A 57,671-nucleotide genomic window follows, 5' to 3' on the forward strand; every position below is an offset into this window, starting at 1 on the left:
ATGCGGGCCCAGGCGCGGAAGTTGCCGTGGGCGGCCTGCTTGTCGACCAGGGCGATCAGATCGGGGTCGACGCCCTCCCACAGCGGGTGGAAGGCAGGGATCGTCGCGAGGACCTCCGGCAGGGTGAGCGGGACGGCGTGCTGCCAGATGTAGACGCGGGAGGCGAGCATCGGCTCCCGGCGCAGGACCTTCGCGCAGCCGTCGCCGCCGGCGAAGACGACGGCGATGTCGGTTGAGGGGTCGTCCCACAGGTAGCGCCAGTACTCGAAGCACTCGCGGGACATCCACTGGGCCTCGTCGCAGACCAGGACGTGGAAGGTGCGGGCCAGGGCGTCCTTGAGGACGGCGTCGAACTCGATCGGCCGCGCCGGCGGCTCCCCGGGCAGGCCCAGGGCCCGGAACAGTTCGTGGCGGATGTCGCGCGGGGTCGGGCGGGCCCGGAACGCGATCCGGTAGGTGTTGTGCGGCGCGAGCAGGCGCAGCGAGGCGTTCACGGACAGGGACTTGCCGTTGCCCGCGGCGCCGGAGATGCACATCATCGCCCTCGCTTCGAGGGTGGCGGCGATGTTGTCCCGGGCGGTGCGCAGCGCCTCGGTGGCCACGACACGGGCGTCGGCGAGGTTCAGGTAGTGGTCGGTGCGCTCGGGGGGCAGCATGCCGGGACGGACGGCGGGCACGGTGGACACGTGCAAGCTCCTTGGGTGGGTGCGGGGCAAGAAGGGAAGGGGCGGGCAGGGAGCGCGGCCTGCTGGACGGTCCGGTGGACGGGGCTTGGGAGGCCCCGCACGAACCCATGACGGCGCGGGCGCCGGAGCTACCTAGGAGGGCCTTCGCGGCCCGCCTTCCGGTGTTCCATTCGTGCGCCGGTCCGGTCGGTGACGGGGCAGGACAGGTGCGCGCCGGGTTGCTGGTGTTCCTGCTTCAGGACGGCGGCACGGGATCCGCCCGGCCACCGTCTGCGGACCCGGGCCGGGGGCAGGGCTTGGGCCTGGCGGGGGTCCTGGGGCGGGGCAGGACCCAGCCGTCGGGCAGCGGGGCGTGCGGGATCAGGCCGGGCAGGGCCAGGGCCCGCAGGTCCCGGCCGTCGGCCGTCGCCAGTTCCTCCACCGCTTCCGCCGCTGTCAGTGCCTGGAGCGGTTCGGGGGTTCGGGCAGTGGTGACGGCCGCGAACCGCTCGGTGCGCAGTCGTTCGGCGGCGGCCAGCGCCTTCTTCAGCCTTCGCTGCTCTGCCGATCTGGTGCGGCGCACGGCGGCGCGCTGCTCGTCGGTGGCGGCGTCGGACAGGTGGGCGGCACCGAGGTGGGTGCCGGTGACGGCGTCGACGATCTCGACCTCGTGGGCGTGGTGAGGCAGATACCGGACCCGGACCTTGATCCCGTCGTCGGCCAGGCCCTGCATCCAGTCGCCGACGTAGTACCGGCCCCGCCAGTACACGCCGCTGGTGGTGAGCGTGCGGGCTCGGCCGTCGTCCTCCAGCGTGAACGCCCACAGCTGCCCCGGCTTCGGGTCCTCGATCGGCGTGGGGTCCTCCAGCCACGCCTGTACAGGGGTGCGGCCGGCCAGGGCCGGTGAGGTGTGCTCGGTGTTCCACCAGCGCACCCAGTCCAGCAGCAGTCGAACGAACGCGGAGAACGTCAGCGGCGCCGTGTCGTCCTTGGCACGATCACGGCGGCGCAGCGAGGCGGTGGGGGCGTGGGTGTAGCGGGGCAGCGAGGCGAAGAGCATCCGCTCCGCGCACCGGTTGAGGTTCTCCACCGTGCCCTTCAGGTGCGGGGTGTAGGCGGGCAGGTCGTGCACGGGGACGGCGAACGCGCCGAGCGCGGAGGCAACCGTGCGGGAAAGGAAGTCCTTACCGCGGTCGATACGCACCAGCGACGGAAGGCCGCCGACCGGCCCGTAGGGGCCGTCCGGCTCGTCACGGGCGATCGCGGTGCGCAGCGCCGCCAGGATCGCGTCCCGGGACGGGGTGTGCGGAGTGATCGCGACGCCGGTGACGGCGTCGTGGGCGCAGTCGATGAACCAGGTCACCCACGGGCAGACCAGCTCGCCGTTCAGGTCGACCTCGACGGGGACGTGCTTGTGGTCGCCTTCCCAGCAGGCATTGCGCCACTGGCGGGGCCGGCGCAGGTGCACGTCGTGGGCGCGCCGGGCCCGCTCCCCACCGGCCAGGGCCGCGCGCTGGCCCGGGTTCAGGTCCCGGCGGATCGCCCGGTGCAACGACGCCAACGACGGCACCGCATCCAGTGCGGTCGTCTCCTCCTGGTCGCCCGCGGTCGCAGCCGCAACGCGGGCCTCGGCGAGGAGCTCGCGGTGCACGGCGGCTGCGTTCCCGCACCACAGGATGAGCCGGGCGTGCAGCCCGGGGGTGATCGTGAAACGCTCCCGCCCCTTCGTACCGGTCCTTCCTTCGGTACGCGCCGCGGCCAGCCAACGCCAGACGGTGCGCAGCGACACCCCCACGGATTCCGCAACAAGCCGTACGTGACCGGTTGTCAACTCGCCCCTCGTATCCAGGGCCAGCAGTCGGTCCACCGCCTGCTGCCGCGCGAGCGCAACCGGCACCACCCGCCCAGCGCCGGCTGCTCCGTCCTCCTCCCGCATGAACACCGCCCCCACTCCCCCGGCCGCTGTGAGAACCCGTGCCCCTCCGGCGCGGGCGCCTTGTATCCAGGAAGCCGGAGTCTGCGTAGGCGTGACACCGCAATCGGCATTCCGCTGACACCAGGGTGGGTTGTGCGGTACACGCACCGTTCCGAGACAGCAGCGGGCCGTTCCTGCGGGTCGGCGGGAAGCAACTGGACCAAGCCGCTCGGGGTGTGCTCGCCTGCGTCGGTATGGACGGCACGGACCTCTGGCTGCTGGCGGGCAAGGCAAGTGGGTGCTTGATCGGGCTGGTCGCCTCCTGGGCACTCGGCACCCGGGTCGGTAGGGCTGTTCACCGGCAGACTGGGGCCATGACCTCCTCCTCGGCGAACCTTGTCCCCGACCCCGTGCCCCACCTCCGGCCGGAGACCGACGGCAGCCTCGCGGACATTCTGTGCCGCACAGCCGCCCAGCTCGGCCTCTCCCTCCCCATGCCGGAGGACAAGTGGGAGCGTAAGGCGGAGTTCAGCAACGACGGTCGGCGCGTGGTCGTGCTCTTCCTCCGCGATGAGCGTGGCTACTGGGTGCGCTGCCACAAGCAAGGCGCTTGGCTCGCCGCCGGAGTGACCACGGAGCTGATCGCCGTGGTCCGGTGCGCGGCCGCCTGGATGGGCGGCGCGGACCTCGAACAGACCCAGGCGGTCGCCCCGTTCATCCAGTTCGGGAACTGGGCCGTCGCCCACGAGCGCGAGCCGCTCGACCCAGTCGAACTGGCCTGGTGTCACAGGCTCGACTCCCTCCGCCTGTCGCCGTGGGACCGCAGCCCCCGCAGCCTCGCGCTCTTGGAGGCGGCTCATGCCCGACCGGAACTGCGTCGGCTGACGCCGGTCACCAGCCACTTCATGCTCTGGTTCTCCACACGCGCCGATTTCCCGTATGCCCGGGTCGGGTATTCGATCGATCCGCTCCCTGACGGGCGATACGTCGTACGAGACAAGGGGGACGTCGTCATAGACACCGCGAGCCCTGAGGAAGCCGTCGCCCTCGTGGTGTCCGTACTCCCCAAGGACACCGGCCCGGCACACTGACCGGGGCGAGCCGGGGGCCGACCAGGACAGCGGCCCGGGGCAGGACACAGCGGGACGGCCCGGGTGTCCGGACCCGGCCGGCGCCGGACGCCGGTGCAACACAGGCCACCGGGCGGGCCCCAGATGGCCTCTGCAGGTCGATAGGGTGACGGAATGACAGGAGTGCTGGAGTTCGGCGCGCTGCTGGCGCGCCTGATGAGGCATCGAACGCTGGACGCCTCCGTGCTCTCGACAGCAGCCGGTACCGACCTGGAGGAGCTGCAGGCCGTGCTCGACGGACGGCCGCCGACCGGAGGGCTGCTCAGGAGCCTCGGACCGGTGCTCAGCCTGCGCACCGTCGACCTCTTCGTCCTGGCAGGGCAGTCGGTACCCGATGACCTGACACCAGTCACCCGCAATCTGCACTGGTCGGTCAGCCCCGTCGTCTACAACACGATGGTCATGCCCGCCGAGAACCGGCGCCCGCTGCTGGATGCGATCCGGGCACAGCCCCTTGTACGACGGGAGGGACGGGGCGGAACCGGCCGGCCGTACCACCGGTACGATCCGGGCTTCGGCGCGGTGCTCCTGGAACTCACGCACAACCGGAACCTCAACTGGACGTGCACGGCCAAGGCCCTGTACGCGGTGACCGACGGGCGGATCTACCTGGCGACATCCACCATCGGCGGGATCGGCCGCGGCACCGTCGAAGTGACCCCCGAACTGGTCGCCGGCTTCGCGGGCCTGCTCGGCATTCCCGCCCCCGACCTGGCGGCGCTCGGCGGCATCCGTCTCCCGGACGACCTGCCACCGCTCCACCCACGGGCCGCCGACGTGGCCGCCGTCATCTGGGAAGCCCGACGCCTCACCACCGCCCAGCTCAAGGAAGTCCACTCCACGTCCCACCACCTGGCCGGCCACTGACCCGGCCACCCACCCAGGGCTCCGGGAACCACGAGGCCAGCCGCGACCGCGAACAGCCACCGGCACAGCACCGGCGTGCCGCCGAACGTGGACCGGCCGGATCGCTAGGCGCACAGGTCTGTTACCTGCCTTGCAGGGACGAGGCGCCTGCACCGGCCACGTCAGACCGGGGACCGTTGCGCATTCGCGGAGAAACCTCGCGACCCGGGAACCCTGCCAACCCAGCCACACGGGCCGAGCCGGCGATCTGCATAGGGATCTGCATCAGGATGTCACCGGGCAGCGTCTCCGGATGTCACCACGCATCCGCATTCCCGTGACACCCGGCGCCCCCGCTCCCACACGCCGCGGCAGCAGGGAGCCGATGACACCCACCGCTCCCCCAGTGACAACAAACCGCAGATTCGCACCGGGGCACCACGGGGACGGGGCGCAACCGGGGCGCAGCCGGGTTCTGTCCCCGGGGGCGGTCTGCTGGGACTCCCCGGGGGACGGTGCGGTGCCCTGGCGGGCCCCGTGCGGGGCGGGGGGCCGGAGGGATGGGTGGCGGCAGAGGCCGGGTGGCGGCTCGGGCTCGGGGTTCGGCGGCGGGCGGCGGGGCGCTCCGCACGGCGCCGGGCCGATCGCGGGCAACCGGGAGCTCGCCCGGGGCGCGGGGCCGGCTGTCAGTACCTGTGTCTAATCCCTTGGACGACAAGAAACCCAGGGTGAAATCGAACAGGTCCAGTGAAGAGGCTGCCGGTCCGTCTACGAGTGCGGTGCCGTGTGGACGATCGCAGAAACTCGGCTGCCGACGGCGTCCCCGCGTGGCTAACCTTGCTTCGTGGAAGATCGAGAAGTGCTCGTTGGCGGCGTGAATCGAGTCGTCCGGGAAGGCAACCTGGTCCGGCGCCCGGCCAGCCCCTGGAGTGTCACCATCCAACGCCTGCTCGCGCATCTGCGCGAAGCGGGATTCACTGGCGCGCCTCGCCCGTACGGGCTCAGCGACGACGGTGCCGAGGAATTGGTCGAGTACCTTCCTGGAAAGGTAGGGCACGATTTTGCTGCACCCGAGGTGCGGAGCGATGCTTCGCTGGTCGCCGCAGGACGCCTGCTGCGTGACTTCCATGACGCCTCCGCCGGGTTCGCTCGGGAGCGCGGCGATGTCTGGCAGCTTCCCCAACGCGAGCCGGCGGAGGTGATCTGCCACGGTGATGCGGCGACGTACAACACGGTCTTCCGAGAGCAGCTGCCTGTTGCCTTCATCGACTTCGACACGGCCCACCCCGGCCCCCGACTGTGGGACGCCGCCTATACCGCTTATCGCTTCGTCCCGTTGTACGCCCCGGACGAGGTGGAACACACCTTGCCGATTCCGGAGGCAGAGCGCCGCCTTGTCCTGTTCGCCGACTCGTACGGTCTGTCCCAGGAGGAGCGGGCCCAGCTGCCTTCCACGGCGGCGAAGCGGTTGAGAGCGCTTGTCGCTTGGATGCACCAGCATGCTGCTGAGGGTCATCCGGCGTTCAGCCGACACGTGGCGGAGGGCCACGACCGCCGCTACCTGACGGATGCCCAGTGGATCGAGGACAACTTCGCCTCCAGTGCCCCTGATGCCCGGGGCCGGCATTCGTAGTCACGGCATACTGAGCTTGGATCACATCATCGGCCAGACGAGGGTGGCGGCGCGGGCGAATCCCCTGACAAGCGGGGTGGGGCCGTACGAACGTGGACGAGCCGGGCTCCCGGCGGGTCCGGGCCCCGGCCGTCGGGAGAGCTCCGAGAGCGATCAGTCCCGGCTTCGCGGGATGCGGCTGGCTAGCCCTGCGGGACTGCCGTTGTGTGATGCGCCTGGTCATGAGCGTGATTGCGGCCGAGGTGATCAGTGCTTCGGAGTGCTGGATGAGGCGTTCGTAGTCGCGGGCGTGTCGGCGGGCGTGCATGGCCCGGGCGTGAGTATCTGTGGCCCAGATCGAGATCGGCGTGCGGTGGCAGGCGATGGCCGCCACGGACTGGCGCTCGCGGGTGGGCGAGGAGGACGACGGCCCGGACGATGGGCAGGCCTGATTCCGGTCGTGCCCGACCGTGGTGAACGGCCTGACGGGCGTCGGGGGCCGTGTCAGAGGCGGCCGGTTCCTCCGGCCGGTGCGGGGCTGGGTCGGCGGACCGGCCCCGAGAACGATCAGTCCCGCTGGGCTTCGCGGGAGGCCGGCTGACCTGACCTCCGGGACTGCCGCTGGGTGATGCGCCTGGTCATCAGGGTGATCGCGGCCCAGGTGATCAGCGACTCCGAGTGCTGAACGAGCCGTTCGTAGTCGCGGGCGTGTCGGCGGGCATGCATGACCCAGGCGTGCGAGCGTTCGACCACCCAGCGCCGGGGCAGGACGACGAACCCCTTCGCGTCCTTGGGCCGGCTGACCGTTTTGACCGTGAGGTTCAGGTACTTCTTCGCCCAGGTCACGAGCTGGCCGGCGTAGGCGGAGTCTGCCCAGACGATGGTGATCTCCGGGTGCATCAGCCGCAGCCGGAACAGCACTTCCTTTGCCGCGTCGCGGTCGGTGATGTCGGCCGGGGTGACCATGACGAACAGCGGCAGGCCCTTGGTGTCCACGACCAGGTGCCGCTTGCGCCCGTTGATCTTTTTCGCCGCGTCGTAGCCGCGGGAGTCCTTGCCGACGGTCTCGGCGGCCTTCACCGACTGCGAGTCGATGATCGTGGCGACCGCGCCCGGCGCCCGCCCCATCTCCCGGCGGACCCGGGCGCGGAGCTGGTCACGGATCTGCCCGATCACCCCGGCCGCCGCCCAGCGGGCCATGAACCCATAGCAGGTCCGCCAGGGTGGGAAGTCCTTGGGCAGCGCGCGCCACTTGCAGCCGGCGTCCACGACGTAGCGGATGGCGTCCACGATCTCGCGCCGCGGGTGCTTCTCCGGGCGCCCGCCCGTCCTCGTCTCGCAGGCCGGCGTGGGCAGCAACGGCTCGATCAGCGCCCACTCGTCGTCGAAGGTGTCCGAGGGATAGCAGCGGCGGCGCGTCACGGACACCCCTTCCGGGTTCGCAGACAGGCACTCGGCGGGCCCGGCCGCCGCCGGCGGCCGGGCCCGGAGGATCGGTGAGGGTCAGGCCTCGATGTAGTCAGCGATCACGTCGAGCGTGGACTCCACCGAGCTGAGCTGGGTGTTCAGGTGCTTGATCCAGCGGCCCTTGGGCTGCAGGGCGGCGTGCGGGGCGACGACGCCGGTGATGAACCGGCGGATCTCGGTGAGCTTCTCGCGGATCACCGCGACCTCGTAGGCCTGGAGCTCGGCCGGGTCCGAGCAGAACCTGTAGCCGTCCGCCCGACTCCAGATCAGCGGCGGCCAGCCGCGCTCGGCGATGGTGTCGCGCAGGCAGGCCAGCCCGGACCTGACCTGGCTCTTGCTCAGCACCGAGGCCCGGCCCAACTGGTCGAAGGTCAGCCCGGCGGGGCGGGCCTCGAACAGCACCTTGCGGACGGTGTCGGCATGCCGCTCGGCGGCCGCCGACCTGCGCTCGGAGGCGCGTGGCATCGCCTACTCGCCCTGGAGCAGACGGGCCAGCTCCCCGTCCATGTCGACCTTGCCGGTGTCGACCGCGGTCTCGATCCAGTCGAGGGTGGCCCGCACGCGCGCGCAGTTCTCCCGGATCACGGCCTGCTCGTCACTGCCGAGCTGGCGGTCCCGCAGCCCGGGGACCACCCGGCCGGTCGCGGCGACGAACGCGTGGCAGGCGGTGACCAGGTCCAGGAACTCCACCGACCGGTCGATCTGCCGGATCACCGGCGCGAGAGGGCTGGTTTCCTCGAAGTGCTCCCGGGCCTGGCGGCCGCGCTCGACCTGGGCGTGGTTGACCTGGTGGCGGGCGGTGTCGTCGGCCATCGCGCGGGCCGCGACGTCCGGTCGCCGCAGGAGGCCGGTGGTCACCTCCGCGGCGACGTGGTCGTCGCGGGTCAGCTCCTCCACCACCCGCACCTTGTCGGCCGGGGCGACCCGGGCGACCACCTCGGGCCTGCGCAGGAAGGAAGGGGCGACCGCGGCGGCGACCTGGTCGTCGCGGGTCAGCTCCTCGACCACCCGCACCTTGTCCTTCGGCTCGACGTTCGCCATCACCCCGGGCCGCCGCAGCAGGTCGCCGGCCACCTTCGCGGCGACCTCCTCCGACGCGGCCAGGGTGTGGATCGCGCGGACCTTCTCCTCCGGCGAGACCGGACGTTCGACCTGCCGGCCGAGCTTGCGCTTGGCCTCGTCCGGCGTCCACCTGCCGCGGGGCTTCGGCGGGTCGAGGATCACCTCGAACCGCTCCGCCTCGTCCGCGATGCTCGCCAGGATCTCGTGGACCGTGAAGGAGACCCCGCTCTGCCGGCGCTCCTGCGGCCACCGAGACGCGGTCCACCTCGCGCGCTTGACCAGCGAGTACGTCAGTCCGAGGTCATCGGCCACCCTGGCCAGCGACGCCTTAACGGTGAACAGCTCGTCCGCCGGCTCCGAACCGCCCGGCTCGCGCATCGGCTCGATCTCCAGCGCGTAGTCGCCGAGCGTGAACTGGATCTGCCGGGACGTCTCCACGAGCTTCCGCAGCTCGATGATGATCTCTTCGTAGCGGCCGGCGCTGACGCTGCCGACCTTGTCGAACTTCTCGGTTGCCTGAGCCATGTGGATCACACCACCAACTCGCGGGCCGGGCACAGCTGTTGGCCGCGTCTGGACCGGCCTGCCTCCGCGAGGAGAGTCCTGCCGCCGATGAGCCGATCACAACAACAAGCCTGCGGATGAACGGATTTGACCGATTGGAGGCGCACTCGCCGTTCGCTCAACGGTCACGGTGACCGTTCGCCGAACGATTCCCTCCGAGCCCGCCAGGCCCTCATCACGCACCGCCGCGAGCAGTACCGGGCGTTCGAACGCCGATCCACCCCGGCCACCCACCACGCGTCGCACTCCGGGCACTCCACCCGGCCGGCCCCGCTCAGTTCGGCCGCCACCCGCTTCCGCAGCCGCTGGCCCACCCGCCACTGCCTGGAACGACACACCGCCGAGCAGTACAGCGTGCCCGGCGGTGCCTCCGGCCTCAGCCGTACGCCACAGCCCTCGCACCACCGCTCGCCAACCGGCCCGCTGTCCTCGGACACCAGCCCAGGCTAGAGCTCCAAGCTACCCGAAACGGGGGTTCAGACACAGGTACTCAGGACACCGTGCACACGGTGCACCGCATCGGGGCCCGCCCGGCCCCGGCCCCGCACAAGAACGACCGCTCCCGCCGCCCCACCCTGCGCCATCCGCCCCCTGATCCACCCCCGGCAACCGGCACCGACGGCCCCCGCCCGGGGCGCAGCGGGCGGAACAGGGCGGCTTCCGATCACGGGCACAGCGGTCGGCGGGGCGAGGACGGTACAGGGATGCAAGAGCTGTCACGAACTCCCGCCCCCGGCGCGGGGCGCAGCAGGCGGGGCAGGCGGGGCAGGCACCACGCTCCCAGGGGAGGGGCGGGGGCGGGGCGCAGCCTGACACCGCTGCCTCGCCCCTGGCGGGGGCGGGGTATCGGCCTGCGGCCCCGGCACAGCGGGGGCTGGTGGCCTGCGGCCGGCACGGCGGGGGCTGGTGGCCCCGTGGAGGCAGTGGGCGGTGGCCTGACGGCCCGGCCCGGCCTGGGGGCGGGGGTGGGGGCGGCCGGTGCCCCGGGAGGGCAGGGAGGGCGGGGCGGGCGGGCGGTGCCCGGCGGGCCCCGTGCGGGGCAGCAGACCCGGGAAGGCGGCGCCCTGACGGGGCCGTGCGGGAAGGACAGCCGCAGGGGCGACAGGAGAGGCGCTGCGGCCTGGCCGAGCGCTGGGCGGGGCTGCGGGCGGATCCTGATCGGGGCGCAGCAGCAGGCTTCTGGGAGCGGCGGCGAACGGCCGTAACGTTACGTTACGCACTATCTCGCTGCACCGATCTACCACCGCAGCACTCCCCCGGACGGCCGACACCACACCTCTCGGACACCGGGCGGGGATTCGCCCGGCCCGGGAACACCCCCCATCGATGCCAGCCACCCCTGCCCGCGGCCGCGGAACAGCCATGTCCACACACGCTGCGCCCCCGGCCCTGCCCTGCGCAAGCCCCGCCACCCCGCCACCCCGCCGCCCCGCGGAATCCACACCCTGATCCGCACCCGGGGACCGGCGCCGGCCAACAGCCCCCGGTCCGGGGCGCAGCGGCCGGACCGGGCGGGGAAGGCCGGCGGGACGGGGCCGAGGCGGTACCCGGATACAAGAGCCGTCACGGACTCAGGGCCTGCCCTGCGGGGCGGGGCGCAGCCGGACACCCCCGCCCTGCCCTGACGGGGGGCCTGGCGGCCGCGGGTGGGGGTGCCGGGCCTGCGGCCGGCACAGCGGGGGCGGGGGTACCGGGCCTGGCGGCCCGGCGGAGGCGGGCGCGGGCACCGCCGACGGGCCAGCGGACCCGGCAGGACCGGCAGGACCGGCGGGCGAGCAGGCCGGTGGGCGAGCAGGCCGAGCCGGGCGCAGCACGCGGACCGGGCACGCCACCGTGAAAAGGGGGGAAGGTGCCTGGCGCGGGGCGGGGCGGGGCGGGGCGCAGCAGGGCTGCGATCCGGCAGCGGAGGCCCACGGCCCGGCTGGCCGGAGAGCGGGGCGGGGCGCAGCACGGGCGGGGCGCAGCACGGGCGGGGCGCAGCACGGGCACCACCACCTCCTGGTCCTGCGGCTCCTCCTAGTCCTCCAGCACGGGCGGCCTGGCGGCCGCGGTGGGGGTGGCGGCCTGCGGCCGCCACGGCGGGTGGCCGGGGAGCAGCGGGCCTACGGCCCCGCCGGGGCGGGTGGCGGGTGGCGGGCGCGGGGTGCGGGGCAGGGGGAGGGGCAGGGGGAGGGCGCGGGGTGCGGGGCAGGGCGCGGTGGCCTGCGGGCCCCTGGCGAGGGCGCAGCGGGCGCTGGGCGGTCCCTCGGGCGGCCTGCGGCCTCCAGGGAGGGGGCGGAGCCGGACGGCGTCCTGGCGGGCTCCGCAGCGGGCCGGGAGCGGCAGCAGGGGGAGGGGCTGGCAGCTGCGGCCGGGGCGCGGCGCAGGGCCCGGGAGCAGCGGGCGGCCGGTGCCGGAGGGTGGGCGAGGGAGCCGGAGGCGGGTGCCGGCGGTGCCCGGCGGGCAGGGGGCCGGCCCCGGCATCGGCCGCGACGGCGGCGGGCGCCGGGGGGCCGTGGCCGTCGCCCGCCGGGCACCGCCGGCACCCGCGTCGGCCCGGCTCCCGGCGCGGCCGGGGCCGGCCCCTGACGGGGCGCAGCGGCCACGGCGCCCGTTCCCGAGAGCACGGCGGGCCGCCACGGCGCCCGTTCCCGAGGGTGCGGCGGCGGCCACCACAGCGCGGCGACAGCACCGGGCGGGTACGGCACAGGCTGCGGCAGGGCGCTGCCCCCCGGGCCGGGTCGGCGGGCCGCCGCCGGGCCCGCACCAACGCCGCTCCGGTGAACCGCACCGGCAGCAGTCCGACCTGCGGCGCAGCAGCGACGCGAGAGGGACCGGCACTCCCCCAGGGGTGAGGCAGGGCAGAGATGCAAGAGCTGTCAGAAACTCCACCCCCGGCCCCGAAAGAGGCAGCACGCGGGCAGCACCACACCCTCGGCGGGCGGTGTGATGTTCGGGTGTGGTGTCAGCGGGATGCGGCTTCGCGTCAACGACTGTCTAGGGGGAAGAGCGGCAGGTGGGGCTATGTAGCCGGGCTGGAATGCTGACGTTGGCCCGCACGGCTCGCTGACGTGTGGCCGCATCCATCGGTGACCTTCCGTCCGCACCTCACAGTGCCGCACGGGCCTCCCGGGCCTCCCCCACCGCCTCCCGGACGTCCGGGTGCGGGTCGTCGGCGAGCCGGTCCAGCAGTCGGTCGACCCCGGGGGTGGACCAGCCGGCGACCGTCCGCACCAGGATCTCCCGGACGACGGGGTCGGGGTGGGCGGCGAGGCGGGCGAGTTCGTCGACCGGGCCCCGCCGGCGCCCGGGCATCCAGAACCAGTTCAGGGCCTCCCGCACCGCGGCCGGGTCGCCCGGGTCCCCGGCGGCCGCGATCCTGGCGAGCAGCACCCGGGTCGGCGGCGCCGGGCCGTCCAGCGGGTGCGGAAGCCGCTCGCGCAGCCGCCGCGAGCCGTACTCGCCGCGCACCCGGCACCCGAAGCAGGTGCAGGGGCGGGTGCCGTGCGCGTCCGGGTGGTACCGCCAGCCCACCACCTGCGGCGCGGCGCGGATCCGGTGCACCTCCCTCGCGTGGAGCGCCCGGGGCACGAACACCTCCCACCCGCGCGGGTCGTCCAGCGCCGCGATCCGCCGCACCGCCTCCGCCGCCGTGACGGTCCGCTGACCGTGCCGCCTCCGCTCCCCGTACGGCCCGAGAAGCACCGCCTGCGCGTCGTCCAGCCGGACGTGGACGGCCACCGTCCCTCCCCGGCTGTCGAACCGGCCCAGCTCCCGCATCCACTGGTGGGTGAGCATGTACGACGGCAGCACCGGGAAGCAGTACACCCCCCGCGCGCCGTCCTGGCCGTGACTCACCGCCCGGATCCCGGCCCGCCGGATCCGCGCTGCGTTCGCCGTGGACGTCAGGTGCACGAACATCGCCATGCGTCGGGATGCTAAGGGCTCGGCTCCGGTTCAGCCACTCGGATTCCGTGTGTGATGTTCGGGTGTGGTGTCAGCGGGATACGGCTTCGCGTCAACGACTGTCTAGGGGGAAGAGCGGCAGGCGGGACGGACGAATCCGACGACCAGTACACGGGCGAACCCCTGACCAGGAGGTCGAGGAACCGCGCGGCGCAGCGAGGCAGAAGGGCTCCCTTGACGCCCCGTCAGCAACCCACTGCACTCACCCCATGCCCAGACACACCACAGCGGCCGGCGCCGCACTTCTCCTGACCGTCCTCCTCACCACCAGCTGCTCCAGCGGCTCCACCCCCGACAGCAGCGCCGCACCAGGCGGCAGCTCCCCCTGCACCAGCGCCACCGACGCACAGATACGCGACGATCTCAACGGAATAGGCAGCAGCCGCCAAGACGGATCATCCACCATGGACGTCGAATTCAGCATCGAAAACCACACCACCGCTCCCTGCGACTACACATTCACGTTCACCTACACCGGCGAAGACGGAAAACAGCACACCATCGACTCCACGAAAAGCCCCGAAGGAAAAGACGCCTGGAAAAACCTGGCCCCGGGAGAACAGCGCGCCGTCGAGTACACCGGTTTAGCAGCCAAAAACGAGAAAGAAGACTGGGAAGACCAGGCCGGAAAAGCCAGCACCGCACACCTGAAAACCTTCACCCGCAAACCCCACACCGGCTGACAACCCGAGACGCAGGGAAGCGCGATCCGGACGCGCTCCGGGAGTCACCGGCGTCTGCAGCTATGTGCAGCCGGGCGCCGGACAGTCCCGGCGAGCGGTCCGGCGACCGAATCCCGGCCAGTGCAGGCAGTGAACATACGGGCCGTTCCGAAATTCGTACGACAGGCGGGCCGCCAGGGGAAATGCGCAGGCCCAGCGCGGGGCGAGGAGCGCCCCGCGCTGGGCCACGGCCAAGGGCGCCGGCCCCCAGGGCGGCCCTGGGAACGGACCGGCGGCGGGCAGGCACGGCAGCGGGCACCGGAGCGGGGACGGCGGCCAGGAACAGCAGCAGGGTGGGGCCCGGCCGGACACCACCACCTCCTGGTCCTCCAGCCCCTCCTGGCTAGCGGGCGGCCCGGGGGCCGCGAAGGAGGAGCCGGCCTGGCCGCTGGGCAGGGGGCCGGCGGCGGGCCCGGATGCCAGCGGCACCGGGACGGTGGTGGCGGGCAGGCGCAGCGGCGGGCCCGCACCGGGCGGCGGCCCGGCAGGCCGGCAGCGGCCGCAGGCGGGCGGCGGCTGTCCGCTGCCACATGATCTTGACCGTTTGCCAAGCGATCTTGACCGCCAAGCCCAGAGTGCCCGCCCTCGGAGCGGGGGTGGAACGAGCAGGAGCCGCTGCGGGATGCGAGCTCAGCAGTACGTCTCGATGAAGAGGAGGACGCGGCCGTCGTCCGCAGTGAATTCGTACGCCTCATGGACCGGCAGGTCTGCGGCGCCGAACCGGGCACGCGCTTCAACCCAGGCGGTCGGGCGCTCGACTACCGCAAGGAAGCGGGGAAGCCACCGCCCGGCCTGGTCGTCGTAGTAGGTGCCCATCGACATCATGTCGGCGTCGACTGCGAGCCGCTTGGCCCGGCGAGGGTCCAGCGGCCCGCGGGCGAGCCGCCAGTAGCAGCCGCCGGCGTCAGTGAAGCCACCGGCCGTCACGGGCGGGTGGACATGCGAGCCGCCTGACTCCTCCGCCACCGGTGACGGCATGGCTGCCACAACCTCGGCGAAGGTCGCGGCGCGCTTCTGCTTCTTCGACACCCGCCCAGGATGCCAGAACCGCTCCCGTCGACCATCCGTCAAGATCACCTGGCAAACGGTCAAGATCACGTGTCAGAGGACAGCGGCCCGCCGCGAGGGGGTGCCGGCCTGGCGGCCCGGCAGGGGGTGGCCGGAGACCGGGGCCCGGCAGCCAGGCAGAGGGCAGGCGGCCGGACGCAGGCGCCAGCTCCTGGCCGCTGGGCACCTGCCCCCGAGATCGCCCTGACGGGCCGGCAGTCGCTGCACCGGGACGGCCCCCGGTGGGCGGTGGGTGCCGGGGCCTGGCGGCCCGGCCGGGCGGGTGCGGGCCCGGTGGGCGAGGGACGGACGCGGTGGGCACAGGAGCGCTGACGGGCCGGTGACGGCGGCCTGACGGCCCCCCGCGAGCAGGGACACCCCCCGGCACCCGGCAGGACGGCCCCGACGCCGCCGCCGGGCGGCGGGAAGCAACAGGACGACGACCCGGGCAAGGCGGGAGCAACAACCGACCGGACGCAGCACCGTCCTCTTCTGGAAGCCGGCGGCCCGGCGGCCGCCACGGCGGGTGGCCAGGCAAGGGGGCCGGCGGCACCGGGGCGGGTGGCGGCGGCCGGCCCGGGGGCGCGGGGCAGCGACGTCCTGGCGGCGGGCAGGCGGGGACCGTCCCGGGAACGGCGGCCAGGAGCAGCCGCCCGACGCCGGCACCGCGCAGCAGCAGCGCGGTGGCTGCGGCCCCGGGGACGGGACCGCCAGGGGGCAGGGCGGCGGTGGCCGGCGGCCGGCAGCCCCCGCCCCGGCCAGGGCACAGCCGGACGACGGCCGGGGCGCAGCCGGAGGCGACACCGGGCGGGCCGGGACGGCGGCTGAGGGCTGTCCCGTACCTGACCTCCGAGATGGCTGCTTGGGTTCTGCCAACAGTCGGCCGCCAGGACGATCCAGAGGTGGCTCTCGCGGGGGATCGTGGTCGTGCGTGTGGCCGACGCACTGTCGTTGGCGTTCGGGCGACGGTGGGGTCATGCCGATCACACGTCTCGCCCTTCCGCTCGGCGACACCGAACGCCCCGTCCCCGTGTGGGCCCTGAGGCTGGCCAAGGCCCTCCCGTTCATCGTGCTGCCGCACTGCCTGTGGCGGCTCCCGTTCGCCGTCAACTTCACGATGGGACAGGTCGACCCGCACGCGCCGGCCTACATCTGGTGGGCCACGCCTTACGTGGTGGGCCTGAGCGTGCTCACCGAGGCGCTGGCGCTGCTCACCACCGGCCTGGTGAGCGGATGGGGCGAGGTGGTGCCGCGCTGGGTGCCGTTCCTCGGCGGCCGGCGGGTGGCGCCGCTCGCCGCGGTGATCCCGGCGACCGTGGGCGGCTTGGCCCTGGTGGCGATGTTCGACCTCTACCCACTCGCCTGGGCGGGCATCTTGCCCGAGGTGGGGTTCAGCAACGGATGGTGGATGCTCCTGGCCCGGGTGTGTATCACACCCGCGATGCTGTGGGGACCGATCGTGCTGGCCCTGGCCTGGGCCTACCACCGGCGCCGCCGACCTGCCTGATGGCTTCGTCGGCCCAGACCATCCGAGCCCGGATGACCGACCAACCACCCCGGCGGCCGGAGCCACCGGCCTGAACGGCGGCACAGCCGGCGCAGCCACAAGCCCGCACCCGGACAACCGCCGCGGCCCCCCTCCCAGCACCCTGTCGCACCCACCTGTCGCGCCACCACCACACACAGGAAAAACCAGGCATCGCCGGCCACTGCGGCGACAGCCTCCACGGCGGCCTGACGGCCACCCAGACCACACCCACCACCCAGGCACCGGCAGCCCCGGCACCCAACAGACCCGCCCAGCCCGAAAGAGGGCCCGGCCCGACCGGCAACGCGACAGACAAGGGGGGCGCAGTGGGCGTCCGCCCCGAACGGCAGGCACGGCAAGCAGACCGGCGAGCGGGCCGCAGCGGCGGCTCCAGCACTACAGATGATCTTGTCGGCTACGTTTCGTCCGTGACGAATCAGCAGCAGGGCGACATCCACGACATCCGTGAGTGCGGTTGGTGTGGGGAGGAGATGACCTACCCGCCGCGGCGCTGCGAGGACAGCCGGGAGTTGTGCGCCGCGTGCGGCGCGTGCTTGTGCGATGACGAGGAGGGCGACGAGGTCTGCCGGAAGTACCGCGACCAGTCGCGCCGGTGCTGACGACGGCGCGCTCCTGGTGGTGCCCGTCGTCCTGGTACTCGTGGCTGGCGGGGTCGTCGGCCGGAGGTCACGGCGGTACGTGATCCCAACGACGTGCGGTACATGAGTCCGCGGCCGTCGGCGAACCAGCCCTGGCTCGATCCGAGCGGCCAGGAGCCGACCAGGAGCGAAGCCGCGGTGCCGGGTGCCGACACTTCTCGACGAAGACCCGGCCATCGCCCCCTGGCCTCGGCCACCCCGGCCCGAGCAGCCACCCGGACCGGCCCAGGGAACAGCAGGCCAGAGCGGAACGCACCCCGCAACCCCACCCCGGACGGCGGCACAGCACCCAGCCCGGCCCCCCGGTCAGCAGGCCCACCACCCCAGCCGCAGGCACCGCGACGAGGACACAGCACCACGCCCCGCCAAACCGAACACCAACCCCCGCCACCACCCCACACCCCGCCATTTCCCACCCGAACTCACACCACCACCGAAAGCCAACCCACAAGAACAGCGACACGGAATTCTCGCCCAAATTCCCGGCGAATACCGCTGGCGGAATTACCGGGCGGAATTCACAGGGCGATCAGAGACAGCATTCCGACGGGACGCCAAATCCCCCGGAGACCCCGAACCACCCCCGGACCGCCGCCACCCTCCCCAGGACCGCCGCCACCCGCCGCCCGGCAACACCAACACCCACAGCCACCAAAACCAGCACCCGCCGAACCCCGCAACCCGACACCCCACCAGGACCCGCAACCCCCGAAAATTGGTCTAACAACAGGCCATCGAAGACGGAAAACCCAGCCAGGTCACACGGCACACCCGACGACCGCAAGAGTTCCGTGACCGATAGCCGGTAACGGAACCACCCAGCACAGCCCGGCCCGGGCCACCTCACACGGCACCGGCCAGGGCGGCGGCGGGCACCACGGGCCCGCCGTCCGTCCTGTCAGCACCGCCGGCGCCGCTGCGGCAGCCGCTCACCCTCGCGCAGCTCCCACACCCCGGTGGGCCGGTCGACCACAATGGTGAGGTGGTCCTGGATCCGCTCACCGCCCTCGCCGCCCCACCGGGTGACCAGGTGTTCGGTGCCGGTAATGACCCACTCATCGTCAAAGGTCCCACCGAGCGCGGCCGGACGGCCGTCCCCCGGGAGCGCGAGAGCGATCGGCATGCCGTCCGGCAGGCCGGCCAAGGCCTCGCGCAGCCGGCCGACGGTCCACGCGTCGACGGTGTGGTGGTACGGCGCCGCCCGCTCGGTCACTGATCAAACTCCTTCTACACGGTGAGGCCCCAGCCCGGCGAACCGGCCGCTGCCGAACCCGCCGAAACAGAGGCCAGAGGCACCCAGGCCACGGCCGACACCGCCGCCCGCGCCGTCAGCCGGCCCCAGCCCGCACACGACCACCAGGCCGCCCACCGCGCAGGCCCCCGAGCAGAGCCCGGCCGGGCAGACTACCGACCACGCACCCAGACCAGGCCGACGGGCGGGCAGGAACAGCCGCGGGCGGGCAGACGGCCGACCGGGCGAAGGCCGGGCCGGCAGGAGCTGCGTCACCAGCTGATGGTTACGAAACCACCCGGCTACTGAAGTTGAATTCGTGATGTCGGTCTGACCGGGGCGGGCATTGCTACTGGCGTCCGACTCGAAGGGGGGTCGACCAGTGGGCGTCCGTCCACCAGACTGGACGGGTGACGACACCGCCGGCCTCTTCCGAGCGTCTCCGCGCTGTTCTCTTCGACTCGGGCGGCGTGCTGATGCAGCCGATCGGCGGGCGTTGGAACCCGCGAGCGGACTTCGAGCAGACCGTCCTCGCCCACGCCCCTTCGATCACACCGGAAGAGTTCGCGGCGGCTGTCACCGTGGGAGACCACTTCTTCGCCGCCTCGTCATCAACGCCCGACTATGACGACTACCACCGGGTGATGCTCCACCACCTCGGCGTGGACCCGACCCCGGACCTGCTCGCCGATCTGTGCCGCGAAGTCCCCTCCCCCGTGTTCCTGGAGACCTATCCAGACGTCGAGGAGACCCTGCAGGAGCTGAGCCGACGGAAGGTCCGGATGGCCGTGGTGTCGGATGCCTGGCCCAATCTGCCCGTCCTCCACGCCGGACTCGGGATCGACCGGTTCTTCGAGGCGTATGCAATCTCCGCCCTCCTCGGCTGCACCAAGCCGGATCCGCGCATGTACCACCACGCCAGCGACGCCCTGGAGCTCGCACCTGCAGAGTGCCTGTTCATCGACGACGATCCGGACCTGGTCGACGCCGCGATCCGGCTCGGCTATGCGGGACGTGCGCTGCGCCGAGACGCGTCCGCCTCCAACGTGCCGTCCATCACCTCTCTGACGGAACTCCTAGCCCTCTTCTGATGCAGCCGGCACGGTCATGTAGCGCCGACAGCGCCACCACGAACATCATCACTGTCAGTCGTCTATATCCAGACCGGACTGGGCGAGGCAGCCGTCGATCAGGTGCGGGCGGTACTGGATCTTCTTGAGGCGGGTTCGGACGGTCTTGGCCAGGTGGTCGATGTTGGCGGCCGCGAGGTTGCCGATGCCGCGTTTGACCAGGGCCCAGATGCCCTCCTGCGGGTTGAGGTCGGGAGCGTAGGAAGGGAGCTGAAAGACGGTGAGCCAGTCCTCGTTCGCGGCGATGAACTCCCTCATCGGCGGCAGTGAACGGCGGGAACGGGTCGCCGGGCTCGGGAAACAGCGCGATAGGGGTGGCGTCGGTCACGGTGGGGCTCCTGTTCAGCGCGGTCGGCGATGTCCTGGCGGTGGCGGGCAGCCGCCTGGCCGCGGCGCAGGCCGAGGTCGTGGTCCGGGTCGTAGGTCCCGCCGGTGGTGGCGACCTCTGCGCGGATGCGCTGCCACTCCTGGTAGGCGAGCGCTGCGCGGGCGAGGGCGCTCTCGTCACCGGCGTCGGCGTACCGGCCGGCGGCGCGCAGATCGGTGTGGGCGCCGGCGACGGCCTGGCCGATGACGTCGAGCATCTCGGCGGCGGACGGATCGTTGGGTCCCCTGTGCCAGGCATCGACCATGTCGTCCCAAGCCCCGCGGACGTTGATCGCCCGGTGGGAGATGTCGCGCCGGCGGGACTCCTGGACGCCGGCCTGGTCGACGGGGTAGATCTCCACTCGGGTCCCGGCGCCGTTGTTGTTCAGCCAGCGCTTGAGGTCGGTGACGACGTTGTGCCGGCGCTGGACCCAGTAGGCGGCGTCCGGCATGTCGCGGTTGGCGTTGTTCGGCTTCTGCTTCCCGGCCGACGGGGGCCGTGGACGGCCTACCTCGCCCGGGTGTGGAAGGGTCGGCCAGCATGCGTGCGGGCGGCCAGGTCTCATGGCCTGCGGCACCGGCAGGGCGTAAAGCCTCATCAAAACAGGGTTGGAAACTATAAGGGCGGGCGGCCCGATGGGTGTGAGCATCAGGGCTACTGTTCCTGAACCTGACGCTCCAGCTGATCCGCGCGCGGTCTCGCAGCCTTTACTGCATTACGACCAAATACATCGAGAATACGTCGCTTCAGGAGCGATGACGGGATTAAACTTCTGAATAGAGATCCTCCAGACACTGGGGCCAATCGCATCATAGATGACATATACACCATTTGCCAGACCTAGATAGAATAGATTCTTTCCTTCAAGGCTAGCCATAATGCCGGGCTCCGTACCCGGACCCGCAGTAACCTTCTGCGCCCGAATATCAAGAATAGTTAGCGAGCACCACCTATATGGAGAAACCGATGCATTTTCGTATTGCACACTGAGGAGGTCATCCTGGAGGTTGAAATTGAGAAAAAGATTAGCGAAGAGTACCGCATAAAGCCCCACATAGGTTACTACAATCGCAGCGGCATGCCGCAAGAAGAACCGCCCGTACGCCAGGCGGGCCCTCCTAGTCCACCGTGGCTTGCCACGACTTCCACGGCCCACGGACCCGCTTCTTGCGTATCTTTTTCTGCGCCACCGAGCTCCCAATTTGCCAATTCCGTGCGCAAGCTTATTAAGCCCCCGCATCATCAGCACAAGGAAGATGGAAAACAGAAGCAGCAATACGACAAATCCGTAAGAATGTGCCAGCGTCTCCGTGTAGCCGATGCCGACGTCCGCCGGAGAAACTCCGAGTTCACTGTAAAATTTCTCGTACAGTACAGAAAGAATGACGAATACAATCAGGCCAGTGACGGTCAGAATTCCAGTTAGATTGGCCAAGATCGGCTGAATGGCCGATGAGGATTTCTTCTGCCTTCTGCCATCCGTGGAACGATTCGCGCTATATCGGGGGATCACACTCTCATGGTCTACTTACTTAACTTGCCACGCACGAGGCTAGGCCAAGACATAAAAATCTTGCGTGCGAATTCACTCCTTCGGAGCAAGGCGCCGGCGGCCTGGTCGACGGCTACATCATGCAGAGCCTGGACGGCCGCTCTCGCACCGCCGTCTACACCTGGGTGCAGACCGGCGACCCCGCAGCGGTGCACCGCCACCTCCAGGAGCTCTCCGCCGAGATCTACCCCCAGGGAAGAACCCGGTAGGGCCAGACAGGATCCGCGGCCGGCTTGCGTCATGACGTCATGACGCCGGGAGCACACCGAGGCCCTCCGCACGGCGGGCCCAGCAGGCCACCAGAGCCGTCCCAAGCCACCTGACGGCAAGGCCCCGGCCCGGGGACCCGCCAGGCCGCCAGGCCGCCACAGCAGCGCCGCAGGCCCGCACCGACCGACCAACGCCCCACCACCCACCCCATCAAACAAGGGCAAGGGGCTCCAGGCAGGGCTGATGCGTTCTCAGCTGGCGGGATGGACCGGTTCGTCGGCTCTGGGGCCTGATGGGCGGTTTACCGGAGTGGAAGCAAGAGACGCGACGCCAGATGATCAAGGCTTCTGAGGCCGAAGATCGTCCTGGAGTCGCGTCCGCGTGTCATCCTCCCTGATCACCGTCCTCGCGCGCCACTGCGAGGGCGGCAGCGCCCCCTGCCCGTCTGTCGAACCGCACGAGCTGGCCTCGCTGTCCGAGGTGCTGGCCGCCGTGCCCGATCCACGTCGGGTGCGCGGGCGCCGCTACCGCATCGGCGTGCTGCTGGCGCTGTGTCTGACGGCCGTGCTCGGTGGGGCCCGCTCCCTGGCGCAGATCGCCCGGTACGCCGCCGACGCCGATCCGCACGTCCGTGCCGGGCTCGGCCTCACCCGCGCGGTGCCCGACGCCTCCACGCGCGGGCGACTGCTGGCCCGCATCGACGGCGACGCGCTGGACGACGCCGTCGGCGCCTGGCTCGCCCGCCATGCCGCCGATCCCGTCAAGGAGGACGAAGCCCTGGTGGGCCTCGCCGTGGACGGCAAGGCGGTGCGCGGCTCACGCACCGACAGCAGGACGGCTGTCCACCTGCTGGCCGCCGCCCTGCACGGCAGCCAGACCGTCATCGCCCGGCGCCAAGTGGCGGCCAAATGCAACGAGATCCCGGCCCTGGCCCCGTTGCTGGCCCGCTTTGACCTGCGCGGCGTGGTCGTCACCGCCGACGCGATGCACACCCAGCGCAAGACCGCGAAGAAGATCATCGCGGCTGGCGGGCACTACCTCCTGGTCGTCAAGGGCAACCAGGAGAGGCTGCGCCGACAACTGCGCCGCCTGCCCTGGCAGCGGATGCCGCTGCTGGACCGCACCCGCACCGCCGGGCACGGGCGCCGAGAGGGCCGGCGCCTGAAGGTGTGCACCGTCGAAGCCGGGCTGCTGTTCCCGCATGCCGTCCAGGCCATCGAGATCAAGCGACGCCGCGTCAGCACCAAGACCGGCAAGGTCCAGACGAAGACGGTCTACGCCGTCACCAGCCTCACCCCCGGCCAGGCCGACCCCGCCCGCCTGGCCGAACTCGTCCAGGGCCACTGGTCCGTGGAAGCCCTGCACCACGTGCGAGACGTCACCTTCGCCGAGGACGCCTCCAGGGTCCGCACCGGCAGCGCGCCCCGCGCCATGGCCACCCTGCGCAACCTCGCCATCGGCCTGATGCGCCAGGCCGGCTGGACCAACACCGCCGCCGCAGCTGACCACTACCGGTCACGCCCCGACCACGCCACCGCGCTTCCTCAAGATCACCTGCTGAGAACGCATCAGCCCTGCCGGAGCACCCCGCAGCGGCCCCGGCCCCCGGACCGCCCGCCGAACCCCGGCCGGCCGGGGAGGCGGCCACACGCCGTCACCGAAACCGGCACGCCCCGGAGTGCCGCCAGATCGCCGGACAACCGGCCACCCGCCCGGATTGGTCTACCTGAGAGCATTTCAAGCGCTCGAAACGCCCTCAGGTCACAACCGGGAACCAGAGCCGGAGCAGGGCGGGCGGCCCGGCGCAGTACCGTCACAACCCGCGTGTCACGGAACCCCCAGACATGCCGAGGACGGCCCCGGAACGGGCAGGCGAGGGCACGGGGTTCAGCGAACAGGCGGGGGCGCGGCCGGCGCTCCTTGCTGCCTCCGCAAGCGCAACGCCTTCGCGGTCTTCGCGGCCAGTCGCGGGTCGTCGAGGACTCGGGCGATGACGGCTTCGTCGCTCATCTCCCCGTGCTGGGAGGGCAGCGGCGCGCAGATTTGCTCCAACTCGTCCAGCAGGGCCGCGATGTCGGCGCCAATACCGGTGCTCTCCTCCTCGACGTCCTCCTCGCCGTACACGCCTTCCACCAGCCCGACGGCGATCCGAAGGTGTGCGACCACCCCGGCCATCGCCGCCCGGTCCTCGGGAAAGGCGAGATCGGGGTGCTTGCGGGTGGGGACGTAGACCTTGCGCAGTGCGCCGACGGCCTTGCCCAGCTCCTCAAGGACCACGGTGTACAGGTCGCTGTCCAGGTTCTCCAACCCAGGCAGCGCCGCGTACGGCTGGCCGGACGCATCCTGCGGCCTCTGCCCGTCGACACCCAGCTCCTGCAGCCCGACGACCGAAGCGAGCGTGCTGACCGCTCCGGACAGATACCGGCAGGTGTCCCACAACAGGCCCTGCTTGCGGCGCACCGTGGCCGCCCGGTCGTTCGACGAGGAGGCGTTCTCCTCATCGCCGGCCAGCGCCCCGGCCTCCCGGCCCAGCAGCCGGTGCGCAGCGATCAGCGCCACGGCGGCCCTGCGGGCAGGTGTCGCCTCCTTCCCGCTGTCCGCCCCGACCGCGCTCTCACGCTCACTCGACACGTCGTTCCCTCCCACGCCGCCCATCGACGGCGTCGACCTTTCCCGCATGTCGCCGGAGTCGGCGACGGTACCCGTGGGCCGTCGCCGGGAACGGCGACGGCAGCTGCTACCACAGCGCTCAACGACCGCCCCCGAGCTTGGACACGGCATCGGACACCGCCACGCCTGGGAAGCACCGGCAGGGGCCGGAACAGATGCCCATGCCCGCGCCGGTGGTCGCCGCCAGCCGGGAACCGGCCGCGGGCGGGCAGACGGCCGACCGGGCAAAGGCCGGGCCGGGCAAACGAGCAGGCGGGGCTGAATAGACCAGCATCAAACTCGCATGGGGCCGGCTCTGCGGCTCCTTCACCGACACCCCGGGCGTGTTGGCGTACATCGACATCCACGCAAGCGGCCTACTCAACCTGACCCCCTGACCCCGAACCCGCCCCGGCCGGGGCCCACCCGGCCCGCAACGGCTGCCGCGTCAGAGCCAGCCACGCCACACCACGAGACGGGCAAGCAACGGCAAGGCAAGGTCCGCCATGGGATGGCATTGAAGTCCCATCCGGGTGATAGTCAAACAAAACGGCAACAAGCACCACCACCCGAGTCCGAGCCATGGGGCATCGCTACAAGATCAGGAGACAGACGTGCAGCCCGCCGAAAATGCTCCCCAATTCATTACTGCCGCAGCCACCCTTGGCAGCGCCTCCCTCACCCTTTTCGGATTTCTCCTGGTCAACAGTTACCGTCGCCAGCTCAACCTGAAGACTGCCGAGCGTCGCCTCGCGGCATACGCGGCTTTGTGGGAAATCTCGACCCGCCCAACCACCTCCAGCCCGCCTTCGCCCCGTGGCGGCGCGACCTGCCCGTCACCGAGCAGGCTGGACGGGAGATCCTGTCACTGCCCTTCCACCAGTACATGACCGAGGACGACGTACGCCACGTCACCTCCGCCCTCAAGGACGCAGTGGAAGGGAAGCGGCGGTGACGCGGGCCCTGCCCGCCGGCCGGTAGCTGCGGCGCATGGGAGCCCGGGGCGGACCTCCGTCCCGGGCTCCTGTCTGTCAGTGCCCGGCGGCGGCCGAGAAGAGCAGGTCCACCAGCCGGTCGGCGGCATCCGGCCGACCGTAGGAGCGCGCCCGATCCGCGATGGCCGTGCGGCGGCGCGTGTCGGTCAGAAGCGGGCCGACCGCCTCGCGCAACTGCGCCGCCGTCACCGTCCCGAGGAGCGCGACTGCTGCTCCGGCGTCGTGGAGGTGGCTCGCGTTGTGGGCCTGCTCGTTGCCTGCCGAGGTGGCGAGCGGGATGAGGACGGCGGCCTTGCCCAGGGCAGTCAGCTCGGCGATCGTGCCCGCTCCGCTGCGGGAGATCACCACGTCGGCCAGTGCGAGGACGTCGGGCAGCTCCGAACCGACGAATCCCGTCAGCAGGTACCGGGACGCCAGGTCGGCGGGGAGGGCGCCGGCGCGGGTGCGCAGCGCTTCGACGTTTTCGGGGCCGCATTGGTGGATCACGTTGGCACCGCCCAGCAGCCACGGCAGCACGTCGGCCACGAGGCCGTTGATCTGCTCCGAGCCCTGCGCGCCGCCGGTGACGTACACGGTCGGCATGTTGCGGTGGAAGCCGTGCAGCCCGAGGGCCTGGATCGCCTTGTCCGCGTGGCCGGTCAGCACCTCGGGGCGCACCGGGTTGCCGGTGACCACCGCCACCTTGCGGGAAGCCTCCGACAGCAGCGGCAATGTGGAGTCCGAGGAGACGGCGATGTGCGTCGCCTTCCCCGCGAGTGTCCGGTTGGCCAGGCCCAGGCGGACCGTCTGCTCGTGGACGACGAGCGGTCGGCTGCACAGCGAGGCGGCCACACCGACCGGAACGGCGACGTACCCGCCCGTCGCGAGCACCACGTCGGGGCGGAAGCGGGAGACCACGGCGCGGGCCTGGGCGATGCCGAGCGGCACGCGTGCCATGTCCCGCACGTTCGCGGGGGACAGCATCATGACCGGGTTGCGGTGGCGTCGGATCTTTCCCGTGGCGACCGGCGCGAAGGCGATCCCCTCGGCCGCCGCGACGCGGGACTCCAGGCTGTCCGCCGTTCCGGCCCACAGCACCTCCAGCGCTCGGCCCGCCGCGGCGAGCCGAGCCTGGAGGGTCCGGACCGCGGTCAGGGCCGGGTACGTGTGACCACCGGTGCCGCCTCCGGTAACGATCAGCCGGAACGGCTCGCTGCTGTGCTGCGTCACGGGGCGCTTCCTCTGTTCGCGGACGTCGTCCGGTCCACGCTAGCGCCTGCCCGCAGAGCCCAATTCTCGGCGGCTGCGATCCTGGTGGCGTAGACCCGGTGGGCCACCCCCGCTGGGCTCCACCGCCGCGGAGCCGCGCAGGTCCCCGCCTCTACCGGGCGGCTCCCCCGCGCCCGTAACGCAGGCCGCTCCGGCGGACGCGGTGACGCCCCGGGACCGCGCGGTAAGCCCTCCTAACATTCGGATTTTCAGAGGAAGTTGAGGTCTCCGTGGCAAAGTCTCCCGGCGTCGGCAGACACCCTGATCTGCCCGACACGCTCGTCCACTTCACCGGTCGGCCCAGGGGCGCGTACGGCGCGCAGCCTCCGGTCTTCGCGGAGGGGACGGCGCAGGAGCGGATGGTGAGCATCCTCCTGGAGGGGAAGCTGCGAGGGGCTCGCCACAGCCGGTCACAGGCGACTGCGGCGCGCCCTGGGCCGGGCAGGCGGGACCCGGTCTCCGCCCAGGGCGAGGGCCGCTGCGCGGGTGCGCTCCAGCCAGTCGGACACCTGGCGCAGCGCGGTCGCCTCGAGGTTGCGGGTGAGTTCGCGGACGGCCTGGTGGTCGTCGTCGGCCAGGGAGTGGAGGCCGGCGCGGGCGAGGGCCGTGTAGAGGGGGTCGGCGGCGGGGCCGGCCAGGCGGCGGTGCGCGGTGTCGAGGGTCTGCCAGGCCTCGTGGGCGGCCTCGCGGGCGCGGTCGGCGATGTCGCGTCGGTGGCGCTCGGCGCTCAGGGCCCGCTGGAGGTCGAGGTCCCGGTCCGTGTCGTAGGCCGTGTGGACGTCGGCGGCGAGCTGGCCGCGGATGCGCTGCCACTCCTCGGCAACGACCGCGGCCCGGGCTGCGGCGTCCTCGTCACCGGCGTCGGCGTAGCGGTCGGCGACCCGCAGCTCGATCTGCGCGGCGGCGAGGGCTTGGTCGATGGCGTCCAGGGTGAGCCCGGCCGCCCGGCGCCGAACGCGGCTGCAGACGTCATCCAGGAGACCCTCCTCCTCGCCGTCGGCCTCCTGCCCGTACGCCTCGTGCTCGTCGGCGTGGCCGTCGTTGCCGGGGTGGACGGGGTGCTGGGTGAGGGCCGCGTGCAGCGTCGCCCCGGCCTCCCATGCCTCGGCGTGCAGCACCGGCTGCTCCCGTCCGTCCGAGCCCATGGTGACGACGAGTCGGCCTTCCACCAGGGCCGCCCAGCCGTCCAGGCCGTCGACGTCCCTCTCCACCCAGCCGCGGGCGAGGCCGGCGCCGTGGTGGAGGGTGCGGATCCCGTCATGCCCGGACCAGCGCAGCCACACCGTGTCGCGTACGAGCGGGGCGTCGAGGATCGCGCGGCCCAGGTCCCGGTCGGCAGGTGCGGGCCGGGTGCAGACGGTGGACAACTCCAGCCGGGGTACGGCGGCATGGTCCGGGGCGGGGCGCGTGGTGTCGGTCATCGTGCGAGGCCTTCCGAGGCGCCGGCGACAGGTCGCGGGGCGGGCTGCATGCCGTCGGCCAGGTCGACTGGTGAAGAGGCAGTATTCCAACCCTGCGCTATTCGGACCGGGATAAGCGCGCTGCCTATGCCTTGGTGGGCCTTGAGGATCGTTGGCGGCTGGGCTAGCGTTCGGGGACCTGCCAGCACCGGCACCTCCAGGAAGTCGACATGCCTCGCCGAACACCGGGCGAGATCAGGTCTCAGCTCCCGATTCGGGACACAAGGCACGCCAGACGCACCGTCATACGAGGGCTGTCAGCGTCAGCGAACCGACAGATAGCCGCATTCGAGCGCGAACGAGGCTTGCCGAGAGGTGATGTCGCGCTCGCCTTCCGACGCTGGGCTCTGCGTGCCGGGCGGCCCCGTAGCGCTGAGGAGTGGCGCTACGGATACTCCGACGTCCCAACCGGGCACATCCGCACGCTCCTGGAAGTGGCGGCATGGAACCTGCGCTCCCGAGCTCGGCGCGAGCTGCGTGCCGAGCTGGCTCCCGTCGACGCCCGAGTCCTCTAGCCTGGCGGCGGCGACGCGGTGATGGTCCGCTTTGCCGGCCTGATCGGGCAAGTGGCAGGACCAGCCCGCACACCCGTCGATGGTCACCGCCAGGTCGTTCACGTCCTCAGCCGGGCCGAATGTCCCAACCGTGCGTGCGGGGTCGTCGATTAGCGCCGGGTGGGTCCGCCGTCCGGCGGACCCACCCATGCCCGACTATCCGGTCTCAGTGATTTCGGACATACCAAATGTGGCGCCGCACTATCACGGTATGAAGATGTACCAGCCGGGGTAGGCGCCACCGACGGGCTCACAGTCCCAGACGCCCAACTGGCCGGAAGCCGCAACGTAATTGCCACAGGCGCTACCGCTGGAGTACGGGCCGTACCCGGAGACACGGCCGGTTACCGCGTACCAGCCGGGGTAGGCGCCACCGACGGGCTCACAGTCCCAGACGCCCCACTCGCCGGAAGCCGCAACGTAATTGCCACAGGCGCTACCGCTGGAGAACGGGCCGATCGGTCCGGGGTAGCTGTTGGACGCGCTGGCGGTGGTAGTGGTGCCGGCCAGCGCGGCCAGGGTCAGTGCACCGGTCATGGCGACTGCGCCGAGCATCCTTTTCATGGAAAACCTCCTGGAATATAGGCCCGACGGCACCGGGATCCCGTAGTGCAGCCCGCCCCCGCCTAGGTTCGGCGCCAAGAGTTACATGACTCAACAAGATCATGCGACGACAATCAAGAAGTAGGAGGCTGCTTTCCGGAACGAGGTGGGCGTGAACCCCATCTCGCAAACGACCCTTTCCGGGAGAAAACTCAGAAAGGGTCGACGCGACCGGCTCGGATGCCCCGATCGGTTTCCCAGAACTCGTTCTTACGCAAAGTGATGGCTGACTCCTGTTGGGAGGGGCAGGGGCGGGCCTGGTCCGGCAGCTGTGACTCCGGACCAGGCCCACCTTCGTCTCGGTGCCCGTCAGCGGCGGCCTCGACTGCTGCTCGGGGAAGAGCCCCGGCGCCAGGTCGAGGGCGCCCGGCTGCGGAAAGTCTCCCCGGACAGCACCGCCTGCCGGTTCTCCTCGAACGCCGCGGCCGACCCGCCGTCGCTGCGGGAGCCGGGGGAACACGCAGTCGGTGTGCGCCCACCCCGCGAAAATCTTCGTCACCCGGGTCTTCGCCGGGTACGCCTTCTCGCACATCGGGCAGCGACACCGGCCCACTCTTCGGGTAGGCGCCCAGCAGGGTGACGCGCTCGTGCTGGAGCTGATCCCGTATCCCGGCGAGCACCTGCCCGAGCCGCAGGTGCTCGTGGTGGGTGAGGCCGGGCTTCTTCGGCATCGAGGGCTCCTTCACCATCGGGGTGGCCGGAGCGTACCGCCTCGCGCCCGCCGGGCCGCAGCGATTCACCCGATCGGGGAGCGGCGCCGGTGGACGAGCCCTAGCGGGCGAGCAGCGCGCGGCGGCCGGCCACCTCCCGCTCGCGGTGCGGGGTCTTCGTCTCGGCGGTGCTCTGATCGCTGTAGGTCAGGACGCACAGGGCCTGCGGCTGGGCGCCGCACTGGGTGCACGACAGGAAGCGCCAGGGTCCGTCCCGGCCGGGACGGACCCGGACACCTTCGGCGGCTTCGCCGGGCCGGCGGGCTTCGGTTTCGGCCGGGCCGCTTGGCGGTGGCGTGCGGGTCGCAGGCCCGGTGGACCGGCTTGCCCCGGGAGCGGCCCTGGACGCCGTACACGGGAGGGGAGTCCGCCGTCGCCTCGCCGCAGATCGCGCAGATGAGGGGTCCGCGACGGCGCTGCGGCTTCTGCGGGGCCCTCGCCTTCTGCGCCGGGACCACCCTGCTGCTCCCGTCCGCGCTGGTGACGGTGACCGGGGAGGCCGGTGCGACGTCGTACTCGCGGAGCGTGGGGGTGGCGGTGTACTTCTGGCCTTTCCGGCCGCCCCTGCCGATTCGTCTGGTGTCGCCTTCCCTGCGATACCCAGGGGCGGTTTCAGCTCGCGGGTTCCAGGACGGGGTTGAGGGCGAGGCGGTTGTCGGTGGGGTGGTGACCCTCGGGACTGAAGGGCGGGACGGTCGCAGACAGGCAGTCGGCGATCAGCAGGCAGTCGTGGTGGCGGTCTTCGGCGGTGGCCGCCACCAGAGTCCCAGCCCGGGGTCCGGCTCCCGGCGGCGGCCCCACCGTGCCGTGGCCGTCGCCCGGTTGTACGGTGGCGGGGCGACGAGGAGGCGGGGACGGTGCAGGGTGTGGGGCCGCTGGTGCGGGTGAGCGACGGGCCGGGTGGGCTGACGGTGTGGGGAGTGGCCGAGCCGGAGCGGTGGGCGGTGAACGTCAATGTGATGGTGGAGGCTGGCGAGGACGTCGGGGCGGTGGATCTCGACCTGCTCAGGGAGGTGCTGACGCACCTGGAGCAGGCGGTGGAGGAAGCCCGGCGGTTCGTCTGCGCAGCATGGGATATGACGGAGAATCAGGCCGGTTTGGACGCACCGGAGGTGAACGTCTACGCCGACGGCTGGATGCTGCGGTTCGCGGAGGGGGCACCGCCGGCCTGCGAGCCCTTCGGGGTGGGGGTGTGGTTCGACGGGCTGCGGCCGGTGGGGGTGGAGGACCTCAGCGAGGTGGAGGAGGTCACGGACTGATCGCCCGCCACTGGGCCTCGTCCCACTGCTGGAGAGCGGCCAGGGCAGCGAAACGGTCGGCGTGGTCGGCCGGGGCGGCAGGTAGTCGGCAACCGGGGTGAGCAACGGCGTGCCGCTATCCGGCCCCGGCAACAGGCCGACCTCGACCGCGGTCGGCTCGCCGAGGCAGCACTGCACTCGGCCGAAACCCGCGCCGAATTCAAGGGTGCCTGCGATGCCCTGCGGGCGCTCAGCGCCGCCGCCCTGACACCAAAGCAGCATGACCGGTTGGCCGCGCTCCCCACCGCGGACCGCCGCCTGGTCACCTCCGGGATCGACCACGCGATGATCCGCGAGGACGAACAGCTGTGCCCCGCGCTGGCATCTGCCCTCGACCGGGTCGGCTGAGGCCAGACCCTCTGGACGGGAACCGCCCGCCGACCGCTGCTCCGGAGCGACGGAACAGTCGACTGGTAGACCAGCCGACCAACCAGGGTCTGGACAACACAAGCTTGGTGACGGAACCACTCGGCGAAGCGCCCCGGCCGCCGGCCCGCACCGGAGAACCAACACCAGGCCCAGCACAGCCACCCCACCCCCGCAGCGGGGCGGCTTGTCGCGACCTCCGCGTTCCGTCGCTGTGGGACGGTGACGGACCATCCGGCGCGGCCCCGGGGCGAGCTCGGCCGGCCGGGGTCCCGGAGCCGGGCAGAGCCAGACCCGCCAGGGCCCCGGGGCACCGCTGGCACGACCACTCCACCCACACCACCCTGACCGCCCGCTGGCACCGCCGCCGGCACCTCCTCCAACACACCAACCCCGACGTGCAGCCCGTCACCGGCTCCTGGACACTCCTGGCCCGAGACGCCGTCACCTACCCCGAAACCGTCACCCTCGCCACCACCCAGCCATACCCGACACCCCGCCACGGCCGCCCCCACCCGGCCATCCGCGCCTTCCTCGACCAGACAGCCTCCGCGCTCGGCCTGCCCCACCTCGCCGCGTTACCCGGCAACCTCCTCACCACCTGGACCCACCACCACACCCGATAGACCCCCAGGCCAGCCTGCAGCAGCCACCCCGACCCATCCCGGCGCATACAGGGCTCTCAACCAGACCGCGGAAAACCCCACCACATCTCACGCGATCCACCGATTCTCAACCAACCACCAAAACCCGCAGGTCAAACCACCCTGACACCCCGGAAGGCAACACCTCCAAAAGCACCCGCCGCCCCCGAACACGACCCACCACCACCTGGCCCTTCTCAACCAACCCATCAATCCCCAGCCCAGGAACACAACAAGTCAACGAATCACCACCCCGCCGCAGCTGCGCATGCGGTGCGGGCTGAGCGTCCACGACCCCGACCACCTGACCGCCGTCGCCGACCAGCTCAACCGCCGTCCACGCAAAACGCTCGGCTGGGAAACCCCAGCCGAGCGCCTCGCCAAACTCCTCGCGGCCCAGACAACCGACCACGTGTTGCAACGACCCCTAGAAACCGCCAGGGGGTGCGGGCCTTCGGCGTCGCCGGACGCCGTCAGCGGCGCGACCGGTCAGGAGCATGCCTCAGAAGCACTTGATCCTGCCGCAGTTGGGAACGGAGATCTTGTGCTGGGTGCCGGCCCTCCACTCCAGGCGCGGGACCAGACCGATCCAGGTGAGCAGCCCACCCATGCCGATCGAGGCCAGGTTCTGGTCGCTCCACCAGACCGAGAGCGTTCCCGACTGGTTGATCTCCAGCCAGGCGTTGGTGTAGCCGTTGGTGCCGGAGGACCAGCAGGACTGGTTGCCGACGCCGTAGACGACGAAGTTGCCGTCCGTCTGCATGGTCGCCCGGGTGCCGCAGCCGGCGGTGTTCGGAGCGCTCCACTCCTTGACCCGGTGCTCCTGGCCGAGCTCGTCGACGCTCGTGTACCAGAGCGCCAGTTCGCCGTTGTCCTCCAGCTTCAGGACGGTCCACTGGTCCGGGTTGCCGGTGGCCTCGAAGGTCTGGCCGCGGCAGATGGTGAAGTTCCTCCACATCCAGCTCCCCTGGCGCTCCGCGCCGGGGGGCTGGAGGGCGCAGTCGGAGGACGGCTGGCCACCACCACCGGTGTTGCCGCCTCCACCGCCGCCAGTGCCTCCACCGCCGCCGCCGGTGTTACCGCCACCGGAGCCGCCGCCGGCACCGGGGGTCGGGCCGTTCTGGACGTTGTCCATGCGCCAGCGCTGCTTGTCGGAGCCGTCGCACCGCCACACCCCGAGCTGCTCACCGGCGTTGTTGGCGGTGAGGCAGCCACCGTCGGTGGCGCTGATGATCCAGTACCAGCCGTTGCCCGCGTCGCGGAAGGACCAGCGCTGGTTGACGTTCCCCTGCTGGTTCTGCGTCAGGTGGGTGCGGTGGATGCCGGGGTTGTGGTCCATCACCATGCCCTGGCCCGGCGCGGCCTTGCCGTCCGTGAGCAGGGTCTCGATGATCCACTGACCGTTGCCCGCGTCCCAGAACGCCCACCGCTGGGCGGCGCTGCCGTTCCCGCCCAGTGCCTTGATCGAGGTGCCGGAGGCGGTGTTGGCGCCGTCGAGGTCGGCGACCAGGCCGTTGTTGTTCGACCGGAGCGTGGCGACCTGGCTGCTGCCGATGTTCGGGCCGACCACCGGACCGCCGGGCGACCCGCCGGATGATCCGCCGCCGGGCTGGGGCTGCGGCTGGGGAGCGGACGGCCCCTGGGCCACGTTGTCGAGGCGCCACTTCTGGCGGTCGCTGCCGTCGCAGGGGCTGACGGCGAGCGATTCGCCGGGGTTGTTGGCGGTGAGGCAGTTGTTGTCGGTGTCGCTGGTGATCCAGAACCAGCCGTTCCCGGCGCCCTGGAAGGCCCAGTGCTGGTTGGCGTTGCCGTCCATGGTGCGGATCAGGTGGGTGCGGTGGTTGCCGGGGTCGTGGTCCATGACCATGCCCTGGCCGGCGGCGGTCTTGCCGTCGGTCAGGAGGGTCTCGATGATCCACCGTCCGTTCGCGGTGGCCCAGAAGGCCCAGCGCTGGGCGTCGTTGCCGTTCGCGCCGAGCGCCTTGATCGACCTACCGGAGTTGGTGCTCGAACCGTCGAGGTCCGCGACCATCCCGTTGTTCCCGGAGACGAGGGTGGAGACCTGCCCGGCTCCGATGCCCGGATTGACCACCGGGCCGGTGCCCGGCTTCGGCGCGGGCGGCTGGGCGGCGCGAGGCGGGACAGTGCCCAGGCCCCAGCGCTGCGAGTCGGACGCGTTGCAGTCCCAGATCTGCAGGGCGGTGCCGTTCGCGGAGTTGCCGCCGGTGACGTCCAGGCACCTGCCCGAGGCGGGGTTGACGAGCGAAAAGTTGTCGCCCTGCTGCCAGTTCTGGGCGGAGGTGCCGTTGCAGGTGTACAGGTCGACCCGGGTGCCGCGGCCGGTGAAGCCTCCGGTCACGTCCAGGCACTTGTCGAACGCCTTCAGGGTGAAGACGCCGCTGCTCGCGGACGGGGTCCAGCGCTGGGAGCGGGTGTTGTTGCAGTCGTACAGGTCGATCGGGGTCTTGTCGGTCGTGATGCCGCCGGAGACGTCCAGGCACTTGCCCGGGAACGCCGAGTAGACGGGCACCGAGCCGGCGCCACCGCCACCGTCACTGCCGGTGGGGCCGGTCAGGCGGAACTTCTGGCGGTCGGAGCCGTCGCAGGTGCCGACCGTCAGCGGCTGGCCGGAGGCGGACAGGGTCAGGCAGCCGCCGCCGTCACCGTTGGTGACAGTCGACCAGCCGTTCCCGGCGTCGGCGAACTTCCAGAGCTGGTTCGTCCGGTCCGCCGCCACTGCCTGGAGCTCCGTGCGGTGGGAGGTGGTCTCGTGACCGAGGACGAGCCGCTCCTCCGGGCGGTTTCCGCCGTAGGTGAGCCGGGTCTCGATCAGCCAGTTGCCGTTGCCCCGGTCCCAGAACGCCCAGCGTTGGGAGTCGGTCGGGTTGGGCTGCCACGCCTGGACGGGCGTGCCCACGGCGGGCACGCCGCCGCGTACGTCCGGCACCAGTTGGGCGTCGACGGCGGAGACGAGGCCGATCCCCTGGGTCGGCTCCGCCGGCGAACCGCCGCCGGGGCCGCTGCCGGGCCAGCTGGGCCCGCCGGGGCCGCTGCCGCCCCAGGAGGGCAGGCTGGGCAGCCAGGGGAAGCCGATGATCGGGATGCCGGGGAGCGAGGGCAGGGACGGTCCGCCGCCGGGCGTGCCGCCGCTACCGGGGTCGGGAGTGCCGGGATCCGGCTTGGCGTCGTCGTCGGCAGCCGGATTGTTGGTGTCCGGCGACTCGCACTTCTTCGGCTCCTCCGGGGCCTTGGGCGGATTGGCGGACGCGGCAGGGTCGTTCGGGAAGCCCGACGTGGTCGGCCACGGCACGTTCGGCAGGCCGGGCAGCGACGGCCAGGGGATCGTCGGAAAGCCCGGGATCGACGGCCAGGCCCAGATGGACTGGTCCGGCAGATCGGGCCACAGGACGGACGGGAACGAGGGCGCGCCCGGCCACGTGATCTTGGGCATGGTGGGGTGGCCGGGGAACGGAACGTTCGGATTACCGGGGACGGAGGGCCACTTGACCTGCGGGAACCCGGGGACGGTCGGCCAGGCGAGGCCCGGGTGGTCCGGGATCGCCGGGTCGGTGACCGCTGGGAGGCCGGGGACCAGGGCGGTGCCGTCGTCGTTCCCGTTGCCGGGCAGTGGCAGCACCGGCCACGGGGCGTCGGCGTGTCCGGGCATCGCGGGCCAGGGGATGGTCGGGAAGCCCGGCACGGAGGGCCAGGTGGCCTCGGGGTGGCCGCCGATCGTCGGCCAGGGCCGGCTCGGCACGGTCGGGAACCCGGGCCAGCGGATCTCCGGCAGGTCGGGGTGGCCGGGCATCGGGATGTTCGGGTAGCCGGGGACGGACGGCCAGGCGATGGCCGGGTGCCCGGGCAGGGACGGCCAGGTCAGCTCGGGGTGGTCCGCCACCGTCGGCCAGGGGGTGTCCGGGAATCCCGGAACGGCGTGACCGGGCCCGTTGCACGGCATGGACAGCCGCCACCGCTGCCGGTCGGACCCGTCGCAGGTCTTCGTGGTCAGCCCGGCCCCGTCTGTCGAGGCGGTGAGGCAGGCCCCGGTGGACGCGGCGGTGATCTGATACCAGCCGTCCTTGTCGGCCGGGGTGAACTTCCAGCGCTGGCCCGGACTGCCGTCGGGCTTTCCGGCGGCGTCGTTCTCGATCGGGCGGATCGCCACCTGGTCGCCGTAGGTGGGGAGGCCGAGCACGCTGCCCTGCCCCGCGGGGGTGGTGCCGTTGGTCAGTCCGGTCTCGATCACCCAGGTGTCGTCGGACTTCTGCCAGGTCGCCCAGTTCTGCTGCGGGGCACAGGCGGGCGCGGCCGCGCGCACCCCCGTACCGGCGGTCGGCGTACCGCCCGTCACGTCGGCGACCAGGTTGCCGGAGGCCGAGGTCAGGACCGAGGTCCTGCCGTGCTGCGGTGCCGAGGCGTCGGTGCTCGCAGCTGTCTGCGGGGTGCCGGCGTCGGACGTGGTGCCGGGGTCGGTCGCGGTGGTGGGGCCAGACGCGGTGGTGGGGTCAGACGCGGTACCGGCGTCGGACGCGGTGGTGGCAACGGCCGGTACGGCCGCGGCGAGGGGAAGCGGCTGCAGGCCCGCCGGACAGTGGTCCCGCGCGTTCTGACGGCGCTGGGGATCCTGTTCAATCCGGAACCCGACAGGCCGGTGGTCAGACTGGTTGTCGGTGAAGTAGCCCTGGACGAAGGCGCTGTAGTTCTGGGCTATGCCCGTCGGGTCACTTGCGACCATGTAGTCCAGTTCGCGGTTCCCCAGCCGACTCACCGGCCGGGTCTCCTGGCCGCTCGCTATCAAACGCCACGTGGGGTGGAGTGCGATCGTCGCGGCCAGACTCCCGGGGGTGCGGTTGAAGTCGCCCATGACCGCCCACTTCTGCCCCGGCTTCGCCGCGTCGAGCGCTTCGAGCTCCTCGATGGCGTCGGCACCACCGCCCGTGAGCATGTGCGCGCTGTAGAGCCAGGTGTCGGCGATCTTGATGCCGAGCATGGGCTTCGGCTTGTAGTTGCCGTTGTTGAAGCGGTCGCGGCGGCCGATCACGTCGACCTGGGTCTGATCGTGGACATCCAGGTCCTGGGCGGCCAGGAAGGCGAGATTGGTGTTCTGGCTGCCGGTGTTGAGGTAGTAGACGTAGACGTCACGCCCACCCGCGGCGAGGGTCCGGAAGCGGTGCTTGCACACCGAGTACACGTTGGGAGTCTGCCCCGCGACGCCCTCGTCGCGGGTGAAGTCCCCGCAGTCCACCGCGAGGTTCGCCGGCATGTACCGGTAGCCGTCCGCGCGGGTGGGGCCCACCACCTTGTCCGTGACCTCCTGGAGGGCCACGGCCTCCCGGTCCACCATGAGGTACTTCAGCGCGATCGGCCAGTTGTTCCCCGTCTTCGCCATGTTCCAGGTCGCCACCGTGCGGTCGGCCACCGCGGCGGACGCGGGCGGGGTGAACACCGGGAGGAACTGCAGCATCGTGGCGAGCAGGGCCAGGATCAGGACGACCGTCACACCCGATGTCCGGGGCCGCGTGGGGAACGGTGGTGCCGCCGGGTTTCGTACCGGCCGTGGTGGGCTGTGGTGTTCGAGCATGCCGTCCTCACATCGCGGGAACTGGACCGGCTCCCGCAGGACGCGGTTCGCCGACCGGCACCGAACCAGGCGGACGTATACACGGCATCAACAGCCGAACGACGTCGCGCCGGGGGGAACACCCAGCGGGCCTGCGCCGCCGCAACCCGCGAAGGCCCGCCCCGGGTAGGGGAAGCGGGCCTTGACGGTCGGGGCGCTGCAGCGCTGTGTGTGGAAGTCAGGCTGCGGTCGGGTCCGGCTCCAATTGGAGCCAAAGTGGAGGATCCCCCCGGGGCACCGCCCGGGGACGGCCCCGGGGACGGCCCCGGGGATGCGCAGCGGGCGGTTTCGCCTCGCCGGGGCCCGTACGCGCGCCGTGACGGCGCCTGGGCACTGCCCGGACCACTACTCGCCGCGGGCACGCCGTACGCGGCGGCTGGCGGTGCCGAACCGGGGCTCAGGCCCGCAGGGTGCCGAGGACGGAGACGGTCGCCTCCGGTGCCGGGCGGGCGGGGCCGGCGGCGTCGGTGCCGGGCGGGCGGGGCCGGCGGCGTCGGTGCCGGCCCCGCCCCGGCGGCCGCCCGCGCGCGGCCGCCACACCACCGACCTCGGGCGTACAGGACACCCTGGGTACTGCTTCGCTCTGGTGCCGAAGTCCCGCAGAGAGAAGTAGTCGGTGTTCCGGAGAGCGGTTGTCCCCTGTTTCTGACCTGCGGCATCAAGGTGTGCGGGGGGCTGTCGCGACGCAACCTCTGGCGCAACTTCCGGAGCGACCCCCGGGGCAACCTCTGGCACAACCTCCGAAGCAACCAGTCGAGCGGGGGTCAGTGTGCCGGGACTCGATAGTTGGCCAACGGGACAGCCTTGTTGGCCAACCGGGACACGCTAGTCGGCCAGGTCCATCGCCAGTTCGTCGCGCCAGTGCACGGACATGCGCAGGCTCAGGACCGTCTCCGCCGCCGCGGGCAGGGGCAGCAGCAGGAACCGGCGCAGGGCCCCGGCCGCCGTGTCCCGTGCGTGCCACGCCGCGAGGTCGGCCGCGGTGACGGGCGCCGGGCCCGGTAGGTGGCGGGCCTCGTCGAGGAGTCCGCGGACGGCACGTGTCTCCGCCCGGATGGTCCGCATCCGCAGATCGAGGGCCCCGTCGGCCGTCAGGTCGACCGGCTCGCCCCGGCCGGCCTGCTCCAGCGCCTGGGCGATCTCCGGATAGCCGTCGATTCCGGTCTCCGACGCCAGCCGGACGAGCTGCGCCGCCACCGCGGAGCGCAACCGCTCCGGCGGGGTCCGCTCCACAAGGGCGCCGAGGTCGAAGTCGCGTACGACAGTGACCGGGTGCCGCGCCTCCGGCACCTCGTCGAGGACCGGCAGCAGCAGCGCGCTGGCCAGTGGCGCCGGCGCGTCGTCCGCCGGATCCCAGCCGATGCCGTACTCCACCGCCAGACCCGCCAGCAGCCGCGCGTAGGCGACCGTCGAACCGGGCCAGGGATCGACGCCGATCCGCTGCCACTGCTGTCCGTCGGGGGCGGTCACGTAGTCCTCGCGCGGCGATTCGACCCGGTGGCCCGCCTCCGGCCGCTCCGTGCCGTCCTCCACGACGGTCACGCGCACCTCCGGTCCTTGCTTCGCCAGCCGCACCACCCGGGTTCCACGGGACAGCCGTCCCAGTACCTCGGGACGGTCGAACTGGGCGTCACCGCCCTCCTGCGTGGCATACGACCACCCGCCGCCGCAGGACCCGGCCCGGACCATCGGGCGGTGCGCGGCCCACGGTGCACCGGCGGACAGCCGCGCCTGTTCCCGGCTGCGGGGCCCGGCAGTCGCAGGCATCGAGCCCAGCCGGTCCAGCAGTTCCCCGGGGTCGATGTCCGCCACGAACACGACGTCCGGCTGCACGGCCGGTGCGGGCCCGGATCCGAAGAGTCCGCCGCTCCCGAAGCTCGCGACGGCGTATGCCCCGTCGGGCTGCGGGACGGGCGGGGCCGGCTCGGCCTCGGGTGGGACCTGCGGTTCGAGGGTCCCGGCGGCGATGTCCAGGGCGGAGACCGGGTCGGCGACGACCGTCACGCCGCCGTCCCAGATCAGCCGGCCCTCGTGGGCCAGGGGTATCCGCCCGCCGAAGGGCAGGCCGTTCTCCAAGGCCGTGGCGAAGTCGGAGAGAACATGCCGCAGTCCCGGCCAGGGAGTGAAGGACGAGCCGCTCTCGTCGAAGTACCGGCCAACCCGCCCGTGGTGCGGGCCGGGGCGGGTGACCAGGAAGAGTCCGTCGGAGGACTGCCAGCCGATGCCCAGGGTGATCAGCAGTCGTTCGCGAGCCCAGTACGCGTACTCGTCGCGTTCCTCCTCGGCGAACTCGGCCTCCTCCTCGGCGGCGTCCTCCCCCACCTCGCGCAGGAACTCGGTGCTCCGGACGATGTCCCCGAGTCCGGACGGTGGTCCGTAGTGGTCGAGCCGGAGCGTTCCGTCCTGGAGCTCAACACCGTCGTGCCGCAGCAGCGACGTTCTCAGGTCGGGCGGGAAGGCTACCCCCAGCCGGAGTTCGGCCGCCGCGATGTCCGCAAGGAGGGCCGGCGGTCGCAACAGCCCGTGGGTGACGGGGGCGTGTCGCGCGAGCCAGCTCTCGATGCGGTCCCAGGACTCTTCGACGGTGAACGTGATCATGCCCGGCACCCTAGACACAGGCGCTGACACCCGGGCGGCGTCGTCGTCACTCCGGCCAAATAGCCTGTCCCCTTTGGCCAACTAGCGAGTCTAGGCACACCCGAGCGGACCGGGCAGCGGGCACCAGGACATCTGTCCCGTCTCAGGCGATCTGGTCCCTGTCTCAAATGATCTGGTCTGATTCGCTCGGTGTCTCAGATGATCTGGTCCGCCAGGACACTCGCTGTCCGGTCCCAGCGGACCTGGCGGTGTCTCACTCGTTTCCGGTGTAGTCGACCGATTGGCGGCGCTCGTGGCTAACCGGGAGCTTGAACGCCCTGGTCGTCCAACGCTTCGGCCACGCGTGCGACGAAGCGCCTCAGTACCGTAAAGGGGACTGTCTGCTCAGGATCGAAGCGCACATAGGGCGGCTTCTCTACGTCCGGGTCGTGGGCGACCACAGTGACCGCGACGATGCCGGGCATAACGGCGTCCTGATGGGGTGTCCCCACCCAGGCGGACGGTACTTCGCGAGCCTCACTCAACTCGAAGATCCAAGCTTCCTCGGACTCCACATGAGCCGTTTGAAAGCAGTAGTAGTCGCCTTCGTCTTCCCATACCTCGGATGCCATGCAGGCATGCTGCCACAACATCATCACTCTTTCGTGTGACGGTATTCCGCTCTTGATCACGGCCCCCCGCAGCGTGCTCCACCCTCGCAGTGCAGGGGCTGGCCGCAGTAGGTGGAGGTGCTTGTGAGCGAGTCAACGGCAGCGGCTTTAGCCTGGGATATCGCGTCGGCGGTCGAGGTGCGGTTCGTCGACGCTGATGGTGCCGAACGTCTTGGCTCGCTGGCCCGTCACTGGAGCGAGCCCTTCGAACTTTCCTTGCCGGTGCGCACGTTCATCGCGTTCAAGGGGCAGAAGAACTTCACCGGCGAGTACTGGTTGGCCACGTCCCGGTCCCAGGTGGGCTACGAGTCGTGGGTGGAGCGGGACGCGGCGATGGCGCTGGACTTCGATCCGGCTGTCGTCGCACTGGCCTCGCAGCCCTTCCGGCTCACCTGGACGGACGGTGAGCGGGAGCGCGGGCATACCCCGGACTACTTTGTCCGGTTGCTGGACGGCACCGGTGTCGTTGTCGACGTGCGACCGGAGGCACTGGTCGACGAGGACACCGCCGAGGTCTTCGCGTTCACCGCGCGGGTCTGCGAGGAGGTGGGCTGGCAGTTCCGCCATGTCGGCGACCTGCACCAGCCCTACCGGGCGAACCTGCGCTGGCTGTCCCGTTACCGCCACAGCCGCTGCCATCGCGCGCCGGTGGCCGACCGGCTGCGGGAAGTCTTCGCCGAGCCCCTGCCCCTGCTCGCCGGGGCGGAACAGGTCGGGGACCGGCTGGCCGTGCTGCCGGTGCTTTACCACCTGCTCTGGCAGCAAGAACTGACGGCGGACCTTGTGACGGCCCCGCTGGGCATCGACACGCTGGTGCATCTGGTGTCCCGGGACCGGCGATGACGTCCGCGCGGCCGGGTCTGCTGCGGCTCGGTGACCGGGTCAGGTTCCAGGAGCACACCTATACCGTGGTCGGCCTGACCGGGATGCGGGTCCGGCTGGCCGACACGCACGGCACCGGCATGCTCGTCGACCAGGTCCACCTGCAGTCGACCGCGGACTTCGCAGTCCTGGGGGGCGGCGACCGCACCGCGCTGGGCTCGGTTGCGCTGCTGGACCGTCTGCCCGGGCCGGTGGCCGAGCGTGCTTTGTGGTGGCAGCGGCACCTGGTCGAACTTCTCACCGGCCTGCCGCCCGACGCCCCGGCGGGGGCGCGGGCAAAGCCCGAGTACGACCCGGCCTGCCGTTCGCTGGCGGAACGCGAGCGGGCGAAGGCGGCCGAACTGGTCGCGCTGGGCGAGGGGGTCACGGCGCGGACGGTGAAGCGCAAGCGCCAGCAGTACGAGGCCGGCGGGATCGCAGCGGTGGTGGACCACAGGCTCGCTCCGCACACCTCGCTGACCGGCCGGGCCGACCCGCGGGTGGTGGCCGCGATCCGCCAGGCGATCGCCGAGAGTGTCCCGGCCTCCACCCGCACGATCGAGCACGCGCGCTGGCGGACCGAGCGGATCCTGGAGGCCGAGCACGGCCAGGGCGTGGTGGAGATGCCCTCGCGCCCGACGTTCTACCGGCTCTTCGACAAGCTGTCGCACGGAGCCCATGTCACCGGCTCAGCCCGCACCCGCCGCTCGCTGGCCGACCAGCCCGAGGGTCCGTTCCGCTACGAGTCGGTCGCCGCCCCGGGCGAGCTGATGCAGATCGACTCCACCCCGCTGGACGTGCTGGTGCGGCTGGACCACGGCGTCCCCGGGAGAGTCGAGCTCTGCGCCCTCATTGACCTGGCGACGCGAACCGTCGCCGCGGCGGTGGTGCGGCCCACCACCAAGTCGGTGGACGCCTGCCTGCTGCTGGCCCGCGCGCTGACCCCGGAGCCGATGCGGCCCGGCTGGGTCCAGGCCCTGGCGATGTCCCGCTCGGTGCTGCCGCACCGCCGGCTGCTGACCCTGGACGAGCGACTGGAGCACGCCGCGGCCCGGCCGGTGATCATCCCGGAGACCATCGTCTGCGACCGGGGCAAGGCGTTCATCTCGGACAACTTCCGCTCCGCCTGCCGCACCCTGGAGATCACCTTCCAGCCTTGCCACCCACGCTCCCCGGCGGAGAAACCCCATATCGAACGCACCATCGAATCAGTGACCACGCTGTTCTGCCAGTTCCTGCCCGGTTACCTCGGTCGCACCGCCGAACACCGCGGCCGGGACGTGGAGGACGAGCCGTTGTGGTCGATGCTGGAGATCCAGGAATTTCTCGACGAGTGGCTTGTCGCCAAGTGGCAAAATCGGCCGCATGACGGGCTCCGCGACCCGGGCGTTCCCGGCCGGACCTTCACCCCGAACCAGAAGTACGCCGCCCTGGTCGAGAGCGCCGGCTACCTTCCCCTCGCTTTGAGCGGCGACGACTACGTGGAACTGCTGCCCGCCACCTGGCGGGCCGTCAACTCCTACGGCATCAAAATCAACAATCGCATCTACGACTGCCCCGATCTGGCCCCGTTCCGACGCCAGCCCTCCGGTGTCACACGCAAGCGGAACCTGTGGGAGATCCACCGAGACCCCTACGACGCTGCCTGGATCTGGATGCGCCACCACTGGGAGACCGGCTGGATCCCGGTCCCCTGGAAGCACCTCGGGAGCGTCCCGCAGCCCTTCGGCGACCTGGCATGGGACCACGCGGCAGCCGACCTGCGGAGCAAGGGCAACCCGACACCGACCGAACAGGAGATCGCCCGGGCCGTCGCCAAGCTGCTGGTCAGAGCCAACCAGGGACCGGCCGATCAGGACGACGGACCTGCCGCGCGGCCGTCCAAGCGCGACCGGCGCGTCGCCGCCAAGACCCGAGCCGCCGCCGAGAGCACCGGACCGCGTCCGCCCAGGCCAGAACCACCACCAGCCACCGAGAACGAGCTGTCTCTCCACGGTGACGAGGCGGTGGACAGCACAGATGACGAGCCGATCGCGAAGGTCATTCCGCTCGGCGTCTTCGACCCCTTCAAGGAGGCGGACAAGCGATGGTGACCGCGACCGGACCCACCCTCGGCCAGGACACGGACCCGGGTCGACAGCACGGATGGCGACGCGCCCTGGACCGCGAAGACCTGCACCGCTACCTCACCACCCTGGAGGGCTGGCGGGAGTTCACCATCCAGGACCCGGCACCCCCCGACCTCCTGACCGAGAACCAACTCACCAACCTGGACGACGACGGCCGGCTCGACTACGACGACGGCCGCCTCGACTACCACACCCGCCTGACCGTGGCCGCGACCTCCACCTTGCGCACCGTCGTCCATGCCGGCAGGCGGTTGACCCTGCTCAACCGGCACGCGATCAGCGCCCGCCGGGGCCTGATCCTGTCCGGCGCGGCGGGGACCGGAAAGACCACCGCACTCACCCAGTTCGGCAAGACCATCGAGGTCATCGACCGGCGCCAGCACCCCGGCGTCGACGGCCGGATCCCGGTCGTCTACGTCACCGTCCCGCCCGCCGCGACCTCACGCATGCTGGCCGTTGAGTTCGCCCGCTTCCTGGGCCTTCCCGTCACCACCCGCGCCAACATCACCGATGTCATCGAGGCCGTCTGCGGCGTCCTGATCGACGCAAGAGTGAGCGTCGTGTGTGTCGATGAGCTCCACAATCTCTCACTGGCGACCAGGAACGGCGCGGAGGTCTCGGACACGCTGAAGTACTTCTCGGAGCGGATCCCGGCCACTTTCGTCTATGCGGGGGTGGACCTGGAGGCGAACGGGCTGTTCAACGGCACCCGCGGGCGGCAGATCGCCGGGCGCTTCGCAGTCATCGACACCATTCCCTTCCCCCGCACCACGGAATGGACCGGCCTGGTCAGCACCTTCGAAGAGGCCCTGCGACTGCACCACCACCAGTCCAAGACCCTCGAAGGGCTGGCCCACTACCTCCACCAGCGCACCGGCGGCATGATCGGCAGCCTGTCCCACCTCATCCGCGGGGCCGCCATCGACGCCATCCTCGACGGCACCGAGAAGATCACCCGGCACTCGCTGGATCGCGTCAAACTCGACCGCGCCGCCCAGACCCGCAAGACCAAATCGGCTTCATGACCACCAGCGTTGACGACGGCGACCGGCTCCGCCCACTGCCGGCTCGCCCCCGCCCCAAGAGCGGGGAAAGCACCGACTCCTACATCCGCCGCCTGGCCCGCGCCAACCACCTCAAGCCTAGCTACCTGCGCGGATACCTCGCCGGGCCACCCGACTACGGCTACGGAGGTCGTCCCCGAGGCGATCGGCTCGCCGCAGTGACCAGACGTCAGCAAGACGCGCTCGAACGGGCACTGCCAGACCTGGCACCGAGGAAACCGACTGAGCCCGACGAGCCGGAGAAGCCCAAAAGGCACGTCACCCTCAGCGCGGACAAGCCCGCTCTCTTCGCCGCCATCCGACGTGACGCCCACAAGGAACACCTGTCCGTCAAGGCGTTGTCGACGCGGCACCACGTGCACAGCCGCACCGTCCGGCAGGCCCTCGCCTCCCCGACACCGCCGCCCCGAAAGCCGCGCACGGTCAAGGAGAACCCGGTTCTGGACCGCATCCGGCCCGCCCTCGACGCCATCCTCGACGAATACGCGGCAACGAACGGCGGCCAACTCCCTCCCACCCGTCTGATCTGGGAAAGACTGCTGGACGAGCATGACGCCGACGTCTCCTATGCCACCGTGCGCCGCTTCCTCGTCGGACATCCGCTCACGAACCCCAACGGCGTTTCCGGCACACCACGGCGCACAACGGGAGATTTCCTCGGCGCCACCCATCAGGCCCTGCAAGCCAACATCATCAGGAACCACCGCGGCCTGCTGGCAGCCATTCGCCAACAGCCCGCGATGCACGGCATCGACGGCTCCTTCGCGACCACCACCGCCTTCGTCCTGGGCTGCGACGCCGGGACCTCCTGGAGCATGCTCACCGGCTTTCACGAGTGGCTGGTCGTCCGGCTCGGCAAGGGACATGACCTCACCTGGCCTGCCCTCGTTCGCCACCTCGCCCCAGCAGGCTGGATCCATCCGCTCACGCCCCACGCCGACATCGAAGCCGTCGCGACGCTCTTCCAGCTCCTGGGCGAGTTCTTGGACCAACGAGAGCAACCCGACGGCCTTGCAAGGATCTTCAGCGACTACCAGTCCTGGCTGAACACCCAAAGCTGGTATCACTTCGAAACAGCAGGCACAGACCAGATCAACTGAGACGACACCTCGCATCCCAGCTTCCGGGACCAGATCACTTGAGATTTTCGGCACCTCGGCGTCTCAATTGACCTGGTCGCCGCAGGTCACAGCCCTACTCGCAGACCAGGTCATTTGAGACGGGACAACATCGAGCTCGGACCACCGACTGGGGGTTGACAGGCGGTCACCGGATCCGCAACCTTCGCGCGCGCCCGACGTGCGCGCGCCTCGGAGGTCTCCGAAGTACAGGTCCGACGATTGTGATTGTGAAGATGAACTACTGGCCGTGACGAACGGACGGGTTTCGGATCAAGGGCGCGCGAGCCCTTCGAGCTCGCGCTCCGTGGCCCGCAGCGCCGCCTGCGAGGCGCGGGTGGACCGCTCCTCCGCCAAGGCGACGAAGCGGGCGATGACCGCGGACTCCGCCTCGCTGAACAGCTCCTGCGTCTGCTCCGCCACGTCGCGCACGCTCGCGCCCTGCGCCCCGGCCCGCCCGGCAACCGAGGCGCACCGCGAGCGGCGGGCCGCCCATGTGGTGGCGTCGTGGCGTCATGGAGCCGTGACGCCGGTCTACTCGGTTCCGGCGTCCCGCTGGCGGCCCGACGGCCGCCGCGGGGCCGGCCAGGCGGCCGTCCGGACGGGGTGCTGCCGGGGGGCCGGGGGCGGGTGCGATGGCGGGCCGGGCGCCTCAAGCAGAATTCCCAGAGAATTCAGACCACCACATCAAACAGCAATTCCCGTCAAATACGGCAGACGAAATACCGGACCGACCCAGGCAGCATTTCCGACAGGCCGTCAAATCGGACCGGCCCGGGAACCACCCCAGAACCGCCGCCACCCTCCCCCGGACCTGCGCCACCACCCCGCCAGCCCGCGACACGAACACCCACAGTCACCGAAACCAGCACCCGCCGGATCCTGCAGCCCGGCACCCGACCAGGACCCGCAACCCCGAAAATTGGTCCGACAACATGAGCAGGCGAACGGGAAACCCGGCCAGGTCACACGGCACACCCCCAACGGCGGACCGGCGGGCCGACTGGCAGCAGGCCCGGCGCGCCTGGACGGCAAGGCAGGGCAAGCGGACAGCCTGCGGGGAGTTCCGTCACCTATGGCCGATGACGCAACCACCCCGCTCCGGGCCGGGCCGGGCTACGGGCAGGCGGGCGGGGACGGCCCGGGGGCGGCCACCAGGAGCAGTTGCTCGACACCGGCACGGCGCAGCAGCAGCCCGGGGCGGGAGGCCAGTCCGCGGGCCGGGTGGCGGTGGCCGGCAGGCGGGCCCGGGCGGCAGTCCGACGGACCGACAACGGGCGGGGCAGGCGGCGGCCTGACGGGCTGGCAGCAGCCGAAAGGCGGGCGGCGGCTGTCCTCCGACAGGTGATCTTGACCGTTTTGCCAAGCGATCTTGACCACCGATGGAGCGGGGTGCGAGTAGGTGCCGGTTGCCGCCCTGACACCCTGGTCCGATGGATGACTTTGCCGGTACGCAGGCTCCGATTCGCCGACTGACCGATCCGGACCTTTTCCCGCCGCCCTGTGCCGGCGTTCCGTAGACTTGGTCTTGATCGCCCATATCCGGTGCGGTCAGGGGGAGTTGGGGATTATGGAACTCGATGCGTTCATGGCAGTGGCCGGTCCGGCCGTCACCTCCGCAGCGGCCGCCTACGGCGGCGCGGTCCTGACCCGGGCCGAGGAGGCCGCAGCCGACGCGACCGTGGGTCTGGGGCAGCGCATCATCAACTCGGTCTGGTGCCGCAGGGACACGCAGCAGCGAGCCGAGCTGGAGGCCTGCCTGGACGGTGCCGGCCGGCCGGGCGACGAGGACGCCATGGGCGCCCTGCGCCACCAAATCCGGCGTGCCCTGCGCTCCGATCCGGAACTGCTGGCCGAGTTGGCCGCCCTGCTGCCCGCCGGGGACCCCCAAGGCGTCACCAGCGTGGAGGCCAGTGGCACCGGCTCGGTCGCGGCCGGCGGCAGCATCCACGGTTCGGTGACCACCAACGTCACCACCACCCCTGCCTCACCCGCCGCCGCGCCAGCCGTCGCCGAGTGACGAACCCTCACTCGCCCGGCTCCATCTCGGTCCATGCCGAGGGCATCGCGTCGGTAGCCGCCGGAGGCAGCATCCATGGTTCGGTGACCATCCGGACCACGGTGCTGCCCGCCAGCGCGGTGCGCGACGCCGCCGACACCGAGGCCCGTGGCGTGGTGTCCCTGCGCGCCCGAAAACACACCTTCACCGGCCGGACGGCCGAGCTGGCCGAGGTGCGGGCCGAGTTGGCCCGGGGCACCGGCACTCCGGCCGTGGTCCTGCACGGCCTGGGCGGGGTCGGGAAGACCGAGCTGGCCCTGCAGTACGCCCACCTGCACAGCGAGTCGTACGACCTGGTCTGGTGGATCGACTCCGCCGTCCCCGGGGCTACCGAGGCGGCCCTCGCCGCGATCGCCGAGCGGCTGAGCCCGCACTGGACGGGCACGGAGCCGTCGCTCTCCGCCCGGGCCGCCTGGGCCAGGGCCTGGCTGCAACAGCACGACAGATGGCTCCTGGTCCACAACAACGTGGAGGAACCGGCCCTGCTGGGGGACCTCCTGGGCAGTCTCCCGCGCGGACACCATCTGATCACCAGCCGGTACGCCACCGGCTGGCAGCGCCAGGTACGGTTCGTCGGCCTCAGTGTCCTCCCCCGCGCCGACTCCGTGGCGCTGATCGCCTCCTGGGTACCGTTCGCCTCCCCGAAGGAGGAGTGGCACGCCGGCCAGCTCGCCGGGGAACTCGGCGACCTGCCACTCGCCCTGGAACAGGCCGGCGCCTACATGGACCAGACGATGACCAGCATCGAGGAGTACCGAAGCAGCCTCCACGAGTTCCTGAACGAGGCTGCCCTCGACCACGCCCGCGACGAGCAGACCGTCGCCGGCGTCTGGGCTCTGACCCTGACCGCGCTGGCCGAGAGCAACCCACTCTCCGTCGAGCTGCTCCACACCCTGGCCTGGCTCGACCCCGACGGCCTCCCCCGGGAGCTGCTGGCCGACCTCACCGCCGGTCCAGTCCAAGTGAGAACGGCGCTCGGCCTGCTGCGCGCCTACAGCATGGTCACCCTCTCCCTGGAGGAGGTGACCGTCCACCGGCTGGTGCAGAAGGTGCTGCGCGACCGGGCCACCCGCGAAGCGGCCGCGCTGGCCACTGCAGACGGGCCGCCTCCCGCACGGCGCGGACGGGAGGCCGCCGAGCGCATCCTGCTAGCAGCCGTGTACCCCAACGGGCCGGAGGAGGCTCCCGACACCGTCCAACTCGCCCGGCTCGCAGCACACGCGACCGCGCTCTCCACCACCGACCCCGGCACCTACCGCACCGGGCCGTCCCGGCTCTTCTCCGACACCGCGCTGCACCTCCATGAGCGCGGCCAGACCGTCCGGGCGCTCCCGCTCTTCAAGGTCTACGCCCGGCACGCCGCCGACGGCTTCGGCGCCGACCATCCGTTCACCCTGAACGCCCGCGGCGCGGTCGTCACCTCGCTCAGGGCGGCGGGCCGGCTCGAGGCCGCGGCCGACCTCCTGGAGGAGCTCTTGGAACGGGCCACTCGGGTGCTCGGCGGCGGGGACCTCATCACCCTGCACATCCGGGCGAGCCTCGCGGAGGTCCATCTGGCGCGCGGCCAACTGCAGCGCGCGGAAGACGGGTTCGCCGCGGCGGTGGCCGACAGCACCGCACATCTCGGCCTCGATCACCCCCGGACGCTCACGCTGCGGAACAGATTGGCCACCACCTACGAGAACGGCCACCAGTTCGACCGGGCGATCGAGATCTACGAGGACCTGCTCCGCCACGAGCACGGCGGCCTGGTCCACTGGGAGCAGGAGTACTCGGCGCCCCTGCAGCTCAACGCCGCCACCGTCCGGAACAACCTGGCCGGGGCCTACGAGGGCGCGGGGCGATCCGCGGAGGCCATCGCCACCTACCGCGAGGCGCTGGCCGACATGGTCCACCGAGTGGGGGCGGACCACCCGAAGGCGCTGGAGTGCCTCGGCAACCTCGGCTACGCCCTGGACGCCGCCGAGCAACGGGAGGAAGCCTCACGGATCTACCGGGAGGTTGCGGAGAAGCGCGTGCGGATCCTCGGCGAGGACCACCCCGACACCCTGCTGAGTCAGAGTAACCTCGCCTACATGCTCCTCAAGACGGGAGAGCCGGAGGCGGGCCTGGAGCTCTGCCGCAGGACCCTGGTCCAGCGCGAGCAGATCCTGGGCGTGCTGCACGCCGACACCCTGGCGAACCGGAAACTGCTGGCCTCCGCCTACGACTGGGCCGGCGACCCCACGACCGCCGCCGAGCTGTTCGAAACCACCCTCCAACAGCACCGGGAGGTCCTGGGCAGCCGGCACCCCGACACCCTGCCCACTCTCTCCGGCTACGCAACCTGCCTCATGCGGGCCGGGAACGCACCCGGCGCCGTGCCGCTGCTGGAGGAGGCCCTCGCCACCCAGGAGGAGCTCTCCGAGCCGGAGGGCATGGCGGCCATGACCTACCGTCACAACCTGGCCACGGCCCTGCGGGACACGGGTGCGTTCGACCGCTCCGAGGAACTGCTCACCACCGTCCTGGAGCAGCGCACCCGCCGACTGGGCGCTGACCACCCCGACACGCTGATCAGCAGCGGAAGTCTGGCCCGGCTGTACCAGCTGACCGGCGACGTCGACCGGGCCGTCCCGCTCTACGAGTCGGCGCTCACCGGCCTCACCGCCACCTTCGGCACCGACCACTGGAGCACCCGCGCCCTGGCCGACTACCTCGCCGAGGCCCGTACGGCCTGAGAGCCGTCCGCAACGGGCACGGCGCCAAGAAGCCACTGTCGTACCGATCGTGGGACGTGTCGATCGAACGGGAGTCTCGATCCGGCCGGCGGTGTAGTCGTCGACGACCCCGAGCCGGCGCAGCTGGGCGTACTCGCAGAGTAAGCCCGGGGCGCGGTGGCAAGGTTGCCCCTGCTCCGTTTCCCCGGACTTCTCGCCGAACCCGGCGTGCCCGTCTCCGAGCACCGGGCTCTCCACGGCATCTGCCGTCAGCTTGGTTGCAGGGTCCATGGGTTGGGGATCTTGTTGCCTCGGTAGCGGTACCGGGTGACCGGGATCTCCGCGCACCTGCGCAACTTGACGTCGCCTGCCGTGATAGGCCGCCACTCTCCGGAAGGAGTGATCAACCTCCGACGGACGTCTCCGAAAGTCCAGTCGTGCCGCGAACGCAGCATGCGGACGACCCTCCACCAGGTGAAGGCGTCCACCATCGCGAAGACTCGCTTCGCGATCGCATACCGGAAGTATTCGGCCCAACCGTGCGTGATCATGTTCAGCCTGGTCAGCACGTAAACCATGTCCTGCTGCGACAGCCTGTGGGTCATGGCACGGATCTTCGACTTCACCGAGCGCACCGCGCGCCTGGAGATGTCGGTGTAGACGTGCCACTTGTTCGTCCCTCGCTTGCGGCGCCACTGGATGCGGAACCCCAAGAAGTCGAAACCCTCGCTCAGGTGCACGATCCGGGTCTTGGCTGGTGACAGCCTCAGCCCGATCGTCCGGAGCACCTGGGCGATCTCCTCGCGCAACGCCATGGTGTCCTGCTCGGTCCCATAAACCAGGACGGCGAAATCGTCCGCGTAGCGGACGATCCGCCATGTCGGCAGGCCCTTGAGGCGGCGGCTCCTGCGCCTACTCGTGGTGGACATCGAGCCGTTGCCCTCCCAGGGCTCCTGCAAGTGCTCATCGAGCACCGACAGAGCGATGTTGGCGAGCAACGGGGACAGGATGCCCCCTTGCGGCGTGCCGGTGTGGCTGTCCCGACGCTCGCCGAGCTCCGTGAGGACCCCGGCTTTCAGGAATGCCTTCACCAAATTCAGGACCTTCTTGTCCTTGACCCTCGCCCGGACCCGGTCCATCAGAGCGGCGTGGTCGATCTCGTCGAAGCACGCCTCGATGTCCGCGTCCAGGACCCATCGGTATCCCTTGGTACCGAAACTGTGGATCTCGGCAATCGCGTCCTGAGCACGCCGCCTGGGCCGGAACCCGTAGGAGACCGGCATGAAGTCGGCCTCGAAAATCGGCTCCAGCACCAGCTTCAGCGCAGCCTGAACGACCCGGTCGGTGACCGTGGGAATCCCCAGCCGCCGAACCTTCCCCGACCCGCCCGGCTTGGGAATCTGCTTCTCCCGCACCGGAAGCGCCCGGAACGCACCCGACTTCAACTGGGCGCGCAGGTCGTCCAGGAACCCACGGACCCCGATCTGCTCCTCCACGTCGGCGGCCGTGAGGCCGTCGACGCCGGCAGAGCGGGCTCCTCGGTTTCCCGCGACCCGGTCGAACGCCGTGACCAACGTCGCCGGGTCGTGCACAAGGTTGAACAGGTCGTCGAACCGGCGACCGGGATCGGCCACCGCCCAACGGTGAAGCTTGGCCTGCATCTCCGATACCCGCTGCCACGACCCCATCGGGATCGCCTCCAGCAGTGCGCCACCGTTCGGCGGTGCGTCTTTCGGCATTGCAGCCTCCTCCCCTCTCAATACCGCTGCCGCCCTTCCCCATGTACCGGGCTCTCCCCGGCTCGGAGTACTACGGCGGCTCCGCCCCACTCAGGCCGTTCGGCGGTCGATGCGCCTATCCCCGTCGACAACTGGCCGTTACCGCCCGTGGAGCTGTACCTGGTGGTTCCCGTGTTCACTGTGATTCGCTCGGTGGAGTAGGAGCCCGACTGTGTCCCCGCAGCATCGCCATGAGTACGCCGCAGGCTTTCCTCATGGCCTCCGGGTCGGATAAGACAGGCCTTCCCAGGAGTTCCGGCCACCCAAGTAGCAGGCGGTCGTGCGCACCGCATCCGGCCCAAATCCGCCAGGTTAGAGCCGGTGGAAGAGTTAGGGACGTAACGACGCCGGTTCCTCGCGTACTCCTCTCCACCACGCTTGCCGGACCCACGTCATCTGGCAGTGCTGACGCGTCCCGTCGTTGTCAGGGCTGCTCCCGCCCTCCCCGGCATCACCCGGCTCAGGCTGCCCTCGGCTTCACCGTCCTGCTGCGACAGGATCAGTGGCGCAGGTCTCTCACCTCCGCACGAATCACAGCGCCTCACGGCGCAAGTCCTGGTCCTTCCAGTGGTGTCCGGACAGGTCGGGGGTGACGACCAGGTCGAGGGCGAGGTCCATGGTGTCGATGCCGAGGCCGGGGCGGCGCTGGTAGGGGCGTTCGAAGTTCATGTACCAGCGCAGGGGTTCCTTGGTGGCGGCTTCCTGGAAGCAGTGGACGGAGAACCACTCGCCGGCCAGGAAGTGGCTCAGCAGCTCGGCGCCCTGCCAGCAGTAGGGCCCGCACTGGTCCTTCCCGGCAGTCGTTGGCCGGAGCCGGGTGGGTGCCGGGCACGGTCGGGTACGGCATCGGCCGGGCTCGGCCCGGGTCGGCCCGCAGCACGGGCCCCGGGGTGCAACAGCGCGTTGAACCCTGGGCCTTCCCCATGATTCCTCAGCCAGGCTAATTTGGGGCGCCGAAAGCTTGGTGCGACTGGACTACCGCGCCCAACGCCCCATGGCCGGCGCGGTGCCGATCAGACACTCGATGTCGGTCGGGAAGCCGACGAGGGCGTAGGCGGTCAGGCGCAGGTGGCCCTCAAGGCAGACCAGGTTGTCCTGCCTCTCACCGACGAGGATGAGCGGAGGAAATCGCTCACCTCTGATGAGCGCGTGGGCTGCGTCGACGAACGGTTCGTTGGGCACGTCGAACGCCCGTAGCCCTGCCTTGATGCGCGCGGCCGCGTCAGTCGGCCGACGGCTGCCACCCGACAGTTCGACCCAGTAGGAATAGTCGAGGTAGCGCACGTCGGCCGCCTCGTCGGCGGACAGGAGTGCCCTGGTCCACGTGACGTGAGTGGGGAAGTTCTCGAACAGGTCGCGGTTCTCGCCGTACCCGCGCGTCGCAGCGAGCAGAGCGCGACGTGCGAGGTTCGCTCCACCGTCGGAGAGGTCCGGATGCGTCAGCAGCTGCTCGGCCTGCCCGGCTGCCGCCAGATGGGACCGGAGGCTCTGGCCGAACCTCCCGCTGGACAGCTCGCCGCTCAAGAAGCAGGCGACCATCTCGTCCTCACTGCTCACACCCAGTACCTGCACGACCGTCAGCATAGGACCGACCCGGTTGGGCGCCACAGCCTGCTCGCACGTCATCTCGTCGACAGGTCTTGACTATTGCTCGCTGCAGGAGCCAACAGCCGGACTGCGGCTGACACGCGATAACCCAGCGAATGTCATCGGCCGTCCTGGGACACCGGCCGCCATGAATGAGGTCAAAGTCGTCGTCGCCCATTGCGAGCGCGCGACCCTGCGCGTCGGCGACGTGTTCTTGAAGGTAGACCCCGATCAGGCGCGCATCGACGTTGACATCGACGTTGAGGTTGAGGCGATGGCCCTGGCACCGGTCCCGACGCCGGAGGTCCTGTCGCGCAAGCCGCCCGTGCTCGCGATCGCCGCGCTTTCGGGGACGGCGCTTGGGCGCCTCGGCGAGCCGTCGACCGCTTCGTCGGCGGCTTGGGCCGCGGCGGGGTGCCGCCATTCGGAAGCTGCACGAGGCGCCGTTGCCGCCCTGGCCCGGTCGGCGCCGCCGGGGTCCCGACGAGTTGGCGGCGGAACTCGACGGCGAGTGCGAGTTGCTCGTGACGAACGGCGTCCTGCCCGCCGACCTGGTCACCCGCAACCGCCAGGTCGCCGAGGCGGCGATCCGGCCGTGGACTCCGGCGTTCACGCACGGCGACCTGCAGATCGAGCACGTCTTCGTCGACGGCGACGAGGTCACCGGCATCATTGACTGGTCCGAGGCGGGCCGGGGTGATGCCCTGTTCGACCTCGCCACCTTGACGCTCGGACACGAGGAGCACGTCGAAGACGTCATCGCCGGCTCTGGCACCGACAGCGACCTCGACGTGATCCGCGCGTGGTGGTCGTTGCGGAGTCTGCTGGCACGCGCCGCAGCTGGCCGCGATGCTTCTGGCGGGCGTGGCGATCGCCGTCCTCGGCGCCCTCGTCCCGGCCCGGTCCGCGGCCCGGATAGCCATCGCCTCGGTACTGCACACCGAGTAGACCGGGGTGGACCGGGTGCGGCACCCCTCCCCGGGCAGCGGCGGGAGAGCAGGACGCCCCGCCCCCGCGTCCCGGCACCCCCTCCGGAGCACCGGGACAACGCGGGCGGGACGAGACGGGCCTCTCGGGGCCGGGCAACGGCGGCTCGACGGCGGCCAAACACTTCGACGCCCCGGCCGGCTGACCCGTACGGCCCCAGGATGGTGGACCCCGCCATTCCACCTGTACCGAACGCCCTGGCAGGGCGGTGCGCCCCGGTCAGCCCGCAGGTCGGCCGGGGCGCCGGTGGCGGCCGGAATACGGCGGACCGCGCGGCACCGGCCTTGCCGGGGACCTGTGCCCCTGACAGTCTTCCGGCACGTGCCCTGCGGTGGCCGGGGCACGGGCCAGACCCCCGGTCGGCCCCGACCCGTTGACTCTGCCCGATGGACGAACCGACCAGGAGTGCCCGCCATGCCGCGTACGACATTCCATGTGCCCCCCACGCTGCTCGCCACCACGGCGACGGCTGCCCTCGTCCTCGCCACGGCCCTCACCGCGGCGACCGCCCCGGCCGCCGAAGCCGGGACCATCGCCCAGGCCCCCAAAGCCGGGACCACAGGGGCCACCGCGGCCACCTCAGGCTGGACCTGCTCCGTCCCGTCCGGCTACACGTACACCTCGTCCCGCAGCTCCTACGCCTGCTCGGGAGGCAGCAGCTACCGGACCACCGAGTTCTACGCCGAGCCGCCCGCCAACGGCCTCTGGGCCTGCACCACCATGCCCGGCTACACCCACACCGGGGTCATGAGCAACTACACATGCTCCAGCGGCGGGAGCTACACGACCAACCAGTTCCTGCTCTACAAGCCCGTGACCGGCATGTGGGCCTGCTCCGTGCCGTCCGGGTTCACGTACACGGCCACCCAACAGAACTACACCTGCTCCGGCGGCGCCAGCTACACCACCACCCAGTTCCTGCTGCGCGCCCTGTAGCCGCCGAGGGCCCCGGGCCCGAACGCGCGCTGGCTCACGAGCCCGGTCTCCAGCCCGAGGGCTACGGGTGCTGATCCGGCTGCTGCTGCGGGATCCGGGGCTGCCGCGGAACTCGGTGGCGAGTCAGCTGCGGTGCGGCCAGGCCGCGGCCATGTCGCCCAGGAGGACGTCGGGCAGGACCTCGTTCCAGGCTCCGGCGAGGGCGACGGGTCGGCGGCGACAGCAGGGCCGGGGAGTCGTCGCCGCTATGCCGCGAGGCGTTGAACTCGTCCACCGGGCAGACCAGCCGGACCCCGAAGGCGGCCTCAATCTCGACAGCTTTGCGGGCCCGCAGGAACCGGTGGAAGCCCTTGAAGATCTGGACATAGCCGCGGCGGGTGGCCGGGGCCCGCCCGTCCACCGCCAGTCCGCCGACGACGCGGTCGATGTCCTCGGGGGTGACGGCCACGAACGCTTCCACGCATAACGCCTGGAACTCCCAGGGGTCCAGGGCAGCTGGCAGATCAGGGACCATCCGGCCCTCGATCACCCGGGGCTACCGCGGTGACGTCAACACCGTTCAGCGTCATCTGCGGCTCTACCGAACCGGAGCGATCCCGGCGGAGGCCCCACCACCCCACCTGACCGTCCGCCGCGTCACCGACTGGATCATGCGCCGACCCGAGCGGCTCGACGACACCGAACGCAAGTGCCTCGACGAGCTGTGCGAACGCAGCCCGGCCCTGGCCACGACTACCCTGTACGCCCGGCGCCTGGCGACCATGGTCCGCGAACGCCGCAGCGAGCACCTGGCCCTCGATGTCTGGCTCGCCGACGTCCGCCTCGACGGGCAACCCGAACTCCGCAGCCTGGCCGGCGGCATCCGACGCGACCACGCCGCCGTTCTCGCGGCCCTGAACACCACACTCACCTCGGGAGCAGTAGAGGGCAACGTGACCAGGATCAAGCTGCTCAAGCGCCAGATGTACGGGCGGGCCAACTTCGACCTCCTACGCCGCCGTATCCTCCTATCACCGTGATCAGCCAGCCAAGACCCCTCAATCAGCGACAGAGCCCGGAAGTTGGACCAGAACCTGAGTTTCAGCAGCAGTTGGTGATCAGCGCGCTCGCAGATGTCCACGAGAAATGACGGCACTGTCGTCAGCTAGGGCGTTCGTGCCCAGCACCAGGACGACCAGCGCCTCCAGGGAATCTGGCACGCTAATCTCAGGTCATGCCTGAGACATCAGTGGCGCGCTTCTATGACGAACTGGCCGACGACTACCACCTGATCTACTCGGACTGGGACGCGGGCATCCGTCGGCAGGGGGACGCCCTGGACGCACTGATCGGACAGGATCGCGCGGCGGTGCTCGACTGTTCCTGCGGCATCGGCACCCAGGCCATCGGCCTGGCGCTGCGCGGGC

General features: G+C 71.1%; 45 protein-coding genes and 3 pseudogenes (1 of these 48 running past the window's edge). 22 read left to right on the forward strand and 26 right to left on the reverse strand.

Annotation, left to right across the window (positions count from 1 at the left end):
- Positions 1-686, reverse strand: a 686-nt coding sequence (locus ACIGZJ_RS17005) for an ATP-binding protein (RefSeq protein WP_396457930.1), incomplete at its 3' end; no start/stop codon positions are given.
- Between the two features lie 235 nt (positions 687-921).
- Positions 922-2,532, reverse strand: coding sequence for a Mu transposase C-terminal domain-containing protein (locus ACIGZJ_RS17010; protein ID WP_396458177.1), 1,611 nt, complete (start codon positions 2,530-2,532; stop codon positions 922-924).
- A gap of 422 nt (positions 2,533-2,954) precedes the next feature.
- Between ACIGZJ_RS17010 and ACIGZJ_RS17015 the strand changes: the two genes are divergently transcribed.
- The 3 genes from ACIGZJ_RS17015 to ACIGZJ_RS17025 all read left to right on the forward strand — a co-directional run bounded on the left by ACIGZJ_RS17015 (position 2,955) and on the right by ACIGZJ_RS17025 (position 6,189).
- Positions 2,955-3,671 carry a DUF6193 family natural product biosynthesis protein gene (locus ACIGZJ_RS17015; protein WP_396457931.1) on the forward strand — a complete coding sequence of 239 codons (717 nt, stop codon included), beginning with the start codon at positions 2,955-2,957 and terminating at the stop codon, positions 3,669-3,671.
- Between the two features lie 153 nt (positions 3,672-3,824).
- Positions 3,825-4,577: a hypothetical protein gene (locus tag ACIGZJ_RS17020; RefSeq protein WP_396457932.1), complete on the forward strand. Its 753-nt coding sequence runs from the start codon at positions 3,825-3,827 to the stop codon at positions 4,575-4,577.
- A gap of 823 nt (positions 4,578-5,400) precedes the next feature.
- Positions 5,401-6,189 (forward strand): phosphotransferase enzyme family protein, encoded by a 789-nt coding sequence (locus ACIGZJ_RS17025; protein ID WP_396457933.1) that lies wholly within the window; start codon positions 5,401-5,403, stop codon positions 6,187-6,189.
- A 205-nt stretch (positions 6,190-6,394) separates the two neighbouring features.
- Here ACIGZJ_RS17025 and ACIGZJ_RS17030 read toward each other — a convergent pair.
- From ACIGZJ_RS17030 to ACIGZJ_RS17050, 5 genes and pseudogenes are all read right to left on the reverse strand, one after another.
- Positions 6,395-6,496, reverse strand: a pseudogene (locus tag ACIGZJ_RS17030) (IS5/IS1182 family transposase); the annotation flags it as partial.
- A gap of 239 nt (positions 6,497-6,735) precedes the next feature.
- On the reverse strand, positions 6,736-7,590 hold the full coding sequence (locus ACIGZJ_RS17035; protein ID WP_396457934.1) for an IS5 family transposase: 855 nt from the start codon (positions 7,588-7,590) through the stop codon (positions 6,736-6,738).
- Positions 7,591-7,671: 81 nt separating this feature from the next.
- Positions 7,672-8,100, reverse strand: a complete 429-nt coding sequence (locus ACIGZJ_RS17040; protein ID WP_396457935.1) for a RacP protein — start codon at positions 8,098-8,100, stop codon at positions 7,672-7,674.
- Positions 8,101-8,103: 3 nt separating this feature from the next.
- Complete coding sequence (locus ACIGZJ_RS17045) at positions 8,104-9,222, reverse strand: DUF6192 family protein (RefSeq protein ID WP_396457936.1); 1,119 nt, start codon at positions 9,220-9,222, stop codon at positions 8,104-8,106.
- Positions 9,223-12,348: 3,126 nt separating this feature from the next.
- Positions 12,349-13,167, reverse strand: a complete 819-nt coding sequence (locus tag ACIGZJ_RS17050; RefSeq protein ID WP_396457938.1) for a HEAT repeat domain-containing protein — start codon at positions 13,165-13,167, stop codon at positions 12,349-12,351.
- Between the two features lie 248 nt (positions 13,168-13,415).
- Between ACIGZJ_RS17050 and ACIGZJ_RS17055 the strand changes: the two genes are divergently transcribed.
- Positions 13,416-13,889 carry a hypothetical protein gene (locus ACIGZJ_RS17055; RefSeq protein ID WP_396457939.1) on the forward strand — a complete coding sequence of 158 codons (474 nt, stop codon included), beginning with the start codon at positions 13,416-13,418 and terminating at the stop codon, positions 13,887-13,889.
- A 669-nt stretch (positions 13,890-14,558) separates the two neighbouring features.
- Here the strand turns inward: ACIGZJ_RS17055 and ACIGZJ_RS17060 are convergent.
- Positions 14,559-14,957, reverse strand: a complete 399-nt coding sequence (locus ACIGZJ_RS17060) for a hypothetical protein (RefSeq protein WP_396457940.1) — start codon at positions 14,955-14,957, stop codon at positions 14,559-14,561.
- Between the two features lie 994 nt (positions 14,958-15,951).
- Between ACIGZJ_RS17060 and ACIGZJ_RS17065 the strand changes: the two genes are divergently transcribed.
- Entirely contained in the window at positions 15,952-16,482 is a 531-nt protein-coding gene (locus ACIGZJ_RS17065) for a hypothetical protein (protein ID WP_396457941.1), read from the forward strand.
- Between the two features lie 449 nt (positions 16,483-16,931).
- Positions 16,932-17,123, forward strand: a complete 192-nt coding sequence (locus tag ACIGZJ_RS17070) for a hypothetical protein (RefSeq protein ID WP_396457942.1) — start codon at positions 16,932-16,934, stop codon at positions 17,121-17,123.
- 937 nt (positions 17,124-18,060) lie between these two features.
- Here ACIGZJ_RS17070 and ACIGZJ_RS17075 read toward each other — a convergent pair.
- Positions 18,061-18,375, reverse strand: coding sequence for a DUF6225 family protein (locus ACIGZJ_RS17075; RefSeq protein WP_396457943.1), 315 nt, complete (start codon positions 18,373-18,375; stop codon positions 18,061-18,063).
- A gap of 428 nt (positions 18,376-18,803) precedes the next feature.
- Between ACIGZJ_RS17075 and ACIGZJ_RS17080 the strand changes: the two genes are divergently transcribed.
- Positions 18,804-19,484 (forward strand): HAD family hydrolase, encoded by a 681-nt coding sequence (locus tag ACIGZJ_RS17080; protein ID WP_392939588.1) that lies wholly within the window; start codon positions 18,804-18,806, stop codon positions 19,482-19,484.
- 54 nt (positions 19,485-19,538) lie between these two features.
- Here ACIGZJ_RS17080 and ACIGZJ_RS17085 read toward each other — a convergent pair whose 3' ends face one another.
- From ACIGZJ_RS17085 to ACIGZJ_RS17095, 3 genes are all read right to left on the reverse strand, one after another.
- Entirely contained in the window at positions 19,539-19,781 is a 243-nt protein-coding gene (locus ACIGZJ_RS17085) for a transposase (protein ID WP_396457944.1), read from the reverse strand.
- Positions 19,778-20,341, reverse strand: a complete 564-nt coding sequence (locus ACIGZJ_RS17090; RefSeq protein WP_396457945.1) for a hypothetical protein — start codon at positions 20,339-20,341, stop codon at positions 19,778-19,780. Before ACIGZJ_RS17090 ends, ACIGZJ_RS17085 begins: the two co-directional genes overlap by 4 nt.
- 264 nt (positions 20,342-20,605) lie before the next feature.
- A complete protein-coding gene (locus tag ACIGZJ_RS17095; protein ID WP_396457946.1) occupies positions 20,606-21,403 on the reverse strand; it encodes a hypothetical protein in 798 nt (265 codons plus the stop codon).
- 119 nt (positions 21,404-21,522) lie between these two features.
- Between ACIGZJ_RS17095 and ACIGZJ_RS17100 the strand changes: the two genes are divergently transcribed.
- Both ACIGZJ_RS17100 and ACIGZJ_RS17105 read left to right on the forward strand, forming a co-directional pair.
- Entirely contained in the window at positions 21,523-21,651 is a 129-nt protein-coding gene (locus tag ACIGZJ_RS17100) for a hypothetical protein (protein ID WP_396457947.1), read from the forward strand.
- A 538-nt stretch (positions 21,652-22,189) separates the two neighbouring features.
- Positions 22,190-23,056 (forward strand): annotated as a pseudogene (locus tag ACIGZJ_RS17105) (ISAs1 family transposase); the annotation flags it as partial.
- 483 nt (positions 23,057-23,539) lie between these two features.
- Here ACIGZJ_RS17105 and ACIGZJ_RS17110 read toward each other — a convergent pair.
- Positions 23,540-24,283, reverse strand: a complete 744-nt coding sequence (locus ACIGZJ_RS17110) for a hypothetical protein (RefSeq protein ID WP_396458188.1) — start codon at positions 24,281-24,283, stop codon at positions 23,540-23,542.
- 787 nt (positions 24,284-25,070) lie between these two features.
- Here ACIGZJ_RS17110 and ACIGZJ_RS17115 point away from each other — a divergent pair.
- Positions 25,071-25,256: a DegT/DnrJ/EryC1/StrS family aminotransferase gene (locus ACIGZJ_RS17115; RefSeq protein ID WP_396457948.1), complete on the forward strand. Its 186-nt coding sequence runs from the start codon at positions 25,071-25,073 to the stop codon at positions 25,254-25,256.
- 76 nt (positions 25,257-25,332) lie between these two features.
- Here the strand turns inward: ACIGZJ_RS17115 and ACIGZJ_RS17120 are convergent, their stop codons facing one another.
- The 5 genes from ACIGZJ_RS17120 to ACIGZJ_RS17140 all read right to left on the reverse strand — a co-directional run bounded on the left by ACIGZJ_RS17120 (position 25,333) and on the right by ACIGZJ_RS17140 (position 30,630).
- Complete coding sequence (locus tag ACIGZJ_RS17120; protein WP_396457949.1) at positions 25,333-26,505, reverse strand: UDP-N-acetylglucosamine--N-acetylmuramyl-(pentapeptide) pyrophosphoryl-undecaprenol N-acetylglucosamine transferase; 1,173 nt, start codon at positions 26,503-26,505, stop codon at positions 25,333-25,335.
- A 449-nt stretch (positions 26,506-26,954) separates the two neighbouring features.
- Entirely contained in the window at positions 26,955-27,965 is a 1,011-nt protein-coding gene (locus ACIGZJ_RS17125; protein WP_396457950.1) for a hypothetical protein, read from the reverse strand.
- Between the two features lie 302 nt (positions 27,966-28,267).
- Complete coding sequence (locus tag ACIGZJ_RS17130) at positions 28,268-28,621, reverse strand: hypothetical protein (RefSeq protein WP_396457951.1); 354 nt, start codon at positions 28,619-28,621, stop codon at positions 28,268-28,270.
- A gap of 141 nt (positions 28,622-28,762) precedes the next feature.
- A complete protein-coding gene (locus ACIGZJ_RS17135; RefSeq protein ID WP_396457952.1) occupies positions 28,763-29,122 on the reverse strand; it encodes a hypothetical protein in 360 nt (119 codons plus the stop codon).
- Positions 29,123-30,483: 1,361 nt separating this feature from the next.
- A complete protein-coding gene (locus tag ACIGZJ_RS17140; protein WP_396457953.1) occupies positions 30,484-30,630 on the reverse strand; it encodes a hypothetical protein in 147 nt (48 codons plus the stop codon).
- Between the two features lie 161 nt (positions 30,631-30,791).
- On the opposite strand from ACIGZJ_RS17140, the gene ACIGZJ_RS17145 reads away from it, so the two are divergent.
- Complete coding sequence (locus ACIGZJ_RS17145; RefSeq protein WP_396457954.1) at positions 30,792-31,130, forward strand: hypothetical protein; 339 nt, start codon at positions 30,792-30,794, stop codon at positions 31,128-31,130.
- A gap of 803 nt (positions 31,131-31,933) precedes the next feature.
- On the forward strand, positions 31,934-32,161 hold the full coding sequence (locus tag ACIGZJ_RS17150; protein WP_396457955.1) for a hypothetical protein: 228 nt from the start codon (positions 31,934-31,936) through the stop codon (positions 32,159-32,161).
- 520 nt (positions 32,162-32,681) lie between these two features.
- On the opposite strand, the gene ACIGZJ_RS17155 is transcribed toward ACIGZJ_RS17150, so the two are convergent.
- The 3 genes from ACIGZJ_RS17155 to ACIGZJ_RS17165 all read right to left on the reverse strand — a co-directional run bounded on the left by ACIGZJ_RS17155 (position 32,682) and on the right by ACIGZJ_RS17165 (position 41,008).
- The gene (locus tag ACIGZJ_RS17155; protein ID WP_396457956.1) at positions 32,682-37,679 is read right to left on the reverse strand and encodes an RICIN domain-containing protein; all 4,998 of its coding nucleotides are present in this window, start codon (positions 37,677-37,679) and stop codon (positions 32,682-32,684) included.
- 945 nt (positions 37,680-38,624) lie between these two features.
- Positions 38,625-40,397, reverse strand: coding sequence for an SMI1/KNR4 family protein (locus ACIGZJ_RS17160; RefSeq protein WP_396457957.1), 1,773 nt, complete (start codon positions 40,395-40,397; stop codon positions 38,625-38,627).
- Positions 40,398-40,693: 296 nt separating this feature from the next.
- Positions 40,694-41,008 (reverse strand): hypothetical protein, encoded by a 315-nt coding sequence (locus ACIGZJ_RS17165; protein WP_396457958.1) that lies wholly within the window; start codon positions 41,006-41,008, stop codon positions 40,694-40,696.
- Positions 41,009-41,131: 123 nt separating this feature from the next.
- Here ACIGZJ_RS17165 and ACIGZJ_RS17170 point away from each other — a divergent pair, with 123 nt between their 5' ends.
- From ACIGZJ_RS17170 to ACIGZJ_RS17185, 4 genes are read left to right on the forward strand one after another with little or no spacing between them, the layout of a single operon-like run.
- Positions 41,132-41,890, forward strand: coding sequence for a TnsA-like heteromeric transposase endonuclease subunit (locus tag ACIGZJ_RS17170; protein ID WP_396457959.1), 759 nt, complete (start codon positions 41,132-41,134; stop codon positions 41,888-41,890).
- Positions 41,887-44,001 carry a Mu transposase C-terminal domain-containing protein gene (locus tag ACIGZJ_RS17175; protein WP_396457960.1) on the forward strand — a complete coding sequence of 705 codons (2,115 nt, stop codon included), beginning with the start codon at positions 41,887-41,889 and terminating at the stop codon, positions 43,999-44,001. The genes ACIGZJ_RS17170 and ACIGZJ_RS17175 overlap by 4 nt, the downstream gene beginning before the upstream one ends.
- Complete coding sequence (locus ACIGZJ_RS17180) at positions 43,995-45,062, forward strand: TniB family NTP-binding protein (RefSeq protein ID WP_396457961.1); 1,068 nt, start codon at positions 43,995-43,997, stop codon at positions 45,060-45,062. The genes ACIGZJ_RS17175 and ACIGZJ_RS17180 overlap by 7 nt, the downstream gene beginning before the upstream one ends.
- Positions 45,059-46,201: a hypothetical protein gene (locus ACIGZJ_RS17185; protein ID WP_396457962.1), complete on the forward strand. Its 1,143-nt coding sequence runs from the start codon at positions 45,059-45,061 to the stop codon at positions 46,199-46,201. The genes ACIGZJ_RS17180 and ACIGZJ_RS17185 overlap by 4 nt, the downstream gene beginning before the upstream one ends.
- Positions 46,202-46,492: 291 nt before the next feature.
- Here ACIGZJ_RS17185 and ACIGZJ_RS17190 read toward each other — a convergent pair whose 3' ends face one another.
- On the reverse strand, positions 46,493-46,642 hold the full coding sequence (locus ACIGZJ_RS17190; RefSeq protein ID WP_396457963.1) for a hypothetical protein: 150 nt from the start codon (positions 46,640-46,642) through the stop codon (positions 46,493-46,495).
- Between the two features lie 1,147 nt (positions 46,643-47,789).
- Between ACIGZJ_RS17190 and ACIGZJ_RS17195 the strand changes: the two genes are divergently transcribed.
- On the forward strand, positions 47,790-48,239 hold the full coding sequence (locus ACIGZJ_RS17195; RefSeq protein WP_396457964.1) for a hypothetical protein: 450 nt from the start codon (positions 47,790-47,792) through the stop codon (positions 48,237-48,239).
- Positions 48,240-48,322: 83 nt separating this feature from the next.
- Positions 48,323-50,998 (forward strand): tetratricopeptide repeat protein, encoded by a 2,676-nt coding sequence (locus ACIGZJ_RS17200; RefSeq protein WP_396457965.1) that lies wholly within the window; start codon positions 48,323-48,325, stop codon positions 50,996-50,998.
- A 248-nt stretch (positions 50,999-51,246) separates the two neighbouring features.
- Here ACIGZJ_RS17200 and ltrA read toward each other — a convergent pair whose 3' ends face one another.
- The 3 genes from ltrA to ACIGZJ_RS17215 all read right to left on the reverse strand — a co-directional run bounded on the left by ltrA (position 51,247) and on the right by ACIGZJ_RS17215 (position 54,327).
- The gene (ltrA, locus tag ACIGZJ_RS17205; RefSeq protein ID WP_396457966.1) at positions 51,247-52,716 is read right to left on the reverse strand and encodes a group II intron reverse transcriptase/maturase; all 1,470 of its coding nucleotides are present in this window, start codon (positions 52,714-52,716) and stop codon (positions 51,247-51,249) included.
- A gap of 570 nt (positions 52,717-53,286) precedes the next feature.
- Positions 53,287-53,700, reverse strand: coding sequence for a DUF402 domain-containing protein (locus ACIGZJ_RS17210; RefSeq protein ID WP_396458178.1), 414 nt, complete (start codon positions 53,698-53,700; stop codon positions 53,287-53,289).
- Between the two features lie 30 nt (positions 53,701-53,730).
- Positions 53,731-54,327, reverse strand: a complete 597-nt coding sequence (locus ACIGZJ_RS17215) for a hypothetical protein (protein ID WP_396457967.1) — start codon at positions 54,325-54,327, stop codon at positions 53,731-53,733.
- 163 nt (positions 54,328-54,490) lie between these two features.
- Between ACIGZJ_RS17215 and ACIGZJ_RS17220 the strand changes: the two are divergent.
- Together ACIGZJ_RS17220 and ACIGZJ_RS17225 are read left to right on the forward strand one after the other, a co-directional pair.
- Positions 54,491-55,169 (forward strand): annotated as a pseudogene (locus ACIGZJ_RS17220) (phosphotransferase family protein); the annotation flags it as partial.
- Positions 55,170-55,743: 574 nt separating this feature from the next.
- Positions 55,744-56,265, forward strand: a complete 522-nt coding sequence (locus ACIGZJ_RS17225; RefSeq protein WP_392939490.1) for a hypothetical protein — start codon at positions 55,744-55,746, stop codon at positions 56,263-56,265.
- 61 nt (positions 56,266-56,326) lie between these two features.
- On the opposite strand, the gene ACIGZJ_RS17230 is transcribed toward ACIGZJ_RS17225, so the two are convergent.
- Complete coding sequence (locus ACIGZJ_RS17230; protein WP_396458189.1) at positions 56,327-56,725, reverse strand: hypothetical protein; 399 nt, start codon at positions 56,723-56,725, stop codon at positions 56,327-56,329.
- On the opposite strand from ACIGZJ_RS17230, the gene ACIGZJ_RS17235 reads away from it, so the two are divergent.
- Both ACIGZJ_RS17235 and ACIGZJ_RS17240 read left to right on the forward strand, forming a co-directional pair.
- A complete protein-coding gene (locus ACIGZJ_RS17235) occupies positions 56,691-57,284 on the forward strand; it encodes a transposase (RefSeq protein ID WP_396457968.1) in 594 nt (197 codons plus the stop codon). The genes ACIGZJ_RS17230 and ACIGZJ_RS17235 overlap by 35 nt on opposite strands.
- Before the next feature lie 194 nt (positions 57,285-57,478).
- On the forward strand, positions 57,479-57,671 hold the beginning of the coding sequence (locus ACIGZJ_RS17240) for a class I SAM-dependent methyltransferase (protein WP_396457969.1). Its footprint extends 575 nt past the window's final position; only the first 193 of its 768 coding nucleotides appear in the window; its start codon is at positions 57,479-57,481; the stop codon falls past the right edge of the window.

It is taken from the genome of Kitasatospora sp. NPDC052868, assembly GCF_044547105.1.
In the GTDB taxonomy this organism is placed as follows: Bacteria; Actinomycetota; Actinomycetes; order Streptomycetales; family Streptomycetaceae; genus Kitasatospora.

Excerpts from the sequence above, each read along its gene's own strand:
- ACIGZJ_RS17125 (WP_396457950.1), bottom strand. The coding sequence starts at position 27,965 with ATGACCGACACCACGCGCCCCGCCCCGGACCATGCCGCCGTACCCCGG.
- ACIGZJ_RS17135 (WP_396457952.1), bottom strand. The coding sequence starts at position 29,122 with ATGAAAAGGATGCTCGGCGCAGTCGCCATGACCGGTGCACTGACCCTG.
- ACIGZJ_RS17055 (WP_396457939.1), top strand. The coding sequence starts at position 13,416 with ATGCCCAGACACACCACAGCGGCCGGCGCCGCACTTCTCCTGACCGTC.
- ACIGZJ_RS17085 (WP_396457944.1), bottom strand. The coding sequence starts at position 19,781 with ATGAGGGAGTTCATCGCCGCGAACGAGGACTGGCTCACCGTCTTTCAG.
- ACIGZJ_RS17065 (WP_396457941.1), top strand. The coding sequence starts at position 15,952 with ATGCCGATCACACGTCTCGCCCTTCCGCTCGGCGACACCGAACGCCCC.
- ltrA (WP_396457966.1), bottom strand. The coding sequence starts at position 52,716 with ATGCCGAAAGACGCACCGCCGAACGGTGGCGCACTGCTGGAGGCGATC.
- ACIGZJ_RS17090 (WP_396457945.1), bottom strand. The coding sequence starts at position 20,341 with ATGCCGGACGCCGCCTACTGGGTCCAGCGCCGGCACAACGTCGTCACC.
- ACIGZJ_RS17225 (WP_392939490.1), top strand. The coding sequence starts at position 55,744 with ATGCCGCGTACGACATTCCATGTGCCCCCCACGCTGCTCGCCACCACG.
- ACIGZJ_RS17195 (WP_396457964.1), top strand. The coding sequence starts at position 47,790 with ATGGAACTCGATGCGTTCATGGCAGTGGCCGGTCCGGCCGTCACCTCC.
- ACIGZJ_RS17100 (WP_396457947.1), top strand. The coding sequence starts at position 21,523 with ATGCAGAGCCTGGACGGCCGCTCTCGCACCGCCGTCTACACCTGGGTG.
- ACIGZJ_RS17180 (WP_396457961.1), top strand. The coding sequence starts at position 43,995 with ATGGTGACCGCGACCGGACCCACCCTCGGCCAGGACACGGACCCGGGT.
- ACIGZJ_RS17175 (WP_396457960.1), top strand. The coding sequence starts at position 41,887 with ATGACGTCCGCGCGGCCGGGTCTGCTGCGGCTCGGTGACCGGGTCAGG.
- ACIGZJ_RS17020 (WP_396457932.1), top strand. The coding sequence starts at position 3,825 with ATGACAGGAGTGCTGGAGTTCGGCGCGCTGCTGGCGCGCCTGATGAGG.
- ACIGZJ_RS17050 (WP_396457938.1), bottom strand. The coding sequence starts at position 13,167 with ATGGCGATGTTCGTGCACCTGACGTCCACGGCGAACGCAGCGCGGATC.
- ACIGZJ_RS17235 (WP_396457968.1), top strand. The coding sequence starts at position 56,691 with ATGTCCTCGGGGGTGACGGCCACGAACGCTTCCACGCATAACGCCTGG.
- ACIGZJ_RS17160 (WP_396457957.1), bottom strand. The coding sequence starts at position 40,397 with ATGATCACGTTCACCGTCGAAGAGTCCTGGGACCGCATCGAGAGCTGG.
- ACIGZJ_RS17015 (WP_396457931.1), top strand. The coding sequence starts at position 2,955 with ATGACCTCCTCCTCGGCGAACCTTGTCCCCGACCCCGTGCCCCACCTC.
- ACIGZJ_RS17185 (WP_396457962.1), top strand. The coding sequence starts at position 45,059 with ATGACCACCAGCGTTGACGACGGCGACCGGCTCCGCCCACTGCCGGCT.
- ACIGZJ_RS17045 (WP_396457936.1), bottom strand. The coding sequence starts at position 9,222 with ATGGCTCAGGCAACCGAGAAGTTCGACAAGGTCGGCAGCGTCAGCGCC.
- ACIGZJ_RS17165 (WP_396457958.1), bottom strand. The coding sequence starts at position 41,008 with ATGGCATCCGAGGTATGGGAAGACGAAGGCGACTACTACTGCTTTCAA.
- ACIGZJ_RS17040 (WP_396457935.1), bottom strand. The coding sequence starts at position 8,100 with ATGCCACGCGCCTCCGAGCGCAGGTCGGCGGCCGCCGAGCGGCATGCC.